We start from the raw sequence: 51,724 nt of genomic DNA, 5'->3' as shown, positions 1-51,724 counted from the left end.
TACATGCTCCGATTCGACTAAATTACAATGTAATATATTCTACTATTGTACCATGTTCTTCAATTAATTTAACTAAGTCTTTTCCTTGTAGCCATACGGTAGCATCATTTTGATTTGGATGTATACCAATTAGATTATCTTTATAATCCGCATCAATATAATAATGTACCTTACGGTCTTCATCGTGGAGCAAACAGAATGGAGATACGTGACCTGGTTTAATCTTCAAAATATCCCATAACTCTTCTTCGGAACCAAAGGAAATCTTTTTAAGCTTATGATCCTTACGGAACTGCTTTAAATCCACACGCTTAGAACCACGAACGGTAATCAAATAATAATGTTCACGTTTATGGTCTCGAATGAATAAATTCTTCGCATCCCACTCAGGATATGGCAACTCTACATTGGGCTTATCATCCATACTAAATAGCGGTGCGTGATCCGTAATTTCAAAATCGATATGATGGTCACGTAGGCAATCATATACGCCTTGTTTATCTAACATGTAATACCTCTAATATAATTTGGTGAAAGTAAACATCATAGTGAAAGCAACTATATATGTACTAATTATACACCAATCTTATTCTGAGACGGTATAGGCTCCATCAAATACAAATAACTCTGGATGTTCATGTACAAATACATCTTCAAATATGCCATCATATTCATAGACTACATCATCTTTTACATCTAGGAAATCGAATAATTCAGCCTCATTCTCCCAGTCTTGTAAAATTGTCCATCGTTCAGCTCTATCAAATGGAACAGAACCGCCAAAGTAATCGATTACAGATTGTAAATTATCTGCTAGTATATCCAGCTTAAAAAGGCGTAACCCCACAAGAGCATCCTCCCATACAATGCCCGTAGAGTTATAGAAGAACTGATGATGTCCACCATTATTAACCTCAGCGAAATACCAGCATATAGCGTTAAGATATCGCTGCTCTACAGTGAAGCCTTTTGCAGATTCTAAATAGTCATCATAAGAACCATAAATATTGATAGTCCAATAGGCAGGCTCATTTATAGTCCACATGTCATCGGTAGCTAAAATTTCTTCTACCGTAATCGTTCGTTGACGAGGTACACCTTCTCTTTTCTTCTTTTTTTCTGCTATATACTTGCTATAGTTTAAGCATAAATCAGGATAGTCAACCTCACACTTTTCAAAATCTATTTGTAGACGGCACATATCCATGACTTCAAAGTAGTATTCTCTTATATCATTCCGACCTTCCTTAGTAGCTAATTGTACACCATTATCTACTAAAGCTAACATCTGTTGCATGTTCTCTGATGTATAAGCTTCACGATTAGATGAAACTATAGATCCATAGGAGTACGCACAGCGATAATGCCATACTGCATCTCTATATTTTTTGTCTATAGCCTTAAATACCTTAATAGCTTCTTCTGGTTTATCGTTATTGTTATAAGCTCTACCAAGCTCGCCTAATAAAGGCGCAGATAAGTTATCGATGCCAACCCCCGTCAATACATCGATAATAACATCCTCTTGACCGATATCATTAAGGTCTTTAATCGTTTGTAACTGTTCAGCATCAGAAAAAGATAAAAATTGTTCAACACTCATAGACATACAATACACTTCCCCTCATATCATTAATATGTATATGAACTCATCTTAAGACAATTATAACAAACAACACAAAACAATAAGTTACAGATTTTAAAATAATATTTATAAAAAATAGCTTATAACAAAACAGCTATTTACTAGCTACCAAGCCATACAACAAATACAGGAGTACCTTCATCATTATCGTCGACATCATCGGCATCGTCAGCATCGAATTCATGATCATCATAGGCTAGATTTTCAAAGAATACATGATCACCGAGCTCTTTATTAGCCAATGCGTTATGTATCTTGAAAAGAATCTCTTCAGTAGTAAAGTACTGTCCATTATCTGCTTTGAAGCGAGCATAGATTTCTACTTGCCACATGCCGTCTTCTTTATCGTATTCTTCTAATTCATCGTCTTCGTATAAGTATTCATTAGGGTGAAGCTGACTTTTACTTTCAATCCAAGCTTCATAGCTTACAAGAATTTCAGGCTCTACTAATGGCGGTAATGTATCAGGATTAATATTATGCTCTTCTAAGCATTCATAAAATGCCTTATCGAATTCTTCTCTAGTATAGGTAGTTTTATTGAAAACCCAAGGAATTCCCTTAAACTCATGATAGTAACCTTCATATATTTTATTACCATCTTTATCAGTACCGAGATATTCAATCTGCTCAGTATTCTCATCCTTGTTAAACAGTTTTTTTATGGCATTAAAAATCATAGGATAATCCTCCTTATAATCCTTTGAACTAATAGAGGTTAATACATACTCTACTACTTCACAACACTAAACTAATCTATGTATCTAAAGTAGCTCTTTTGCCATTTTGATGCCAATATATCAGCCATCAATAGCAAAGTAATTTAAATCTTCAAACTCGTCGTCCCAAAATTCAAAGCAAAATATATGAGTATAATCAAAGGTTTGTTCACAATAGGTTACAGTACCCTGCTCTGGTTCAATCTTAGGGACACCTATACGTTCTTTCACATCATCTATAGTAATAGATTCATCATACATTTCTCGAATATCTTCAACCATGAAAGCTGCAATTTTATCAATATTTTTATGATAATTTTGGGCCAGGACTTTTACAGTATCTAAATAATCACCCGATGGTTTCTCATCCCAACAAAATTCTATGCCTTCATAACGAAGTCTATATTCACAATATTTCTCAACATATATGAGTTCATTTTCTATCATAGGCATCCTCTCTCTCTTTACAATGCTTTGATTTCAAAATCACTAAAATACTTTCTCAATATTTTACACGTAGGCTATATAAAATAACGTAGCCCAAAGCACAAAAGTATTTACTTTCTAAGGGTATAGTAAAAGCCCCTCGCATAAGCGAAGGGCTAATCTATTATGTCTCTATTAATTATTTACTATTTTTCTTATCGTAGAAATTTTCAATGGTTTCAAATATTACAGGATAATCCGCCTTGTACTCTTTTGGCTTAATTTGAGTTAATAGATATTTTACAACTTCACAACACCAACCAAGTTGTTTATCTAAGTGGTCTTCTTTTGTCATTTTCATGGCCGTCTCTATTAACTGTAAAGCTTTCTGTACATGTTCAGATTCGTAGCTTTCACCACATGCTAAAGACGCATGAGCATAGCCACACCGATAATACCAAGACCAATCACGATGTGCCTCATCTATACGATTAAATAACTCAATAGTCTCTTCTGGTCGGCCATTATTGTTATACATACGTCCTAAGGTGCTTAGCAATATAGGCGACAAATTGTCGATACCGATGTTAGTTAACAGCTCCATAGCACGATCAACATCTAGGTCCTCTTGTTCATTAAGGAGCTTAACCTTTTCCGCATCACTTAAAGATTGAAACTCTTCATCCGTAATCTCTTCTATACTGATATATAAGTTCTTAATAAAGTCACCAAAGTTATCTGCTAACAGAGTGATTGAGTAATCACCTTCTTGGTCAACACGTACTACCTTAGGCTCACCGGTAGGACCGCACTCACGATAATCGAGGAAAATCATGTCGTGACCGCCGGAAATTGTATCGGCTACAACGATACCGATAGGAGGGTATTTCCATTTCGAAATCCAAAACTCGTTGCCGAATTGGCCAAAGATAGAATTCTTTTTATCTCTATCAATACCATATATGCCTGTTACATATACACAATCGCCCTCATTATTAATAAAACAGTTCTTATTCAATACACCGCCATTATGATTCTTAAGTAATTCAATATATGCTGCAGGTAATGTATAGCCTAGCTCAGCTTCAGCATCCTTAATATCCTTATCTGTAACAGGTTTACCTATATAAGATTCAAATGCATAATCAACATCATTCCAAAATCCGGTCCAATCAAAGTCTTTTAGATTACTCATAATACACGCTCCTAGTTACATAGATTATTTAACCCAATGATTTCTCATCAGAGGCATATTCTTTAATTAAAGCTTTTACCCTGCGTCGTATCAAAATGGTATCAACAATATAGGAAAAAATGATATAAGGAGATACGTTAATAATCCCGACAGGGGCCAATATAAGGGCTGCCCACAATAAATTCAGTGAATACGCATACCACTTAAAATCAATGGTATTTAAAAATGGTATAACATAGTCAATAACTCTTACTTCCCATTGCATTAATGGGTTCAATTCCTCACTTGTGCCTAATAGCCAAGTGAAAGTAAGGGCAAATATCAAACCATATACTATGCCAACAGGAATCAATATCTTCGCTCTCTTTTTTAACAGATTACGGCAAATCTCATCTTCTTCCTCTGGTGTTACATCGTATACCATATTACATTCTATCTGAATCCGTCTAAATCGATAGCGAATATACTTATACAAAAGGTTATTCGGTGTATATAACATAATAGACTCCGCACGCTATTGGTAGTAACTAAATCATTAGAGAATATATTATCCATCTATGGCAAAGTAATGTAAATCTTTGAATTCATCATCCCAAAATGTAAAGAAAAAAATGTGCATATCATCAAAGATTACATGATTAGTCATTTTCAGAATCCTTTATATAGCTTTCCATCTTAGGTCTTAAATCTAACACGATTTCCCAACTATCTAATGCTGGAACCTTATGATGTACAATGAAATCTTCTATTATCTGTAATACCTCTTGAGGGCCCAGCTCATTCTTACCATATAGGATAGCGCCCTGGTCGCCATCATTAGTTACACTAAGCTCTATATGTAATAAATCGGTATTTTCATCACAACAAACTTGTACAAAGTTATACTGTTTCTTATCTATTGAGATTGCATTTGATGGGGATACAATCACAAAATCTTGCTCTTGATCCGTAATAGCATAGAGATTTTGCTCAACTTCATTCAATGTAATACCTTCATATTTATAAGTACCTACATCAATGGACCAATCCGTATATGTTTTCTCAAATGTATCTGTCATATGTATTGCCTCTCCTTTACGATATACATTAAAATAAGGTTTCTAATTGACCTGACATATCCGCCATAAATTCATCAAATTTACAAAGTTCTCGTAACTCTTGATGTTCTATATCATAACAAGAAATCTTTTTAGTTTTAGGGTCCCATACAATTTGCCACTCATTATACTCGCCTAGTTCTTTAGATAAACGCAATAGATTACGGCGACCTAATTTAAATGGAATCGTATCAATAAGTGGGAAGAACTCTATAGATATAAAATCGGAGTCTGGCAATTCAAAGTAAAGATGTTCGCCCTCTAAAAAATTCACTAATGCTTTTGGTAATTTAAAGGGCTTTAACTGATCCATCTTATTCTGTATATCATGGAACTCAGCAGGCTCTAAAGATTTAAAATACTCTGCCATTTCCATATCGCCCTTTTCAATGGCAATGCTATAGGGACGCATACCATCCTTTTCTGTGATGGTCACGTCAGCACCATGTTCTACCAAATATTTGCACATCTGTAAATCCACATAACGAGCTGCTACACACAATGGGGTTGGCTTAAAGGGATATACAGAATCAGGCTTATTGTAATTAATATCTACACCATTATGAATAAAGAAATCTAGAATCTCATAATTTCTATCTGTAATAATATTTCTGAAAGCTTTACCGCCATATTTCTGCACACTATGACCTAAGTCATGAATGATTTGTAGGTTCTCATATTTCTTGCCATATAAGGCAGCTTGAAAAGCATCTACTTTCACGCGGTTCAAAGCATGAACATTGGCACCATGAGCCACAACATAGTCTATAATCTCTTTATTACCATACCGTACAGCTAATAAGAAACTTGGATTTTCTTCATCATTAAGATCAGCGCCATGCTCTACTAACCATTGAATACTTGGTAAACAACACATAACTAAAGCTAATTCTAAGGGTATATGCTCACTATATTCCCCAATTTCTATAGGCTCATTAATATCCCAACCATTGGTTAATGCATTTTCTAAAGCCCTAATATTTCCTGTTACAATATCTGTTACGATATGAGGCACTGATTCAAATGTACCTAAATCTTTTAACTGTATCATGTCGCTCTCCCATGAACTATATTTTTAAAATGATTATCACTAATTACATTATATTACATTTATAAGTATGAGTGTATAGTAAAAGCCCTTCGCATAGCGAAGGGCTAATCTATTATTTCTCTTGTACTTGTTTACCACTCATGTGTTCAATGGTAATTTCAAACATTTGTGTTGCTCTCCCATTACGAGCAATTTGTTCATCAGCTAACGATTCATCAGGATAATACTTCATAGCAAATTCTTTTAATCGATCTATTGATTCTGGGCCTGTCTCTAGCAAACGACATCTTCCAAATACGACTACACTTTGTACATACGGCGCCCATGGTTCAGATTTATCAATACGCTCATTACCATATACGGTAAAACATACCTTATCTGAAGTTTTCAATGCATCTACTTTATGACCAGCTTTAGCTCCATGAAAATAAATTTTCTTCTTATCGCAATCATAAAAATAATTAATAGGAATAGCATAAGGGTAACCATTATCGCCGTTCATGGCTAAAATACCTCGACGATTAGATTGTAATAAAGCTTCTGCAGTACTATGGTCTATTTCATTTATCTTTTTACGAACTGGTTTAAACATATATATCTCCTAATTTAAATTACTAATTGTATTTACAAGATACATGAAAGTACCACTATTAGTATCATCAACTTTAGAATATTCTTTCCAATTTATTGGATACATACCCGTTAATACTATAGGTGCTTCCATTCCACGCATTGTTCCTTTTCCGGTATTAGCGGCCCAATTCATACACCCAGTTTTTATAGAACCATCCTCTATAGAAAATTCGGCGTATGTACAATTTACTTTTGTCGGAGGCTTTAGATAAGATATCTCACTAGTTATCTTGATAGTATAACCTTCAATAAAGTTATTACTCTTATCCCTAAATTCCTCTATACGCATTATATCTTTTAAGTAATTATAACAACCTTGATCCTTAGCACCTTGCTCCTTCAATACATATACTTCATCATTTATAGTTTTAATACATTTTCTTGTTGTATATTTAAGCTCAATAGGAATCCATTTACCATCTAATATAACAAGAATATCAAGATGTAAATTAGGATTAAATTCAGGTACAAACTCTAATCTAATATCACAATTTGGATATTGTTCTTTAATCATCCATGCTAAGCTAAACTGAAAATCTGCTTCCGAATGAAATATTGGTCGCCAAATACTCAATTGGTGCATTATCTCATAAATATCTAAAATTAATCCCATAACAAATACCTCATCGAATACAATACATATATCTATTTTAATTATATTATATTTATAAGTATGAGTGTACAGTAAAAGCCCTTTGCATAAGCGAAGGGCTTTTAGTCTAGACAACAAAATATCATTATTGATTATTTTAATATCCACGATATTCATGCAATAAGTAAGATAATTTATTATTCAACTCTATAAAATTTATCAAATAATGCTCATCTATATAAAATTGTTGATTGGTAATTCTATCTTTTGTAGCTAAAATTTGCTCATTTTTAGATGAAGTGATTCTAAAACTATGAATGATACGATTGCGCCTATAAACAATATCTGAAAATAACTCAGCTATTTCTCCACCAGCATTTTTCGTAATTGTTTGAGCAATAGGCGATTTAAGTTGGCCTGATTCTTTATCAATCAAGTCATACCAAGAATAATCACTATCTGTATTAATAATGTTCTCTATAATAAAACCATTATTAGAGATAAATACTGAAATAGCCATCCCCAACAAGTAAACATACTCGTCCTTAGGTAAAGATATCCTAGCAAGTGATCGAAGCTCCATTTTCTTACTCCTTTAAAAGATACGGCTTATATTATTTATCCACAAAAAAAATAATCTCATAATAGTTTATAAAATATCAATTTAAAATAGATATTTGTCTATCACTATATATTTTTGTTTCAAAGTAATCATAGCCTAAATTTGAAGGTTTCCAGTCTCCAGCAACTATAATAAATTTATCTTTATTTTCAAATACCATATTTCTTATCTTGTTATAAAGGTTTATATCAGAAATAGATAATATAAAATGATAATTAGGATTTGCTACAGGAGCTACTAAATAAATCTCATTTTTATCACTATCGTAAAAGCGACCTTTTACACATGACTCAATTATTTTAAAGCCGAAAACACCTTTAGGATACCAGTATGCAGTTCTATCATCTAAAATCATTCTTCCAATTTTCTCATTTCCATATGAGTAATTAGGATGAAATCGTTTACATATAGAATATATCTGCTTTATTGTACTGAGTGTTAGATTATAATTTTCACCATATGAAGATTTTTTAGAATTCCCACTTGAATTTTTCGAATTCTTCTTAACTAAAAGATTTTGCATTGCATTTTCAAAAGAAAAATTTAACTCATTAAATTTATTGTCATCAAAAGCGACTGAACTATTTGCATAAGGACAATTAGCAATATGTTTATACGCAGATTTAGTTGCTCTAAAATATGCTTTCCGAGAGCCATCACCAGCACATACAAATAATTTACTATTACATAGCGGATTTGGACAATAAAAATATTTATCCCTATTTTCTTCAAGAGCCTCACTTGCTAGTATTAAATCTCGTCTTTCTTTATCTCTATATGCATGGTTAGCCAAAGAATCATCTCCATTTATAATTAATCGACTCACTAACTCTCATTATAATATTCCCTAGAATATATACGTTCTAATTACTTAGTCACAATATCAAGAAGTGACTTATAGCTATCAACAACATCATAAACAACGTCCCCTTTACTGATAGCTTTAAAGTGTTCTCGTGCACAATGTAATTTAGATTCTTCAATCAATCGAAGTTGCATTGAATTCATTGAGCCCTTTGTTTCTGCAACAAAATAAATATGTTTTACAGTGCCTTCATAAAAAGCTATTGCCCAATCTGGGTTATATCTACCAACTGGTGTTGATATATAGAATCCATCAGGTAATTTAACATATACAGCCACGTCAGAGTTTATGTCCAATTCAGATGCAAAGTTTTTCTCATTTGTTGAGTCATAAACAATATGATCATATAAATGCTTATTAGCCTTCATTGCATTCGTGCCTAAACGTCCCTTAATTGTTGGATCTGTAAATACATTAGTATCATATTTTTCATCTAATACATCATATGTAATATGCTCAATAATTGATGTTGCTTTTTCATCATTTATAAGTGATGCAGCTTTAATAATGAACTCTTCTGGATTATCTTTAAATTGATTAAAAACAGCAGATTCAATACCTTGAAGAATCTGTATAATTGCTTTTCGAGTTAGTCCTGTCTCATCTACTAGTTTACCGACTAAATCATATTTAACATTTGTGCTTACAGCATTTTTACTTCCATAAGTTGAAGCAGCCTCTTTTACAAAAGATCCTGATGTTTCTAACTCCTCTTTTGATTTAATCTGTTTCATAGTACCAGATTCAACTTTATAGAAAATTTTTGGAACTCGAAGTTTGCTATCTAAAGCTGAAATTGCATTTCTAACAAGCTCATCTGTATCAAAATCAACGACATATACGGATTTAGAGTTTATCTTATCCCATAAGGCTTTGAATTCAGGCATAGAAACTTTATCATCATCTAACTGAAGCTCTACGTTATTACTACGTGCATTTTCAAATTGTATCGATTTAGCATCATAAATAGAGTCAATGATTCCTGTAACTGCATCTTTGGAGTCAGCTACTTCATCAGCAACCTGTATTAAACCGTTAGACTTATCATCATAATATTTATCAGTAAGAGCACCTGTTTTATCAATGTAACCATTTACAATAAGATCAAAATGAATAGCACGTCCCAATTTATCATCTATAACCTGTTCATTATTATAAATATCTTTAATTACTTTTCCAATAAATAATTCAGGTGTGATTGATTTAGGTCTATCAGCAACAGCCTCAGCAATTTCAGCTTGTAAGCCCTTTGCAAAACTATCATAACTTTCACTAGCTATAACAGTAAGAACATTTACATTATGTACATCATTACCAAGTACATTTGTATCCATACGTTCCCCATCTTGGTTTACACAAAGACGAAGGCCTCGGCCTACTTCTTGACGTTTACGCACATCACTACTGCTTTGTTTTAATGTACAAATCTGAAAGACATTTGGATTATCCCAGCCTTCACGTAATGCAGAATGAGAAAAGATGAATCTAACAGGAGATTTATTAGGGTCTCTATCTAAAAGAAGTTCTTTGTTCTTCATAATAAGATCATAGGCATTAATATCATCTGTTATTGACTCATTACGTGTTATTTTGCTATCAACCATTTTACCTTTATTATCAACAGAAAAATACCCTGCATGTGTTGAAGATTCACTAATAGTATTAATATACCCTAAGTAATCTTCCTCACCAAATTTTGTTTGGAGATTATCAACTATATCCTTATATTCTTCTTCAAATATTTTGGCATAGATACCATTTATAGGATTCCCATGAGAGTCATATTGTCTGTACTTCGATACCTCATCTATAAAGAATAGTGATAATACCTTTATCCCCTTATAAAATAACTCACGCTCTCTTTCAATATGAGATAAAATCGTTTCTCTTATCTGAATTCGTCGAAGCTGATTTTCATTCACCTTACCAATTACATCACCAGCATAAATTTTTATACCGTTGATAAACTCAATCGAATTATCTCGACCATCAATTCTTGATACAACAAAACCATCTTTATATTCTTCCATTTGACCAGAGTTATCATAAAGGTTATAGCCTTCCGAAACAACTCTAGTTATCTTCCGGATGCCTTTAGTACCTTTAAAGTCAAACTGAATCGATGCTGTAGGCTCTGCTTTTGTCAACTTTATACGTTCAAGATATACATAACTTTCAGTAGCAGTGCTTCCAGACTCAGTAATACCTTTAACTGAAATTCTTTTTACAAGGTGTTTATTATATGCATCGACAGCATCTAAACGATAAATCATATTATAAATACTATCACTTCTATGTGTTGCTGAATAACGCAAAGTAAATAAAGGGTTAAAATCTTCTAAACGCTCTTTAGTTTTTTCCCCCTCTACAGATTGAGGTTCATCAATAATAAGAATTGGATTTGTTTTAGCAATAATATCTATAGGACGACGTGATTTAAACTCATCTAATTCTAGAAATATGCGTTTTGCATCTTTGGCCTTAGAGTTAAAAGCTTGAGAATTGATAATCATAACATTAATAGAATTATCGGATGCAAAGCGATCAATTTCATTTAGTTGATTAGATTTATAAATAAAAAATCGGATTTTTTTACCATATTCTTCTGCAAAATGTTCCTGTGTAACTTGAAATGTTTTATACACACCTTCACGTATAGCAATGCTAGGTACAATAATAATAAACTTACTCCATCCATAATGTTTGTTAAGCTCATACATAGTTTTAATATATGTATAAGTCTTACCAACACCAGTCTCCATTTCTATAGTTAAATTATATCTACCTTCTAATTTATCAGATGGTTGAATTTGATTATCTCGTTGTATTTTCTTTATTCGATTAAGAATTAACTCATCATTTAATTCTTTCACAATTTTCTGGTTACTAAAGCCAATAAAGTCTATCTCTTCTGTCAGTGATTGCTGAATATAGCCAGTACCGCTATCCATCATATACGATGGAGTTAAATAAGGTTGTCCGGCAAACACATCTACTACTGCCTTCGCAGCATCAGCTTGAAATTTTTGATGCTTAAATTGTAGTTTCATCGCTGTATCTCCTAAATAACTTTTACTTTTGTATCCGGAGCTAAAGACTTAAATATCTCACCTACATTAATTTTAGAAGGACTATTAGCAAAACTACTATCTCTAAAAACTGCACGAAGAGGTTGTTTTTTTGCTATTTGTTTAATAACACGATCTGGAATATTTTCATCAAAACAAGCAATCAAATCTCCGTTGTTATAGTCATGTATAGTACAACCATCAATCTCTTCTGAATTATATGGTAAGGATAATGGTAATCCCCATTCAAGTAAGGACCCGAATAATAAATCTAAAGCAGTTCGTTCTGTCTTAATATTAGATTCAAGTATAGAAAGCAAGTTTTGATTATATTCATCTGGACTATAAAAAATATTATTCATATTAGACTCATCAACCTTTAGCACTCTAACTCCTCCATCAAATTTAATATCAGGGTTCTCTTGTGCCAGCCGTTTTGAAGTAAGACGAATCCGCTCCTTACCAATATCACATACATTTGCAAAACCTCTTCTATGGGCCTCACTATTTTCAGCACAAGGCTCTGGATATTGAACCATAATATAATTTCTATGACCATTTGTATTAACATTTAATTGAAGAATTGCATCAGCAGTACTAGCAGTTCCAGAAAAGAAGTCAAGGATCGTATAGTCATCCCCTAAATATGAAAATAACTTTTTAAGTAAAGTAGTTGGCTTAACTGTATCAAAACCTAATTGAGCACCCATAATCGAATTAAATTCTTCTTTTCCAGTTTGAGCTGTTCCTACAGAATCCGCTGTGAAAAGAGACCAAAAAGGTTTATATTTTTTCTTTCCTAATTCATCTTCAGGATATATTGCTTTCTTAACAATACCATCTATAATCTCAACTCTACCACTTCGTTCTAATTCACGTGCAGTATCCTCTCCAATTTGCCAACGTTTACCCTCTCTGGGATATTGCCCAAGTATTTTAAACCGCATAGTAGGTCTATTGTAATCACCAATATCAGATTTTTCAATTATTTCAAATCTACACTTTCCAAAACGACCATTATGTGGATAGCATAAGTCCCCTTCAATCTCCTCTAAAACAAAACCTGATAATTTTGACTTGTTCTTACCATATAATAAAATCGGTTCTGTTTTCTTTTGTAGCCCAAATTTTGCAGCTCCAGCATTTATTGGTTGTGTTGTTGCTTCCTAAATCAAATCACCAAAATGATTTTTTTCACCAAAAATTTCATTACATATATTTCTAATATTTGAATACTCACTTTCATCTATTGATATAAATATAACTCCATCTTCAGTCAAAAGATTCCTAGCAAGCAGAAGCCGCTGGTACATCATGGAACACCAAACAGAATGAAATCGAGGATTAGTTTCATTATTTTCTTTAAATAATTTATTGCCTAATTCATCATACATCCCCATATCATGTTCATATTGTTTTTGAGAGATAGAAAAATTATCAGGATACATTATCCAGTCTTTACCTTTATTATAGGGTGGATCAATATAGATTAATTTAATTTTACCTAAATAACTTTCTTGTAATAACTTTAATACATCTAAATTATCCCCTTCAATATATAGATTTTCTGTACTATCCCAATTAACACTCTCTTTAACACAAGGACGTAAAGTTTTACGAATTGGCTTATTCGCTTCAACAATAGCAGCTTTTTTTCCAACCCATGTAAACTCATAGGCTTCATCCCCATCTATGATTTCTTTAGAAAGCATTTGTTTTAACAATTCAAAATTTATAGCTTTTTTTAACTTACCATTTTCATCTAAAGCTTCTGTAATGCAGTTAGGAAATAATGATTCAATTTTTTCTATATTTTTTTCAGTCATATCTACTGATTCCATTCTCATTTTTTCCATTATATTATCTCCAATGCTTTTCTTAATTTCTTCAACTCAGTATTCATTTCGATTTGTTTATTCAGCTGTTTTTCTTTTCGTATTTTATTTTGTAATGTATTAATCTGTTTTTCTATAATTTCTATTTGTTTATCACGTTCTACAGACTGTTTCAAACTTTCAGTAGAGTTATCAGATTGTAACTTATCACCAGCAATTTGGCGTACTAAATTTTCATATACATCATCAAGGTTAAGACCTTCAAGCTTGACTACGAAGTCCTTTTCCTCAATCCAATCCGTGTGATAGTATCTATCCACTTTGGATTTTTTCTTTTCTATATCCGTAGTTTCTTTATATCCAATCCAAGCCTGATACTTACCATTGTATTCTAAAATATAAAGAATATGGTACGGGATTATACTATCAATCAATTTCAATAATTCAATATTTACTTGTGAGCTATTAAGATTGATTTCAAATACTTCAATCTCTGTTACATATTTACCATCAGTAAGGTTTGTAGTTGTAACCGCAATTTTATTTCTCCAATAAATATTCTTTACTTGATCTACAAATAATCTTTTTAGAGAAGGCGTTATATTTATATTCTCATAGAACTTTATTTTCGGAATTCGTCGATTAAACTCCGTAGTTTTTGATAAACCTAGCATCATATATCTCCTTCTTATTTAACTACCAAGAAAGAAATGAGCTCAAAGTCATCTAAGCCAGTTACTACTGAAATAAGTGCAGAGGTTCCACCAGCTGTAAACAAACTATCAATATCACTTTTATCTTTTGTATCGATAATAGAATGAATTGTCTCATGAAGTAAACTTGATATTTCATGCATATCTTTTCCATCATTAGTTTCTTCATTGAAAATATGACATAAATCTACAATTGGTTCTTTTTTACCTCTACACAATAATCTAATATCATCTAGCAATTGTTTTGGATTTAGATAATCACAAATAATATCTCCATCCATACTAATATAAACCATATAAAATGGATGAATTCTATTTTGATTATCTATATTCACAGAATTATTAACATTCTTTAGTACAAATATTACACCTTCTGGAAGTTCTTCAGATGATGAAACAACAGCATGTAACCCTTTTGGTTTTGTATCCATATCCCCATGATTTTTGATATACTCTAAAAGATCTAGTCTAAACTCATTTAATCCTAAATCCATAATAGAAATACCAGTAGACATATCTTCTATATCTACTACTTCCTCTTGTAAACGCTTTAGCTGTTGCTTTCTATATTCTAAGTCACCCTTCTCCTCAGCGTTAATTAGATCATCATCACCAGTTGAAGACATAATAGAAATCTTCATTTTCGTTTCTACACGCCCTTTAAGGTTAATATACTCATCTAAATCCATATCAGGCCAAAAGTTAATAAGTTGAATACTTTCATTTCTACTACCAATACGGTCTACACGACCAAATCGTTGGATAATACGCACTGGATTCCAATGAATGTCATAGTTTATAACACAGTCACAGTCTTGTAAGTTTTGACCTTCTGATATACAGTCTGTAGCTATTAATACATCAATTTCCTCAGTACTATCCGGCAACAAAACTGCTTTATCTTTTGAAATAGGAGAAAAACAAGTTAATACATTATTAAGGGTTGCCTTAAAATTCTTAATAGTAGTTTTTCCATCAATAGAACCTGTAATAACGGCTGTATTAAGTCCGTATTTTTCTTTTATATAAGCACTAACATGTTCATATAAATACTCAGCAGTATCTGAAAAAGCAGAAAAAATCAAAACCTTCTTATTATTAATATTAATTGGATTTTCTATTTTCTCAGATATAACTTTGAGTAAAGATTGTAACTTACCATCATATTTAGGTGTTATTACATTCAACATACTCAACAAATCATTTAATACCTCAATATCTGAAGTAAGTTCAGCTCGCCATGTTTTATAATCTATATCTGCTAAATCAATTTGAACCTTATTACCGACAGTAAAGTATTCCGTATTACTATCATCTAGATCCCACTCTGTATCAGAAGATTCATACATATCAATACTACTAGTACCATATTGCTCAAATCGATTTATCTTATCTACAGTATCATTAATAAGGCTATAAATACGTTGTAATGTAAGTTGAAAAGAATTAATAGAGCTTTCCAAACGTTTCAACAAGTTAACACTCATTAACTTACGAATCCCTTGTTCACGACCAGTTTGGGTTAACTCATTCCCCTTATTATGTGTTAGATCAATATATTTTTGCATTTTACTAGGAAAAATATAATTTGACGGTGTATAGATGCAGAGGGAAAGCTTATTTAACTCTTCATAAATCTGATTATAATTAGTAGCTGTTTCTAAATTAGTAAGTACAGGCCTCAAAGAAATAGGTTTCTTTCTTATAGGAAACTTACCAATATCAGCAGTATCATAATATTTTTCAATATGTTTTCTGGACCGCGCAATCGTAACACTATCTAGTAATTCAAAGAAATCAAAATCTAATGTTTTTAATAAAGTATCTGTTGTTCGATCAGCAACATCTAATTCACTCCAAGCATTAAATGCTCGTTGTGCTTGTCTAAATATTTCATCAATCGATTTAGTGGTACCTAATTTATTATCAATAAGGGAGGTATCACCTTCATAAGCTATGGCTAACTGATTTTTTAAATCAATAAATCTATTATTTACAGGTGTTGCAGAAAGCATTAATACTTTTGTCTTTACACCAGACCTAATAATCTTATCCATCAGCTTTACATAACGATTCTCCACCGTATTAGCATGCGTGCCAACACCATTACGGAAATTATGTGATTCATCTATAACAACTAAATCATAGTTTCCCCAATTTAAGCGATTTAAATCAAGACCATTTGAAAAACCACCAGGTCTAGATAAATCTGTATGGAATAAGACGTCATAATTAAGGCGATCGCCAGCAATTGGATTATTTACATAATTATCCTTATAGGTATTCCAGTTCTCTGCTAGTTTTTTAGGGCAAAGAACAAGGACACTTTTATTTCGGTTCTCATAATATTTTACGACTGCTAATGCAGTGAAAGTTTTCCCTAAGCCAACACTATCTGCAAGAATACAGCCATTATATCGTTCTAACTTATTTATAATAGCCAGTACTGCATCTCGCTGAAAGTCGTATAGCATATTCCAAATTTTACTTTGTTTAAAACCAGTAGCTTCATTAGGTAATTCATCAGTTGAAATATCATTAAGAAACTCACTAAACACATGATATAAAATCAAAAAGTATATAGACTCTGGTGAATTTTCATTATAAACAGAAGTCATATTTTCTATAACAATATCTGTTACATCCTGGAGCTTATTTTTATCATTCCATAGACTCTCAAATAAATTAATATAAGAATCGGCAAATGGTGATTCAAAGCGATTAACCATATTATAGGTATTATTACCACGTTCACAACCAATATCTACGGTTGTAAAACCATTAATAGGCATATAAGTAGTAGCAGAATTGGAATTTGTTACATTCACAAAACCAGTCATATTCTCCCCAGTAATATTAGACTTAAAGGTTGCTTTTCGTTTAATCCAATCTGCACATTCTTTTGCTATAGCTTTCTGGTTCATTTCGTTACGTAGCTTCAACTCAAACTCTGTACCATATAAGCTATTTTCACGATTTAATCTAGGAATATAAAACTCTCTCTTTTGTTTTTCTGTTTTTTCTTTAATAAATGTCGGTGCTGTAAAAATAAATCTACATTCATCAATAGATTCTAATTGTTTCTTTAACTCTTCATATGCATAGATTGAAAAGCAAGCAGCGGCTATTGATATTTTACTCCCCTTATTTATTGTAGACATCATATCATCACGAACAATATCATTAATATTATCAAAAATTTTTACATCCATCAGTATAACCCCTTACCTCTGAATTAATTATCCCTATTACATACTGTACTTACACTTATAACAATATTATATAAAAAACCGGACTTTCTGAAAATAAATTTACTAAGTAAACTTTAAAAATAAATATTATATACTAACTATAAAAAAATAGCACTAACTATTTAATAGATAGTGCTAAAAAATTGAAAGAGCCATAAAACATAATATATTAATAGGACTTTAGTATAAATTTCTTCAAAAGAACATCTAAAAAACAAAGTTATATAACTTTGACATATTTTACATGTTAAAAATAATTATATTTATTCTAATAAAGTATAAGCCTCTAAAACATAAAGTATGAACATCTAAACTCATATTTTTATTATAAAATTTCATTTAACATATATCCACTACAAGCTAATATAAACAAAGGCAATATTATTGTAAGGTAGATTCTCTTATATATTCAAAGAAATAATTCTCTGCATCTACAATATTGTTAAATTTCTTTGTGTCTTTTGAAGAACATCTACCATTATTTTTAACTATTACATTTATACTTCTACTTTTTACTTCTAAATAAATATCTTTATCTGGTAATGAAGTAGATTTACCTTGCCAATGATACCTATCTAGTTTATACCAATTGTATAAAAAATGTATTTTTTCTAGAGAATTTCTAAGTTCTGAAGCACTATGGTATCGTTTTTCAGGTAATGGATTACAAGCTTTACGAATTATTCTTTGAAGTTTTTTAGGAATATATGGTTCAAATTGTATTTTTTCGATAAGAGTTCCATTCCTTATATAACGCTCAAAATTAGGTATATTTTGTAAAAAAAATCTCCAATTTGATATATTATTTACCATGCGAAACATTGTCATTCCTAATGCAAAAATATCAGTCTCTACAGTAGCAATCGAATAATCTACAAAAGTTTCTGGGGCTGCATGAGTTCTGTACCATCTCCAGGGAACAATTAAATTGCCTAATGTCGTTGATAATCCAAAATCTGATAATTTAGGAGTACCATTATCGAGTAAAATATTTGCAGGTTTTATATCTCTATGGATAATTCCTTTTAAATGAGAAAATTCAACTGCAAATAATATAGCTTTAATATAATGTATACTTTCACTAATAGGAACAAATCGCTCTTTAAGCAAACACTCAATAGAATTACCGTTTACTAATTCCATATCAACAATAAAAACATCTTCAGAATTAAAGGTAAGTAACTCGCCACTATTTATTCTAATAATATTATTATGCTGACACTCATATGGAATTGCTGCCTCGTTAAATAGTTCATACGCCTTTCTAGGATCTGATACTTCTATTATTTTTATAGCCTTTTCTACATGTAAAACTCTATCTTCTGCTTTATATACAGCACCAAATCCTCCATTTCCCAATTTAGATAATAATTTATATTTACCAACTTCTTCTCCAGAATAATCACATTCTATATCCATATTATTCTCCTATCTCAAACCATGCTATTAATGTAGCTTGCATCTCTTCATCAGTTCTAAAATGGTTATCAGAAAAATGGCTAATACATTTTATTATTTTTGATTTTTTCCCTGCAGTAATCCAACTATTACTTCTTTCTATTATAGGAATACTATTCTCATTACACAAAAAATTTAGAATACCAAATGAAAAGTGCATATATGGTATCTGTTTCATATTTGCTTTTAAAGATAATTTATACACTATAACATCAGGATGAAATTTTGTAATTAATTCAATAAATAAACTATGAAAACTCATCATTAATAGCTTAGAAGAAGTATCCGATTGGAAATTTTGTTTTCCTGAATTTAAAATAATAGCATTCTCCATCTTTTTTCCTTCTATAACAGAGTACCACAATTCATTTTTCTTTATTGCTATACCTAGACTTATCATAAAAACCTCATGAATCCACTTTACTACCAAAATAACTAAATTTATTATTATTAAATACTAAAACACTAGCATTTAATAATATTTTGCAAAATCTACTCTAAGTATTACTAGAATAAAGGATCTAATAACTATCTTTAATTCATATATCACATTCTAGAATAAAATCTTGAGAAATTTAAATAAATATGATATCTACAAACTTTAAGTTATTTTATTCGCAAACAATTTTACTAGTGTAAAAATCTAGACTTTAAAAATTTAAATCTAAGTTACACTGACACATTGACACAACTATAAAGTATAAATAATAACTTAATCTTTATGATTAGCTATCTTTACAAATATTAACTTCATTTTTCTTAGAAGATAAATCAAATCTTTTTATCATACTATTTAACTAATTATTTTATACTACCAAACTATCTTAATTTTTCATTATACAATGCTTTAATTACAACATTTCATAGTTTATATACTTAATCCTTATTAATACACCAAGAAATCTAACCCTCAACTCTGTTGCTTATATTCTACTCAATAAACTTACACACTCAATATGAGCGGTCATAGGGAACATATCTACTGGTTGTACTTCTTTTAGTTCGTAGCCATAGTGTGTGAGGATTTCAATGTCTCGAGCCATGGTTGCTGGGTTACAGGATACGTAAACAATGCGTTTTGGTTCCATGCCCGCTGCAGAGGTCAACACTTCTTCTTTACAGCCTGCACGGATTGGATCGAATACAATCACGTCTGGTCGTACGCCAGCTTTGTAGAGTTTCGGCATTTCTACAGCCACATCAGCGACGATAAATTCTGTATTATCATAGCCGTTACGGCGCGCGTTTTCACGAGCATTGAGAATGGCCGGTTCTACGATTTCTATACCGATTACATGTTTTGCCTTATGAGCCAAAAACAATGAAATAGTCCCCGTACCACAGTACGCATCAATAACAGTTTCATCACCTTTTAAGTCCGCATACGCTAATGCTTGATCGTAAAGTACGGTAGTTTGTTCTGGATTCACTTGGAAGAAGGAATGTGGAGATAATGTAAACTGTAAGTCCTTTATGTGATCTGTAATCGTCCCATCCCCATAGAGAATATTATTTTTAGGTCCTAAGATAACATTAGTACGCTTACTATTCACGTTGTGAACGATAGTTTCTAGTTGAGGAATTCGTTCCGTTAGTTTCTCTACCCACTTCTCTTTATGCGGCAACTGTTCGGTGGCCGTTACAAGGATAATCATCCATCCTGACTGTCCAATGCGTCCGATAATATGGCGCAGCACACCCTTTCCTGTATGTTCATCATAAGGTTCAATATCAAACTCTTTAGCAATTTGGTAACAAGCTTGAGCTATGATATTATTCCCTTCGTCTTGTATAGGACAGTTTGTGCCTTGCACGATATCGTGAGATCCCATCGCATAGAATCCCATTTGAATATTGCCTTTAGTACCACCTACAGGCATTTGCATTTTATTGCGATATGCCCACGGCTCTTTAGGGCCTAATGCAGATTTTACAAGGTCTGGATTTTGATGACCAATGCGTTCTATAACATCCTTCACCTTTTGTGTTTTCAGTGAAAGCTGACCTTCATAGGTAATGTGTTGTAGTTGACACCCCCCACAGAAGCCATAAAGTTCACAACTAGCATCGATACGATTAGGAGCCATTGTAACAATTTCTAAGAGTCTACCTGTAGCATACGTCTTTTTCACCATGTTAATGACTACTTTTACAGTTTCTCCAGGCAAGGCAAACGGAACAAAGACAGTAAAGTCGTCTACACGACCTACCCCTTCACCACTGCTACCAATACCATGAATGGTTACGAGCACTTCATCACCTAGTTTAACGGGTGCATTGAGTTTAGCTTGTTGCTTTTTAGATACTGTACCACTAGTAGTCTGGCCTTGATTAGAGCGAGCCCCTCTTCTATTCTGTTGTTTTGATTTATGTTTACGAGATGTACGACTTGTACCGTTCATTACGCGTCTCTTTTCTTCCAAATTTTAATCATACCAGTCACAACGAGTACAAAGAATACTGTACCTACTTTCACAAGTAATTCTTCCCCTTGAATATATGGAACAAGGAATGGATCCTCTACGATCATTTCACCTGCGACCCAACCGAGGAGTGCACCACCAGCCCAGAGGATTGCTGGAAATTTGTGAATAATACGAGCAAATAAAGTGGAGCAGAAAATAATAATTGGCACTGTAATTAATAGGCCTACAATAACAAGTTCTAAATGGCCTTTGGCGGCACCTACTACACCGATAACATTATCGATACTCATCATTGCATCGGCTACGATAATAGTCCAAATAGCGCCACTTAAAGAATTTTTTGCCTCAATATGAGCCTCTTCATCGTCGCCTTTTAACAGCTGAATGGCAATCCACACGAGAACTAGACCGCCCCCTAAATGGATGAGTGGAATTAACGTTAACGCCTCTACTAAAATAGTGGCAAAAATAAGGCGCATTAGGATAGCACCAACAGTCCCCCAGAGAACCGCTTTTTTCTGCAATTCTGGTGCTAATTTGCCCGCAGCCATACCGATAACAACAGCATTATCTCCGGCTAACAAAATATCTATTAAAATAATTTTACTAATGGTTATCCACGTAGCGACTTCTAAAAATTCCATTCTGTACTTACCTCAATTCAGTTTACTAATTCTATAACTATCCCTTAACTATACCATAAATATTGTATTTTCTCATCTATACGAACGGCTCAATCTATTACCATTATTTCCAATATATAGCTGTAAGGCTCTATATAATATGTAGATAAGCTCTCCATATATGCTTATACTATCCTTATAATACACTTATGATGATTTCTATTAGGAGTGTACTTTTACAAAAAAATATCTCTCCTCCTACGACTAGAAGAAGAGATATATTACATTATTTTTTAAGTTTCTTTACTAACAAAGATGCCCCTACTACGAGAATAACAGCACCAATTTTAATGAGTAATGCATACGGTTCTACGGTATGTGAAATTAATTTATCTTCCACACTCATCGCTGCACCCACCCAGGCAAGGATACCGCCACCAACGTAAAGGATGATCGGAAAGCGTTCGATAACTTTTACAAATAAAGTACTACCATAAATGATAATAGGTACTGTAATAAGCATACCGACAGCAACTAATGTCATATTGCCACTAGCGGCACCAACTACACCAATAACATTATCAATACCCATAATTCCATCTGCAATAACAATGGTCATGATAGCAGCGCGCAAGTTATCTTTAGCCTCGATATTGTGCTCGCCGTCATCATCAACAACAAGCTTGTAACCGATCCATAAAAGAAGGATACCACCAACTAAACGAAGAGCAGGAATATTGTTCAAGGCCTCTACAAATAGGAATGCCATAACAAGACGTAAAATAATAGCGCCCGCTGTGCCCCAGAAAATCGCCTGCTTCTGTAAATGTGCGGGTAGGTTGCGAGCCGCCATACCAATAACGATGGCATTGTCACCAGCTAATAAAATATCAATAACGATGATTTGAAGCATCGCTAATAAGCCTTGTACAGTTAAGATGTCCAATGTATCCTCCTTAGAATAAAACAATAGTATATATATTATAATCGATATAGTAAAGTAGTGTAAAATTCAATTATCAACATATATATACGTTTTTATCATAATTCTTTCTTATTAAATAAGATAGTTTATATAAGGTCATTTCTCCCCTTACATAATCACAATATGGGCTCTATTTTTTTTATAAATTTAATTCCTTTTTCCCTTAGGTTTTGGCTATTAAATTAAGCTACTTTATGATATGGTATAGTATATCGTTACTAGGGAGGTTAGTATGTATCAAACATATTCTATACTGCAAAAATTATGGTTGTTTATAAAACTATTTACTCCAATGTGCATCACTCAATTTTCCCTGATTGGGGCGACCTTTATCGCCATCTTTTTAACGGGGCAATATAGTACGACTGATTTAGCTGGTGTTGCTACGGGATATAATTTATGGCTCCTCTTCTATATCTTTGCACAAGGTACATTAATGGGTATCACACCAATTATTTCTCAACTATTAGGAGCTAAGAAAACAGATGATATTCCAATAATCTTTCATCAAGGCCTTTTCATCGGTACAGGACTAGCATTTTTAATTTTACTAATCGGTATATTCGGCTTACGCCCTTTATTGACATATTTAAATCTTGAGCCGGCCGCCACCGAGGTATGTATTAGTTATCTGAAAGCCTTTGCACTTGGTTTATTCCCATTACTCTGGGTAAATACCTTGCGTAACACTGTCGATTCTCACGGATTAACGCATTACTCCATGGCCATCGTCTTTACAAGCTTTGTGATTAACGTATTCTTAAATTATGCACTCATCTTTGGTCATTACGGTTTTCCTGAAATTGGTGGTGTTGGTGCTGGCTACGGTATTGCTGGTGCCTGTTGGACAAACTTAGTTCTATTTAGCTTAGTCATTCTATTGCATCCTAAGTTAAAAGGCTATCGCATCTATAAAGATTTCCATAGCCCGAATTTTCACTATATCCGTGAACAATTACAAGTTGGTATTCCCATAGGTTTTTCTATCTTTTTTGAAGCTAGTATCTTTAGCATTGCTGGGCTCTTAATGGTTCACTTTGGATCTGCTGTAGTAGCAGCTCATCAATCTGTCATTTCTTTTACAAATGTATTCTACTGCTTACCATTAAGTATCGCCATGTCCGCTACCATTGCCGTTGCCTATGAACTCGGTGCAGGACGAAAAATAGAAGCTATCCAATACTCTTATATTTCTCGTGTATTAGCCATCATCATAGCCGTTCTCATTTGTGCCTTTACGTTCACTCATATGGATAATATTGCGGATCTATTTACAAATGATGATGAAGTATATGAACTTATTTATCAATTCCTTGGATATGGCGTATTCTTTGCCGCTATCGATGCCATCGGTACTCCATTACAAGGTATTCTAAGAGCTTACAAGGATGTAAAAATAGTGCTTTACATCTCCCTCGTATCGTATTGGGGCGTATGTTTCCCAACAGCTTATACCCTTGCCAAAAATCCTAATTATGGACCATTTGGCGTATGGATTGGGTTGTTGGCTAGCGTAGTAGTTGCGGGTATATTATTTACACTTCGCACATACTACATACAACATTACAAACCTAGAACTATTGTAAAATAATAAAATCACCTATTGATTACGCTCAAGTGTAAGTAATCAATAGGTGATTTTTTTATTTTAGAGCCTCTTGTTTCTCTACTTTGGACATACGGAAGAAATTATATAGCGCTTCTGCCGTCTTATAATTCATAGATTCTACATTTGCAAGTTCATCAATAGATGCCTCTTTCATGGCCTCTAAACTATTAAAGTGAGCCCATAAGGCCTTACGGCGTTTAGGCCCGATACCTTCAATATGGTCAAGAATAGATTCAAGATTTCGCTTACCGCGCAACTTACGGTGATAGGTAATGGCAAAGCGATGCGCTTCATCACGAATTTGTTGAAGTAATTGAAGCTCCGGCGTGTGATGACTCAAAATAATACTTTCAGATTGTCCCTCTACAAAGACCTCTTCAATACGCTTAGCCAAGGAGATAACTGGCACATCTGTAACACCAACGGCACGGATTAACGGCAAAGCCGCATTGAGCTGACCTTTACCACCATCGATGATAATAAGATCCGGCATAGGCCAGTCTGTTTCATTACCGTAACGACGTTCCATAATTTCAGCCATCGATTTAAAATCATCAGATTTACCTTGTGTGGTTTTCAGTTTAAAGCGGCGATATTCTTTCTTCGCAGGCTTGCCACCTTCAAAAACAACCATAGAAGCCACCGTTTCAGTTCCTTGTGTATGAGATATATCAAAACACTCCATACGTTCGGGTAAACGTGGTAAGTCGAGAATCTCGGCTAGCTTCTTAATCGCCCCGCCAGTCTTATCGATTTGGTGCTGCCACTGACGACGACGTTCTTCAAGGAAAGTTTCTGCATTTTCATGAGCCATCTTAATCATATCCATCTTATAGCCACGTTGTGGCACAGATACATCTACATGTTGGCCTTTGAGCTGTGTAAACCATTCCGTTAATAAGTCCCTATCCGTACTCTCCATAGGTAGTAACAACTCTTTAGGAATAAAGTTTGTATCTCCATAGTATTGCTTAATAAAGTCTGTCATAATAGTTTCTGGACTATCGCCATCATGTTGCACAAAGTAATTCTCACGGCCTAACAGACGACCACCGCGGATGAATAGCAACTGTACACAGGCCATCGATGTATCTACAGCCAATCCTAAGACGTCTAAGTCGCCACGTTGGGTAACCATGCGTTGCTTTTCTTGTATCTTTTCAATGCTAGACAATTGATCACGATAACGTGCAGCATCTTCAAAGCGCAAATCTTCTGCAGCAGCCTCCATCATTGATTTAATTTCCTTTAACAATGGTATAGGTTTACCTTCAAAAAGTTCTATGATTTCGTCAATATACTTCCGATAATCGGGTACCGATATTTTATTAAAACACGGTGCCTCGCAGTAATGCATATGATACTGTAAGCATGGGCGTTCTACCTTCATAGACTTACAGGTGCGCAATGGATAGTACTGTCGTATTAATTTCAGTACCACATGAACAGATGTGACATCTGTAAAAGGGCCAAAGTACTTGGCTCCATCACGCTCTAGGCGACGCGTCATATATACTCGAGGATAGTCCTCTTGCACTGATATTTTAACATAGGGATACGTCTTATCATCACGAAGCCTAATATTATATTTCGGTTCATGCTCCTTGATAAGTGTATTCTCCAAGATGAGCGCTTCCATCTCCGTTTTTGTTTGAATGACTTCCACATCGACGGCACGCTTCATCATGGCCGTAACCTTTGGTGCGCGGTTCGCATCGTTACGTACATAGGAACGCACACGGTTGCGCAGATTAATAGCTTTACCTACATAGATGATGCGGTTATATTGATCGCGCCATAAATAGACACCTGGCGTCGTTGGCAGATGACTGACCTTTTCCAGTAATTCTTCAGACGGCATGTTTCCTCCTTTCCTTGTAGATTTTTAGATGTTTTATTTCTTATTTTTTGCAGCTTTCATAAATTTCTTAGTCTGTTCCAATACAGGCCCTAAGAACTTGCCGGTATAGCTTTCTTTCACCTTAACAATTTCCTCAGGCGTACCAGTTGCCACGATAGTTCCACCGCGATTACCACCTTCAGGACCGAGGTCGATGATATGGTCAGCCATCTTAATAACATCTAAGTTATGTTCGATAACAACAACAGTATCTCCGCCCTCTACAAGTTGTTGCAATACATGTAACAACTTACGAATATCTTCAGCATGAAGACCTGTAGTAGGCTCATCGAGGATGTATAGCGTTTTACCGGTGCTACGACGTGCTAGTTCTGTAGCTAATTTAACCCGTTGAGCCTCACCACCAGATAATGTAGTAGCCGCCTGACCTAAACGGATATACCCAAGGCCAACCTCTTGGAGGGTAACCATCTTACGATTGATCTTAGGAATCGCACTAAAAAATTCTACAGCATCATCAACAGTCATATCTAATACATCAGCAATGGATTTTCCTTTATATTTAACCTCCAAAGTTTCACGGTTATAACGCGCACCTTTGCAGACTTCACAAGGCACGTATACATCTGGAAGGAAATGCATTTCAATCTTGATAATACCATCACCACGACAAGCCTCACATCGACCGCCTTTTACGTTAAAGCTAAAGCGCCCTTGTTTGTAACCGCGCATCTTTGCTTCCGGTGTTTGACTATAGAGCTCGCGTATGGCATCGAATACACCTGTATAAGTAGCTGGATTGGAACGAGGTGTACGGCCAATCGGACTTTGATCAATATTGATGATTTTATCGATATGTTCAAGACCACGGATTTCTTTATGAGCCCCTACTTTGTGGTTAGAGCGATATAATTGATTAGCTAAACCTTTGTAGAGAATTTCATTAATCAAGGTAGACTTACCAGAACCGCTGACACCAGTAACAACATTAAACAAGCCAATAGGGAATTTTACATTTACATTTTGTAAATTGTTTTCCTTAGCACCGCGAATTTCAATGCAGTTCTTACCTGGTTTACGTCGCTCTTCTGGTAGCGCAATAAATTTACGACCACTCAAGTATTGTCCAGTGATAGAGTCTTCTACGTTCATCACTTCCTTAACAGTACCTGCTGCAATGATTTGACCCCCATGTTCACCTGCTCCAGGACCGATATCTACTAAATAATCGGCAGCACGCATCGTATCTTCATCATGTTCTACAACGAGCAAGGTATTGCCTAAGTCACGTAACCCTTTTAATGTATCGATGAGTCGATCATTATCGCGTTGATGTAAACCGATAGATGGCTCATCTAGGATATATAATACACCTACTAAGCCAGAGCCGATCTGTGTAGCTAACCGAATACGCTGTGCTTCACCACCAGATAATGTGCCTGCACTACGGTTCATTGTTAAGTAATCGAGACCTACATTATTAAGAAAACCTAGACGAGCATTGATTTCCTTTAAAATTTGAGCACCAATCACTTGTTCACGTTCAGTTAACTGTAGATTACCAAAGAAATCGAGTGCTTCTTTAATAGTTAACTGCGTTACTTCGTTGATATTCTTATCCCCTACAGTAATAGCTAATACTTCAGGTTTAAGACGAGCTCCATCACAAGTAGTACACGGCTTAATAGACATAAACTTTTCAAATTCTTCACGCATAGAGTCTGTAGAGGCTTCACTATGACGGCGCTTAACCATCGGTAAAATACCTTCGTACTCAGTAAAGAATTCCTTTATTTCACCTCTCATATTTTCATAGGTGAAACTTACCTTATCCGTCGTACCGTACATCACCTTTTTCTGTAATGCTTTCGGCAATTCATCATAGGTGGAGTCTAATGAATATCCATTAGCTTTTAATAGACCTTCTACTTGACGCATAAACCAAGCATTAGGATTGGAGCTCAAGGCTTGCACGCAACCATCGGCAAAGCTAATAGATCCATCTGGAATAACGCGCTCCTCATCAACCTCCATAGTAGAACCAATACCTAAACAAGATGGGCACGCACCAAACGGACTATTAAAAGAGAACATACGTGGTTCAATTTTAGGTAATGAAATATGACAATCTGGGCACGCAAAATGTTGGCTATACATGTGTTCAGGTCCGTCTACCTCTTGAATCACAACGATGCCTTCTGCCCATTTTGAAGCGGTCTCCATAGAGTCAGCCAACCGAGATTCAATGCCTTCTTTTACAACGAGGCGGTCCACAACGATATCGATGGAGTGTTTCTTGTTCTTCTCTAATACGATTTCTTCGTCCAAAGTGCGCACTACACCGTCTACTCGAGCACGAACAAAGCCTTCTTTGCGAAGCTGTTCAAACACCGATTTATGTTCCCCTTTTTTACCTTGAATCATAGGGGCCAGCACTAAAACCTTTGTACCTTCAGGAAAGTTCATTACATCGTCAGTCATTTGTTGTATTGTTTGCTGGGTAATAGGCTTACCACACTCTGGACAGTGTGCATGACCTACGCGTGCAAATAACAGGCGTAAATAGTCGTAAATCTCCGTTACGGTACCAACCGTAGAGCGAGGGTTGCGACTCGTCGTCTTTTGGTCGATAGAAATGGCTGGAGATAAACCTTCAATATAATCGACATCGGGTTTATCCATTTGTCCCAAAAATTGACGTGCATACGCAGATAGGGACTCAACATAACGTCGTTGTCCTTCTGCGTAAATCGTATCAAATGCTAGGGATGATTTACCAGAACCACTGAGGCCAGTTAAGACGATAAACTGATCACGTGGCAAGGATATATCAATATTTTTTAGGTTATGCTGACGCGCACCTTTTACAATCAATTGGTCTTTCATTATCTTTCCTATTTAAAGAGATGATACCAAACGGCATCATCTCTCTGATTACTAACATGAAATAATATATGTATATTATCGCACATATAGTCTATATAATCTATGTGTTTTCTTACAATCTTTTAAAATCGCTCCTAAGATTTACTTTTTGGACTCGTCCGCTTTCTAGATTTAGCAGAAGCAGGCTTCTTCAACTTGCTATCTCCTGCACTATGCATATCGGACCATTGTTGACGTAATACGCCCAATTGATCACGTAACTTAGCAGCGGTTTCAAATTCAAGCTGCTTGGCAGCGGCCTTCATTTGACGATCTAGCTCTTCAATCTTATTGTACAATTCTTCCGGTGTTATATCTGCCACCTTAGGTGCTGATGTATCTTGAACATATGATTCGTGTCCATGGTCCATGCCCTCTGAGGATTTTTTTTGTTTTCCTTTTTTCGGTGAAAGTCCCTTTCCATCAGTGACCATATCTTCTTCGATTTTCGTTAATTCGATAAGCTCTTTTACATCTTTAGACACAGACTTAGGCGTGATATTATGTTCAATATTATAAGCCTCTTGCACGGCACGACGACGATCGGTTTCATCGATAGCCCGTTGCATCGAACCTGTCACACGATCTGCGTACATGATAACATGACCATTCACATTACGGGCCGCACGACCTATAGTTTGAATCATAGCCGTATCGGAGCGCAAGAAACCTTCCTTATCCGCATCTAAGATAGCAACCAAGGATACCTCAGGCATATCGAGACCTTCACGAAGTAAGTTAATACCAACTAATACATCGAATACGCCAGCCCGCAAATCACGAATGATTTCAGCCCGCTCAATAGTAACAATATCGGAATGAAGATAACGAACTCGTACGCCCATTTCTTTCAAGAATTCTGTTAAGTCCTCAGCCATCTTCTTCGTCAATGTCGTAACAAGAACCCGTTCATTCTTAGCAGCTCGTTTATGAATTTCTCCAAGTAAGTCATCCATTTGCCCCTTAATAGGACGGATTTCTATAGATGGATCTAATAGACCCGTAGGACGTATGATTTGCTCTGCAATATTTGTTTCTACTTCCATTTCGTATGGGCCAGGCGTTGCCGATACGTAAACAATTTGATTGATACGCTCTACAAATTCATCGAATTGAAGCGGTCTATTATCGAGTGCAGAAGGAAGACGGAAACCGTATTCTATAAGAGACTCTTTACGCGCACGGTCACCATTGTACATAGCGCGAATTTGCGGCATCGTTACATGAGACTCGTCCACCATGATGAGAAAATCATCGGGGAAATAATCAATCAATGTAAACGGTGCTTCCCCTGCCTTGCGTTCAGACATATGACGTGAATAGTTTTCGATGCCCGAGCAATAACCCATCTCCTGCATCATTTCTATATCGTATCGCGTACGCTGTTCTAAGCGCTGAGCCTCCAATAGACGGTCAGCAGCTTTTAACTTCGCCAACTGTTCATCTAGTTCGGCTTCAATACGCTCTACGGCAATATTCATCTTCTCTTTCGTCGTTACGTAGTGAGATGCTGGATAGACAGCAACGTGTTTACGTTCCGCAATAACTTCACCCGTCAAGGAATCTACCTCTACGAGGCGGTCGATTTCATCACCAAAGAGCTCCACCCGAATGGCTCTTTCACTATAAGCGGCAGGGAAAATATCAATAGTATCCCCTTGTACACGGAAGGTGCCGCGAATAAAGTTCATATCATTCCTCGTATATTGAATATCTACGAGTTTAGATAAGATTTCATCGCGCGATTTCGTTTGACCTAAGCGCAAGGACAATACGAGATCAGAATAGTCCTCAGGGTCACCTAAGCCATAAATACAGCTAACAGAAGCAACGATAATGACATCGCGGCGCTCAAAAAGACTCATTGTAGCACTATGTCGCAGTTTATCGATTTCATCATTAATAGATGCATCCTTCTCGATATATGTATCACTAGAAGGAATATAGGCTTCCGGTTGATAAAAATCGTAGTAAGATACAAAGTATTCTACCGCATTATTAGGGAAAAAACTTTTAAATTCACTACATAATTGAGCCGCCAAAGTTTTATTATGAGCAATGATCAAGGTCGGCTTTTGAACTGCTTCAATAACCTTAGCCATTGTAAAGGTCTTACCAGTACCAGTGGCACCGAGCAAAACTTGGGCCCATTCACCGCGTTCAATACCTTCTGTTAAAGATTGAATCGCGGTAGGTTGGTCACCTGTAGGCGTAAAGGGCGCCTCCACTTTAAATGGTTGGCCCCCCTCGTAATTATATGTACTATGCTTCATTACTGTTCATCCTGATGTTTACGGATGGCTTTCATTTCTTCATCCGTCAAACGACGACCTGCATTTTCCGCTTGATTCAACGTATCCTCACCTTCTAAGACTTCGATGAGCATAGCAATAGAAAAACGATCTAGTGTAGGTGTGGTCTTCTGAATTTCATCAGCCATCATCCAATCTGATTCAGTATAGTTATTAATACGATCTGTAATCTCTTCCCAGTTTGAAAGTAGCAATCGCGTAATGGGGCGATATAGTTCAATCCCGAAGTACTCGATTAAGCTAACTATCTTATTCATATTTTCTAGGCTAACATTACATTCATTTTTTTTATTTTCAGATTCTACATATTCAAGTAAGAATTCCCGGTTATATTTATTTGTCACCTTGAATCATTCCTTTATTAAATAGTGCATTAGCAAATTCTTTTGCATTAAATGGACGCAAGTCATCCATACCTTCGCCAACGCCAATCCAGCGTACGGGTACGCCTAGTTCCTCTTTAATAGAGATAACTACGCCGCCTTTTGCCGTACCATCTAGTTTAGTTACTACAATACCATTTACTGGTACAGCTTGACCAAATAATTTAGCTTGGCTTACTGCATTTTGACCCGTAGTACCATCTAAAACGAGCAATGTTTGATGCGGCGCACCTTCTACGTGGTTATTCGCTACGCGCCCCATCTTTTTAAGCTCTTCCATAAGGTTAACCTTAGTATGTAGACGACCAGCCGTATCTACGATAACAAGGTCTGCATTACGAGCTTTTGCAGCTTCCATTGCATCATATACAACAGCAGCAGGATCTGCACCTTCTTTGTGTTTAACAATCGGCACACCAACGCGATCAGCCCAAATAGATAATTGGTCAGCTGCAGCAGCACGGAATGTATCACCTGCAGCAATGATAACCTTTTTACCTTCTTTAGTATAATAGTTAGCCAATTTAGCGATTGTCGTTGTTTTACCAACACCATTTACACCAACTACAAGGATGACCTCAGGATGGTGCAAAGTAATTTCATCTTCTTGATCGATGAGCATTTCCGTGATACGGTCTTCCATAAACGGCATTACATCACCAGTATGATTGATGATACCTTCTGTTACACCACGACGAATTTCTTTCATCAAGTATTCTGTCGTCTTAGGACCTAGATCACTAGTAAGCATAACTGCTTCTAAATCATCTAAGAAATCATCATCGATTTGCGCATAACCAATAACGATGCTTTCTACATTTTTTACAAAAGACTTACGAGTTTTCTCTAAACCGTCTTTAATTTTATCAAAGAATCCAAATGCCATTATGCTAGATCCTCCTTCACATCTTCAAATGCTACTGTTAATAATCGCGATACACCGCGTTCCACCATGGTTACCCCTTGTAGTACTTCGGCAGCTTCCATCGTCTTTTTACGGTGAGATACAACGATAAATTGTGTTTCTTTATTTATTCGATTTAAGTAAGAGCTAAATCGTTCAACATTGGCTTCGTCAAGCGCCGCGTCAACTTCGTCAAGCACACAGAACGGAGCTGGACGATAGTCAAGGAATGAGAACAATAAAGCGATAACCGTAAGAGCACGCTCGCCACCCGATAAGAGTGTCAATTGTTGACGCTTTTTCCCAGGTGGTTGAATGTAGAAGTCGATACCACCCGTCAAGATATTATCTGGATCAGTAAGTACAATTTGAGCAGTACCGCCACCAAACAATTGGCTGAATACTTCTTGGAATCTACGGCCTACCACATCCAATACATCGTATAGCTGTGTACTCATAGCCTTATCCATTTCAGCAATAACCGCCTGTAATTGCGCCTTTGCTGTATCTAAATCAGCTAATTGTGTGCTTAAGAAATCATAGCGTTCTTTAGTCTCTTCGTATTCCTCAACGGCATTTGGATTGACTGGACCCAATTCGGCAATTTCCGCCATCAAACGAGCTTGCTCATCCTTCCAATCGTTAACGGAGCCTTCAATGCGAAGGGCTTGAGCATCTTCCAAAGTAAAGCCTAGCTCTTGTAATTCTTCTACAAAGCGCTCACAGTCCATGCGATGACGTGTAATTTTACCTTCCATATCAACAAGGCGACCTTGCACCACTTTGTAGCGTTGATTCAATCGGTCTTGCTCACTAAGGATAGATTCCATTTCCTCGCGCCCCGTAGACGTTTTATCATAGGCTTCATCGCGAAGAGCACGCAATCGTTCAACCTCAGCCGTAGCAGAGGTCAACTCTTGTTCTGCAACTTCCTGAGCCATAGGTATTTCCTCTTCATAGCGTTGTGTAGTACTAACTAACAAATTACGAAGTGGTGTTAAGCGCTCAATAATACTAGAAATAGACTGATTACGCTGTTCACGTTGTGATTCCCGTTCCTGAATGGTATGTCGCAAGGTATCACAAGTAAGGCGAGCTTCTGTAAAAGCTTCATACGCCTCTTGTTGTACCTTTTGCAACACAGTCAATCGATCCATCAACGCCCCTTGATTACCATCCACACCATGATCCTCTTGCAAGGAAGCTAATGCTGTTTCTTGATCTTTCAAGTTAGCTGTTGTAGTAGCCAAATCAATATCAATTTGTACTAAACGTTGCTCTTCTTCGTGGAGAACACGTTTCTTACGATCCAGCTGATTTTGTATATTTTGTACCTTTGTTTCGCTAGCCACATAGAGTAAGTTCGTATGCTGATAGCTTTCATCAAGGGTCACTTGTTCCTTTTCAGCCTCTTCAACCCGTTTTTCAAGGCGTTCTAAGTTAGCTATTAAGGAACGAATTTGACCTTCAGTTTGTACCAGTTCTTGTTCAAGACTAGCAGCCTCTTCCTTGCGGCTCAATACAGAAGCACGCTTGCGCTTTGTGGCACCACCGGTTAAAGAACCACCAGGTTGAAATTGTTCCCCCGTAAGAGTTACGATGCGCAATTGCTGATTGTATTTTTTCTGTAATCCAATGGCATCATCCATGGAAGATACTACCAAGGTGCGACCCAATAAGTATTGGAAGATATGGGCGTACTTATTATCAAAGGAAATACAATCAACAGCAGTGCCTAATACACAGCTTTCATGTAAAGCCGGTGTATCATATGGTTTACCTTTAACAGAATCCATCGGCAAAAAGGTTACGCGACCACCTTGGATAGATTTCAAATAATTGACACCCTCCGCAGCAGCGCGAGCCGTAGTAGTCACAACATGGTTAACACTTCCTCCTAAGGCCGTTTCGATAGCCGTAGTATATTTGTCCTCTACCGTAAAGAGATCGCCAACAGCGCCCGTGATCTGTTCTCGCCAAGAACCTTTACCATTGAGGATGTTCTTTGTGCCTTCTAAGTAACCTTCGTGCTGTTCCTCCCACTGTGCTAATAGTTCTAATCGACCTTTTGCACGTTGTTCTTGAGTGCGCAGCTTTTGTAATTCCTTACGCTCTTCACGCGCTTTAATAGCCGCATCCTTAGCCTTATCAACGAGGGCTTGTCGTTGAGCAGATAAGGCATTAAACTTTTGACCTAGCGCTTCAAATTCAGAACGAGCGACTTGTAGTTCACTATCTACCTGTGCTATTTCAGATTCTAGAATAGCACATTGATTTTTACTTTCCACCTTGCGAGCTTCTAAGCTCCGAATACTAGCCTTAGCCGTTTCAATAGCACTCACAACTTCTAATTGACGTTGCTCAAAAGCCTCTCGATTGGATTGCAAGGATTGGAACTTAGCTTGTTCTGACCTTACATCTTCAATAGCCTTTTTATAACTCGCTTCTAATTCTTCTAAATTAGACTCTTTTTCTACTAATTGAGCACTTTCATCTTGAATCAATTGATTTAAGATAAGCAATTGTTGCTCCTCACCCTTTTGCGTAGCCTCTAACTCGCTAATGCGCATAGACGTTTCATCTAATTCACGGCGCGCTGTTTTTAGTTGCTCTTCTAAAAGACGTAAGTGACCAGATAAGCGTTCTTCATCACGTTGCTTTTCAGTATATTGAGCCTCCCACAACTTAAGCTGTTCCTGCTCTTTTGACGAGGACGATTGCAATTCGTGACGACGAGCCTCTAATTTAGACAATTCAGTTTGAAGCTCAATTTCTTCATCTTTAAAGGCAATATTATCGTTTTCAAAACGTGTTAAAAGGCGATCAGAGGTCTTATAATTGTGAAAGCCTAATGCCCCATCATAATCGCGCTTTGCGCGGCTTAAAGTCATATATTTTTTAGTCTTTTCCGCTTTTTCAGACAAAGGTCCTAGTTGCTCTTCAATGGTAGCCATTACGTCCCGTACACGCTCCATATTACGGTCTGTACTAGCAATACGACGTAAAGCATCTTCTTTATTAATTTTAAAGCGAGAAATCCCAGCTACATCTTCAAAGATAAGACGACGTTCTTCAGGTTTAGAATTTAAAATAGCATCAATTCGGTTCTGTCCAATAATGGCCATGGAATCTTTACCAAGACCGGTATCTGCCAGTAAAAGATGTATGTCCTTTAAACGACAAGAGCGCTTATTGATGAGAAACTCACTTTCACCAGTACGATAGATACGGCGTGTTATAGCCACCTCTGCCATATCTAAATCTAATTGTTGATCACTATTGTCAAATACAAGAGTAACCTCAGCAGCACTCATAGGTTTGCGCTTTTCCGTACCAGAGAAAATGATATCCTCTGCTTTTTGACCACGTAAATTACGAACATTGGATTCCCCTAAAACCCATTTCATGGCATCCGTAATATTACTTTTACCGCTTCCGTTAGGACCAATAACGGCAGTCATTCCTGGTGAGAATTTTACAACCGTCTTATCTGCAAACGATTTAAAGCCCTTTAATTCCAACCGAAGTAATTGCATGACTGCCTCCTTTCTACTAACAACCCTAAATAATCATATCTTTTATTATAACACATATTGTAGGCCATCAATACAGCACCGAACGGTATTTCTCGTACTTTCTTCACACCATCGTATACTATATTGTGGGTATAACTCAGCGAAATATAACACATTTCGATTGTTAAGCCCTCGCACCTTAGAGGTTAAGCTTCTAGGATAAGAAATAATAATATTGTTTTTTGTTGCAATACTATTATTCCCAATATAATTTGTTTTATCATTATTAGTCTTATCTTTACATCCAGTATTATCAGCATTAACTTTACTAAATCCTAGATTTTCATAAGTAGCGTATTCAGTTAGATTAAAACAATCGTTACTTAGTGAGTACTTATACTGAGATACATGCTCATCAATACAACGTTCAATTCGCTGCTTATACTGTTCATTTACAACTAGCTCCCCCATAGCTGGCTCATATGGACCTGCCACTAAGCTATTACCGGAATCTAATTCTTCTGTACTTTGTAAACCCGTGCGAATGACTTCAATACCATGCTGCTCAAACCAATCTTTTAAAAATGCACAATACTGTATAGCAAGCTCAGTACTTAGTGGTTCATATTCTCCAGCTCTATATTGATCGGCTAGCTCTGTATTCTCTATAACTAATACAGGATAAATACGTACAAAGTCTGGTTGTAATGCAGCTACCGCAATGGCCGTTTCTATTATGGTTTGCCAAGTTTCTCCTTTTAGTCCTGGTAAAAGTTGCACTCCAACGGTCATATCACGCTGTTTTAATCGTGCAACAGCCTCTACTACCTCTTGTGCCGTATGCCCCCTCTTAGCATCGACTAAAATACCATCATTCATAGACTGCACACCAAGTTCTACAGTTTTTACTCCATAAGACTGTAATAATGTAATCGCTTCATCACCTACAGCATCAGGTCTTGTAGAGCAACGTATGCCATCAATAATACCCCGTTGAAGCATTTCATAAGCAGGCATTAATAATTTATGTTGTAAATCTTTAGGAATAGCCGTAAATGATCCCCCATAAAAGGCAACCTCCCAAAACTTTTCGCACCGTTTTGTGCCTACATAGTCTTTAATTGTTTGTTGTATATATTCTGGAGTTAGGTGACTAATACCAGATTGACCCGTAATACGAGATTGATTACAAAATGTACACACATAGGGACAACCTACATGAGGTATAAAAAAGGGAATCATACCAAATGGTTTCATAGACACCTCCTCTTCTTATGTAAAATTATCACTCATCTACTATTATATAGATTATTACTCATATACTATATTATTCACATACTATTATACAGAAAAAAGCGCCATTCGGCGCTTTTCTATTTATCAGCCATCAACTTTTCTAAAGTCAATTGAGCCGCATGTTGTTCTGCAATTTTTTTACTTTTACCAGAGCCGGCCTCGTAAGTAATACCATTGATTTCAACCTCCATATGAAAGGTTTTAGCATGGTCGGGACCACTTTCACTGAGCAAATGATAGACAATATGTTTATCCCCATCTCGTTGCACATATTCTTGTAATAATGTCTTATAATCTTTGCCCCGCTTACCTTCTAAGGCTTGCATGATATAAGTAGTTAAATGTTTCAAAACGAAGGTCATTACCGTTTGGTAATCTGTAGAAATATAAATAGCACCAATGAGAGACTCAAAGGTATCAGCTAGTATAGAGTTCCGATCATTACCGCCAGAAGCGCGTTCGCCATGACCAAGCAATAAATATTGTCCTAGTTCTAAAGAACGACTCACAGATGCTAAAGAATCCTCACATACTGTAGCAGCCTTAATTTTCGTCAAATTACCTTCTGCCATATCTGGATAATTTTTAAATAGGTATTCCCCAATAATAAGATCCAATACAGCATCGCCTAAAAACTCTAATCGTTGATTGTGATGTATATGCTTTGATTTATGTTCATTCGCATAAGATGTATGTGTAAAAGCACAATCTATAATGGATATATCTGACACAGGTATGTCTAAACGAGCAACAAGCCCATGAAGAGATTCTTCACGAGCTTGTGTCATCTTACTCTTATGCGCTTCGATAGCAACCATTAAGCTTCATAACGGCGAATGCAAAGCGTACCGTTATGACCACCAAAACCGAAAGAGTTGGAAAGTGCACATTTAACTTCAAGTTCACGTGCCCCTTCACGAACATAGTCTAGATCCAAACCTTCATCAGGATTGTCACAGTTAATTGTAGGGTGAACTTTACCAGTTTCGATAGCCATCGCCATAACGATAGTTTCGATAGCACCAGCAGCACCTAATAAGTGACCTGTCATGGATTTTGTAGAGTTAACAGCGATATTTTTAGCGTGATCGCCGAACAATTCTTTAATAGCCAATGTTTCATTTTGGTCATTAAGGCCAGTAGATGTACCATGAGCATTGATGTAGTTAACGTCTTTAGGATCGATACCTGCATCTTTAATTGCTAATTCCATACATTTACGAGCTTGTACACCACCAGGAGCTGGTGCAGTGATGTGGTAAGCATCACCATTGGTACCATAACCTACTACTTCAGCATAAATGTGAGCGCCACGAGCTTTTGCGTGTTCTAATTCTTCAAGAACTACGATACCAGCGCCTTCACCCATTACGAAACCATCGCGATCACGGTCAAATGGACGGGATGCTTTTGTTGGCTCGTCATTGCGTGTAGACATAGCTTTCATAGCTGCGAAACCAGCTACTGCAGCTGGAGATACAGCTGCTTCAGTACCACCAGCGAACATCACATCAGCATCACCGCGTTGAATGATACGGAATGCATCGCCGATAGCATTAGTACCAGAGGTACAAGCTGTTACGTCTGTAATAACAGGACCTTTAAGACCAAGGCGAATGGATACACGTGCAGATGTCATATTTGCAATCATCATAGGTACTGCAAACGGACTTACACGGCCAGGACCTTTATCAAACAAAGTTTCATATACCTCATGGATAGAGTCAATACCACCAATACCAGTACCAACTACAGTGCCACAGCGGTCTAAATCTGCTTTATCTAAATCAAGATCAGCATCTTCACAAGCAAGAACAGCTGCACCGATAGCAAATTCTACGGAACGGTCCATACGACGAGCTTCTTTTTTGTCTACGCCATAGTTTGTAATATCAAAATCTTTTACTTCACCAGCAATGCGTGTTGCATAGTCAGATGCGTCAAAGCGTGTAATCGGCCCAATACCAGATTGACCTGCTAATAACGCATTGTAGAAGTTCTCTTTACCGATACCTACAGGAGTCACTGCCCCTAAGCCAGTAATTACTACACGTTTTTCCAATTATTCCACCTCTTATAGCTATACAGCCCTTTAAATTAATCAATCTCTGCTACTTGCTGTTTCAATTGAGCAAAGATATCTTTAACTGGCATAATCTTGTCGACTTTTCTCATATTATTGCCAGAGAACACCAAACCTGTTTCCACATCACCTTGTTGTGCACGAGAAAGAGCACGGATAATACAGAATTTATGAGAACAATGTTTTAAACAGTTATCACACACCGTTGGAGGTGCTACAGTACCATCTAAAACAGATTCAGCAAATTTGTTTTTAATTGCTTGACCAGGCAAACCAACAGGACTTTGAATCAGTACAATATCCTCAGGGTTTGTAGCTCGAACATACATTTTTTTCAATTCATCAGATGCGTTACATTCATCAGAAGCAGCAAAACGGCTACCCATTTGAACACCACTAGCACCTAGTTTCAACATCTCAACGATGTCACGTCCATCTAGAACACCACCAGCAGCAATTACTGGAATGTTTTTTACCGCTGCCACAACTTCTGGAACAATTTCTCGAGCGGAACGATCCGTACCCAAGTGGCCACCAGCTTCGCAGCCTTCTACGATTATTGCTGCTGCACCTAACCCCTCAGAAATGCGAGCTAATTTTGCGGACGAAACGATTGGTACAATTGGAGTACCAGAGTCTTTGCCCATTGCGAACATATCTCTTGAAAAACCAGCACCTGCTACTACAAGATCAATGCCTTCTTCGATGGCAGTTTTTACTAAACCAGCAAATTGAGTTGCTGCTACCATCGCATTTATACCAATAATACCCGTAGGTGATAATTTTCTAGCTAATTGTATTTCGTATCGTAATTCATCGAAAGGCAAACCAGATGCCGCAATAAGGCCGATACCACCTTCATTTGCAACGGCTGCTGCCAAGCGAGCTGTAGACAATCTAATCGCCATACCACCTTGAATAATAGGTACTTTGGCCACTAGATTCCCAATGCGAAGTTCAGGGAGCTTCAATATAAAATCCTCCTGTAAATAAAACCGGTTGGGAGGCCACTCGGCCTCCCGTTCGGTTGAATTGTTAGCTTTACAGCTTATTTAGCAGAATCAATATATTCTACTGTATCCTTAACGGTTTTAATTTTTTCTGCAACGTCGTCAGGGATTTCAACATTGAATTCTTCTTCGAATGCCATGATCAATTCAACGATATCTAAGGAGTCAGCGCCTAAGTCGTCGATGAATGTAGAATCAATGGTAACTTCAGCTTCATCAACGCCTAATTGTTCCACAACGATTGCTTTTACTTTATCGAAAGTGTTCATTGGTGGTTCACCTCCTTTCAAAGTGTATTTATATATAGTCTAATTTTACAACTACATTACCATTCCGCCATCTACATTGATGACTTGACCAGTAACATAATTAGCAAAATCACTAGCAAGGAATGTTACTACTGTTGCTACTTCTTCAGCATCAGCCATGCGGCCCAATGGAATTTCAGTAACCATAGCTTCTTTAACTTTTTCTGGTAATACATCAGTCATATCTGTGTTGATAAAACCTGGAGCAATAGCATTAACTGTAATACCACGGCTAGCCAATTCTTTAGCACAGGATTTAGTAAAACCAATTACGCCCGCTTTAGAAGCAGCATAGTTAGTTTGACCAGCATTACCCATAACACCTACAACAGATGTCATGTTGATAATATGACCAGAACGTTGTTTCATCATGATTTTAGATACTGCTTTAGTTACCAAGTATACACCTTTAAGGTTGATATCAATTACAGCATCAAAATCTTCGTCTTTCATTCTCATCAACAAACCGTCACGAGTAATACCCGCATTATTTACGAGAATGTCAATGTGACCAAATTCTTTATGAGCTTCTTCAACCATAGAAGCAACTTCATCAGCATTTGCTACATTAGCTTTAAATTTAATGGCTTTTCGGCCTAACGCTTGTACAGCTTCAACAGTTTCTTGTGCTGCACCTTCGCTACCGCTATAGTTTACTATAACATCAGCACCGGATTGTGCTAAATGGATGGCTACAGCGCGACCAATGCCACGGGATGCACCAGTTACAATGGCTACTTTACCCTCTAAATGCATTTTATCGAACCCCCTTCAAAAATTCAAGCGTTTTCTCTAAGGATGCAATGTCTTCAACATTGGCTAATTCCATATCTTTATTGATCTTTTTAGTAAAACCTGTAAGTACTTTGCCAGGGCCTACTTCAACGAAGCTTGTTACACCAAAATTAACCATTTCAGCTACACAATCTTCCCATAAAACAGGGTTGGCAGCTTGAGTAACTAAAGACTCTTTAATGTCGTTAGCATTAGTTAAAATTTTACCTGTTACATTTGCAACTACAGGAATTTGAGCATCTCTAACTTGGATTTTATCCAACTCTTCTTTCAAACGAAGAGCTGCTGGTTCCATCAAACGGCTGTGGAATGGAGCGCTAACAGGAAGCATAACAGCACGTTTTGCACCCGCTTCTTTCATTTTTTCAGCTGCTGTTTCCACCGCTGCTGTTTCACCGGCAATAACGATTTGACCTGGGCAGTTAAAGTTAACTGCTTGTACAGAACCTACAGAAGCACTTACTTCTTCGCAAATGTCTACAACTTGCTCGCGAGGTAATGCCAAAATTGCTGCCATAGCACCTTTGCCCAATGGCACCGCTTCTTGCATGTATTCACCGCGTTTATGAACTACATATACTGCATCTTTAAAGTTCAATACACCCGCTGCTACTAGAGCACTATACTCACCAAGGCTATGACCACCTACGATATCAGGCGTAAAGCCTTGTTCTTTTAGGATTTCATAACAAGCTACGGATGCAGTCAAAATAGCTGGTTGTGTATTTGCTGTTTTAACGAGCTCTGTATCAGGACCTTCGAAGCATAATTTAGTGATAGAATAACCAAGTGCTTCGTCAGCTTCTTCAAAACGTTGTTTCACAATAGGGTACGCATTATACAAATCTTGTAACATGCCTACTTTTTGAGAACCTTGACCAGGAAAAACAAATGCCGTTTTCATTAGGGGCCTCCTTATTTACTAAGACCTTGAAGATTCTTAATTACTGTTTCAGTTTCAGATATAATATCTTTGATAATAGTTGCACATGGTTTAACATCTGTTAACATACCAGAGATTTGACCGATCATTACGGAACCTTCTTTTACATTACCTTCAATAGCAGCTAAGCGAAGTGTACCAGCACCTAATGCTTCCAATTCTTCTTTAGAGCCGCCGCTGAATTCAAGGGATTTATATTTATGAGCTAATGTATTATCGATAATACGTACAGGGTGACCTGTTGTTAAACCAGTCATAACTGTAGCACGATCTTTTGCTTTCAATACAGCATTTTTATAATTTTCATGAGCAATACATTCTTCGGATAATACGAAACGTGTACCCATTTGTACTGCTTTAGCGCCTAACGCAAATGCCGCAGCCATGCCACGACCATCAGCGATACCACCAGCAGCAATGACTGGTACATCTACAGCGTCAACTACTTGAGGAATTAATGCCATAGTTGTAATGTCACCTACGTGACCGCCAGACTCTGTACCTTCTGCAATGATTGCATCAATACCGCCACGCAATAAACGCTTCGCAAGTAATACAGATGCAACTACAGGAATAACTTTTGTGCCGATTTCTTTCAAAGCTGGAATATAAACGCCAGGATTACCTGCACCTGTAGTGATAACAGGAACACGTTCTTCCACAACGACTTCCATAACCTCTTTTACAAATGGAGACATGAGCATGATATTACAACCGAATGGCTTGCTAGTACGCTCTTTTAATTTATGGATCTCATTACGGAAAATATCAGGAGGCATGTGACCAGCACCAATAATTCCAAGACCACCAGCTTCAGAAACGGCTGCCGCTAATTCTGCAGTACCGAGCCAAGCCATACCACCTTGTAAGATTGGATACTCAATCTGCAATAAATCACAAATGTCAGTCTTAATCATCTTGATGTGTCCTCCTTAATACCATTTCAAGACAAGGCTTGCCCATGTTAGGCCTGCACCAAATCCTGCAAACGCAACATTATCACCGCGTTTGAAACGTCCTTCACGATTAGCTTCATCAAGAGCAATCGCTACAGACGCGGCAGATGTATTACCATACTTATGTAAATTAACAAAAACTTTTTCCATCGGCATATGCAAGCGTTTTGCTGCCGAATCAATAATACGAATATTTGCTTGATGAGGAATGAAGTAGTCTAATTCATTTAACTCCATACCAGCTCGTTCTAAGGATCTTAAAACTGTGCGTCCCATCGTTTTAACAGCAAATTTATATACTTCAGGGCCATCCATATGAATGAATGTTAAACCTTCTTCTACGCGTTGATCATTTGCGACCACGGCTGTACCACCAGCTGGAATGCAAAGTGATGCACCCCCTGTGCCGTCAGCCCCCATATCAATACCTTTTATACCATAACCTTCCGGTACTTCAGATACTACCGCAGCACCAGCACCATCACCAAAGAGGATACATGTGCCACGATCATTCCAGTTTACTCGGCGGGAAAGAATTTCTGCCCCTACAACGAGTACTTTTTTATAGATACCAGAGCTAATATAACTAGCAGCAGTAATCAAGCCATATACAAAACCAGAACACGCCGCTTGTAAATCATAAGCCGCTGCATTTTTAGCACCTAAGTTTGCTTGCAATACACAAGCCGCAGAAGGAATAATCATATCAGGCGTTAAGGTCGCAAATATAATCATATCGATGTCCTCTGCAGTGACATTAGCCATTTGCATAGCTTTTTTAGCCGCCTCTGTCGCCATATAGGATGTATTCATGCCTTCCGGTGCAATGCGTCGTTCCTCTATACCAGTACGTTCTCTAATCCATTGATCGTTGGTATCGACCATTTTTTCAAGATCAAAGTTTGTTACTACATTGTCAGGAAGGAAGCTCCCAGTACCAATGATTCCTACCGGTTTATTCATCATAGTCATACTTTAAGGCTCCTTCAATTTCCATCGTCTCTCGAATGTGTTGAATAATTTTACGCTCTACTAGATCGCTAGCAATCTCAATAGCACTCCTAATTTCTTTTGCCTTAGAGCTACCATGGGATATCATAAATACACCATTAACACCTAAGAGTGGAGCACCACCGTTTTCCGTATGATCTAAGCGCTTAGCCATTTTTTTCAAAGCCGGCTTAACTAACATAGCACCGATTTTGGCAAAAATACTTCCTGCCATGATACTATCTTTTACTAATTGTGTAAGGCCTGTTACCAAGCCTTCTGCAAATTTTAGAACCACATTACCCACGAAGCCATCACATACGACAACATCAACGGCACCTTTAGGAATATCACGACCTTCAATATTGCCTTTAAAATTGATAATCTTCATGCGTTCCAAAATTGGATACGTTGATAGAACGACATCGTTCCCTTTTGTCGCTTCTTCGCCAATATTTAATAATCCCACTGTAGGATTTTCTTTGCCTAATAAAAGCTTAGCATATTCAGATCCCATCAAGGCACCTTGAACAAGATGTTTAGGTTTACTGTTGGAGTTTGCACCAGAGTCTAACATAACAGTAATTCCATTGACTGTTGGCATCGGAGTTGCAATAACAGGGCGATCAACCCCCTTAATCCGACCGAGACCAAATAAAGCTGCTGCAACAGCAGCACCCGTGCTACCTGGAGCAATTACGGCATCACATTGATGTTCACGAACTAATGAAGTTGCGACCACAACAGATGCATCTTTTTTCTTACGCAATGCTTGACCTGGATGTTCATCCATACCGATTACTTGACTGGCATGATGTACAGAAATACTTGGATTTTTAGCCTCATTATTAGCTTCTAATATATCAAAAATTTGCTGCTCATCGCCGACGAGCACCACTTCAATGTGTTCATTTGCTCGTACGGCTTCAATGGATCCTAGTACAGTCTCCAATGGAGCAAAGTCGCCACCCATGGCGTCTATTGCAATTTTCATAATTTACACCCTATTCTCTACGGATTCCATAATAAATTTTGCGCGAAATACTTCTTTTATTTTATCTCTTATTATGACCCAAATAAAGAACTTATTACCTCGGCGACGAACAATTTCTGCTTTAGCCACCAAATTGGTACCAGCCCCTACTGGATTCTTATACTTTATATTTCCAACTTCCGCAGAGCAAACAGTAGTCCCCATGACTACTTTTGCGAGGGAGTTCGCTTGAGCATATAAATACTGTGGCTCTACATAGCCAAACCGATCTTCCATATCAACCGTGGTACGTAGCATAGATAGTGCTTGGTGCCCTTCGGTGACATCGATCAATTCTCCAACCACTTCATACGGTACATGTTCTACCATGTCATGTGATTGGCCTGTAGCCATGGCTCGAATGCGTTCACGCAATTCAGGAATACCCAATTCTAGTCGATCAAGACGAATTGTTGGCACACTTACACCAAAGTGCGTTGCCAGTTCTTCATCAGTAAGAAATGGCGTAATATTCAGTTTTTCTTGTAACTGCTTCTGGCGCTCTTGCTTCTTTAACCGACTCATGGGACCACCTTTTATGACCTAGTATTAATATTACATCCTAAGTATATACAATAATTCCCCTATTGGCAAGACTTTTCATACATATAGTAACAGATTTTCATAGCATATACAAAATATAGTTATTATTTTATATTTTAGTAGTTTTTAATTTATAAAAACATAAAAAAGTGTCACTATCTTATAGATTAATCTTACTATAAAAAAGTGACACTTACTAATAATTATGAAATATATAAAATTATAAGTCTATAACTAAAAACTATATAAAAAAGACGCCTACAAGAGTAGGCGTCTTTTTTCCGCTCACATATTAAGCATTAGCTACTACTTGCTCACCTTTATAGTGACCACATGTAGGGCAAACACGATGAGGCATCTTAGGTTCGTGGCATTGTGGACATGCTACATAACCAGGAGCTTCTAATTTCCAATTAGCACGACGACGATCGCGACGGCATTTAGACAATCTACGCTTAGGTACTGCCATTATCTGCACCTCCTTAGTACAATCATTAGGATAATCTATCATCTTTCTCATCAAGCAAAGCACGTAACTCTGCAAATCGAGGATCCACCACAAAGGATTCACAAGAACAAGGTGAAACATTCAAATTTGCTCCGCAATGAACGCACAATCCTTTGCAATCATCCTGACATAACACTTGAGAGGGCTCATTGATGATTAATGTATCCCTAATTAGTTCAGTTAAGTCAATTTCCTCTCCATCAAAAGAAGTCACATCGTCCGCAGCATCTCGACGATCACTAAAGATTTCCTCAAAGAAATCCTTACGGTTATGTTCTGTCGTATGTAAACAACGAGAACAATCGTAATCGCCTTTAGACTCTATCGAACCTTGAACGATGTAATTTTGACCATCAAACCAAAACTCACCACTAATGGTTATATCATGACGGCTCCAAGGAAAAGCAGTTACGTCACCAAGCTCAGAGGTTGGTATCGTATAGCTATAAGGAAATTTCTTTCCTATATGTTCTTTTGCTTGCTCTACTTGCAGTTTCATAATCTTACCTCGACTCATAATATTATAAACATGACATAGTGCTTTGTCAAATAAAAAAGACTATCTTAAGTGGACTCAAGATAGTCTTTTTGGTAAGTCAATTACATTTTTTCGAATTGGTCTTTACCAACACCGCAAATTGGGCAAACATAATCAGCTGGTTGATCTTCGAATTTTACGCCTTCAACAGCTTCGTCATAAACCCAACCACATACTACGCATACGTATTTTTCCATGTGTATTTCCTCCTTCACTTGAAAATTATTGCTAAATGTTTATCTTTAATTAATTCAGATACTCTATCTGTAATGTAGTATATCAAAGATATCGAAACTTTTCAATACTCATTTTCGTATTTTCTCATTTTTTATAATATTTAATTATCATAGATACTATGCGGTTTTCTCCTACTTACATAATTTGAAACGCATTATCATTTAGACTCTATATCTCTAATTTCACTACTAATCATGTTGTTATAAACTAATATTTAAAAATAATTTTTGAAAGTTATTGCTTTAATTAATACCTTTAATAACCTTATCTGAGGTGTACATAATTACTGTATTATACTATTATATATAGAAGAGATTATATGATTATATATAGACTCCAACAATATGCTTTAATTACTTTAGTATATAGGTATATACTGATGAATATTCTTAACTTTATTAACACTCTATTTATTATATAAGGATGAAATAATTATTTTATAGAGGTTTAATAAAGAGTTCGCAAATTCAATTGTTATCATAGGAGGCTTTATGAGAACAGCTTTAACACAACTTTTACAAATCGAATACCCTATTATTCAAGGTGCAATGGCTTGGGTATCAGAACACAAATTAGTTGCTGCCGTAGCTAATGCTGGTGCTACTGGTGTAATGGCTCTTGGTGGTCGCGATGCTGAATGGACACGCAACGAGATTCGTGCCTGCAAAGAGTTAACAGACAAGCCTTTCGGTGTTAACCTCATGTTGATGGCACCTAATAAAGATGAATTAGTGGATATTATCATCGAAGAAAAACCTGCATTCGTAACGCTTGGCGCAGGCAACCCTGTACCATATATTAAACCATTTCAAGATGCAGGTATCAAAGTGATTCCTGTTGTTCCATCCTTAAAACTTGCTAAACGTATTGAAGAGGCTGGTGCTGATGCAATTATTATTGAAGGAATGGAAGCCGGTGGACATATTGGCAACCAAACAACTATGTCTTTGATGGAAAATATTTTACCTGAAATTTCCATTCCTGTTGTTGTAGCTGGCTCTATCGTAGATGGTCGTGGCCTTGCAGCCGCATTATTAATGGGTGCAGATGGTGTACAAATGGGCTCTCGCTTCTTGTTAGCTGAAGAATGCCAAGCTCACCAAAATATGAAAGAAGCAATTATCAAAGCCACTGATACAGACTCTATTGTAACTGGTCTTCTCTCTGGTCACGGCGGGGTGCGTAGTTTGAAAAATGAGTTCACTACGCGTTACTTAGCTGCTGAAACAGATGGTGTTACTACCCCTGAAGAGCGCACTAAAATGTCTCAAGGCACTAATAAACGTGCTGCTATCGATGGCGATGTTGTAAACGGCGCTGTGCAAGTCGGCCAAGGCTTAAATCGACTCACTGCTATTGAACCTGCTCACACTATCGTGCAAACAGTAATGAATGAAGCCATTATGTCTATTCGTAAAGCACAACGCCTTATTGAAATCGTATAGTTAATATCATAGGAGTCCCTCATGTTACCATTTCACGGAAAATACCCTAAATTAGATCCTAAAAGCTGTGTTATGCCTGGCGCAGAACTTGCAGGTGATGTTGAACTAAAAGAATATGCTTCTATTTGGCAAAATTGTGCACTTCGCGGTGACGTAAATAAAATCATCGTAGGTCGCTATTCTAATGTACAAGATAACTCTGTATTACACGTTGATGATGACAAGGCTTGCATCCTCGGTGATTATGTAACAATCGGCCATGGTGCAATCGTACATGCTAGTACCATCGAAGACAATGTATTAGTTGGAATGGGTGCTATTGTATTAAGTGGCTGCCACATCGGTGCTGGCTCTATTATCGCCGCTGGTGCAGTCTTAAAAGAAAATACTGTGATTCCACCTAACTCTTTAGTTGTTGGAATTCCAGCTCGCGTAACACGTACAGATGAAACGCAAATCGAACGTATTCACAATCAAGCATTAAAATATAAACACTTGTGGACTGTAGAATACGGTATGCTCCCTGATGCAGGTGGTGAAGAATACGATAAAAACGCAAAGATCGTATAACACATATATAACAAAAGCGGATAGTTGATGAAGTCAACTATCCGCTTTATTTTTATTCAATTAATTACTTTTATTAACCGTCATTTAGTGCTAATTAGCACTGTTTAATTTCAATTGAATCATTTGCTCTACCATAAGTGCTGTACCCAATGTTAAAGCTATAGGAAACAACATTTCTACAGAGAAACGGGATAACTCAAGCATAAACACACAGGATGTCATAGGCATTTTTTGTGCAAGGCCCAAGAATACTACGGCCCCTACAAAAGCAGCCATACCTAAAGATATTGGCGCTACTGCAATAGACCATACAGTGCCAAATACGATGGCTAAAGTGCTACCTAGCATCATAGATGGAGTAATACGACCGCCATAAGCGCCAGCCGCCAAAGCGAGCAAAACGGCTATCCATTTAGATCCAAATAGACTTAATGCGTAGGTCCATGTTATATCGTTTGTAAAGGTCAACTCATTACCAGCTTTACCATTCCCAAGAATTTCAGGAAAATACATGGACAAAGCACCAATTAATGTAAAAGCAACAATTGATATAGGAATCATAATTGGACTACTACGGTGAATAGCTGGTAATTTACTTTGCGTTATATTAAATAACACTACTCCAACAGCAATAATAGCACCTAATGCAATAGAAAACTCTACATAATGACTACCCAAACTGGGTTGTGCCATCGTATATTGAATGACGTCCCCTACACCAGCTTGTCGCGTCACAAACGTAGCTAACCCACAACATACAAGAGCCGCACTCATAGCACGTACATTCCAAGTAAGAAGCAATGTTTCTAATGTAAATATAGCTGCTGATAAAGGTGAATTATACACAGCAGCAAGGCCTGCCCCTGCGGCACAAGCAATCAATAACTGCCGATCTTCTTTTTTTATATCGAAGTGATCTACTAAAAACGTAGTAATACCAGCACTAGCTTCTCGTGGTGCCACCTCTCGACCGAGTGGAGAGCCGATACCTACGGTAATAATTTGCAATGTAGCATGTAAAACAGTAGTAATAGGATGCATATCCATTTTTCCGGATACTGCAGCCTTTATATCTACAACACCTTTACCATATCGGTGGATGAGAAACCAACCTACGCCCCCCACTACACCACATATAATAAGAGGTATTAACCGCTCTAACGACGACACACGAGCCACCGCAGCACCAAAACTCATGTGATCTGCAGCGGAATAATTATATACAAAGTGTTGAATTCCATGTAATAAATACGTATAAAAGGCACCCACAAGTCCAGCTATAAAGCCAACTATAATAATTAATCCTATAAATCGTTTATCAAATGCCATACTTACTCCATAGCTAATACGACTTCGCAAGCTTCCAATGTCTTTTTAACATCAATAATGCGTTGATTTGAGGAACCTCTAAATCGTAATGCAGGATCCCTTAATTCATCTACAAAGCGTCCATCTACTAGGATATCTATCTCTTTTAATAGGGCACTTCGCAACTCATCTTCTAAGATATCATCTATTTCATATCCTGAGTAGGCCCAAATCTTTTTTTCTGGCGCTGCTGCACGAACAGCTCTCACCACAGGTAACAAGCCTTGTACATTTTGAAATGGCTCTCCACCTAACAAGGTTAATCCTGCACAAGTAGGATTTTTCACATAAGAAACAACTAAATCTGTTTCAGCTTGTGTCCATTCTTTACCTGCATTAAAATCTTGGTATTCTTCGTTAAAACAATTATAACAACAATGTGTACACC

Annotated in this window: 44 protein-coding genes and 2 pseudogenes; 3 read left to right on the top strand and 43 right to left on the bottom strand. The window is 36.6% G+C overall.

The features are described from left to right. Positions 1–22: 22 nt before the first annotated feature. The 21 genes and pseudogenes from Q0507_RS09035 to Q0507_RS08935 all read right to left on the bottom strand — a co-directional run bounded on the left by Q0507_RS09035 (position 23) and on the right by Q0507_RS08935 (position 23,165). Positions 23–508 carry a prolyl-tRNA synthetase associated domain-containing protein gene (locus Q0507_RS09035; RefSeq protein ID WP_009350914.1) on the bottom strand — a complete coding sequence of 162 codons (486 nt, stop codon included), beginning with the start codon at positions 506–508 and terminating at the stop codon, positions 23–25. 78 nt (positions 509–586) lie between these two features. After that, the gene (locus Q0507_RS09030) at positions 587–1,609 is read right to left on the bottom strand and encodes a DMP19 family protein (RefSeq protein WP_298715226.1); all 1,023 of its coding nucleotides are present in this window, start codon (positions 1,607–1,609) and stop codon (positions 587–589) included. Positions 1,610–1,746: 137 nt separating this feature from the next. Then, positions 1,747–2,325, bottom strand: a complete 579-nt coding sequence (locus Q0507_RS09025) for a hypothetical protein (RefSeq protein WP_298715224.1) — start codon at positions 2,323–2,325, stop codon at positions 1,747–1,749. Positions 2,326–2,445: 120 nt separating this feature from the next. Further along, complete coding sequence (locus tag Q0507_RS09020) at positions 2,446–2,811, bottom strand: hypothetical protein (protein WP_298715222.1); 366 nt, start codon at positions 2,809–2,811, stop codon at positions 2,446–2,448. Positions 2,812–2,992: 181 nt separating this feature from the next. Then, positions 2,993–3,985: pseudogene (locus Q0507_RS09015) on the bottom strand (SMI1/KNR4 family protein); the annotation flags it as partial. A gap of 28 nt (positions 3,986–4,013) precedes the next feature. Next, positions 4,014–4,484: a glycosyl transferase family 4 gene (locus Q0507_RS09010; protein WP_298715220.1), complete on the bottom strand. Its 471-nt coding sequence runs from the start codon at positions 4,482–4,484 to the stop codon at positions 4,014–4,016. A 139-nt stretch (positions 4,485–4,623) separates the two neighbouring features. Next, the gene (locus Q0507_RS09005) at positions 4,624–5,043 is read right to left on the bottom strand and encodes a bacteriocin (RefSeq protein ID WP_298715218.1); all 420 of its coding nucleotides are present in this window, start codon (positions 5,041–5,043) and stop codon (positions 4,624–4,626) included. A gap of 28 nt (positions 5,044–5,071) precedes the next feature. Continuing rightward, positions 5,072–6,133, bottom strand: coding sequence for an ankyrin repeat domain-containing protein (locus Q0507_RS09000; RefSeq protein ID WP_298715216.1), 1,062 nt, complete (start codon positions 6,131–6,133; stop codon positions 5,072–5,074). 112 nt (positions 6,134–6,245) lie between these two features. Next, complete coding sequence (locus tag Q0507_RS08995) at positions 6,246–6,725, bottom strand: pyridoxamine 5'-phosphate oxidase family protein (protein WP_298715215.1); 480 nt, start codon at positions 6,723–6,725, stop codon at positions 6,246–6,248. Positions 6,726–6,734: 9 nt separating this feature from the next. Next, complete coding sequence (locus Q0507_RS08990; protein ID WP_298715213.1) at positions 6,735–7,379, bottom strand: hypothetical protein; 645 nt, start codon at positions 7,377–7,379, stop codon at positions 6,735–6,737. Between the two features lie 136 nt (positions 7,380–7,515). Beyond that, positions 7,516–7,941: a hypothetical protein gene (locus Q0507_RS08985; protein WP_129822922.1), complete on the bottom strand. Its 426-nt coding sequence runs from the start codon at positions 7,939–7,941 to the stop codon at positions 7,516–7,518. 76 nt (positions 7,942–8,017) lie between these two features. Beyond that, positions 8,018–8,806, bottom strand: coding sequence for a hypothetical protein (locus Q0507_RS08980; RefSeq protein WP_298715211.1), 789 nt, complete (start codon positions 8,804–8,806; stop codon positions 8,018–8,020). A gap of 41 nt (positions 8,807–8,847) precedes the next feature. Continuing rightward, entirely contained in the window at positions 8,848–11,895 is a 3,048-nt protein-coding gene (locus Q0507_RS08975; protein ID WP_298715210.1) for a type III restriction-modification system endonuclease, read from the bottom strand. Between the two features lie 11 nt (positions 11,896–11,906). After that, positions 11,907–13,625: pseudogene (locus Q0507_RS08970) on the bottom strand (site-specific DNA-methyltransferase). 143 nt (positions 13,626–13,768) lie between these two features. Further along, positions 13,769–14,425, bottom strand: a complete 657-nt coding sequence (locus tag Q0507_RS08965) for a DUF4391 domain-containing protein (protein WP_298715209.1) — start codon at positions 14,423–14,425, stop codon at positions 13,769–13,771. 11 nt (positions 14,426–14,436) lie between these two features. Beyond that, positions 14,437–17,673, bottom strand: a complete 3,237-nt coding sequence (locus Q0507_RS08960; RefSeq protein WP_298715208.1) for a helicase-related protein — start codon at positions 17,671–17,673, stop codon at positions 14,437–14,439. Between the two features lie 420 nt (positions 17,674–18,093). Continuing rightward, the gene (locus Q0507_RS08955; protein WP_298715207.1) at positions 18,094–19,131 is read right to left on the bottom strand and encodes a serine/threonine-protein kinase; all 1,038 of its coding nucleotides are present in this window, start codon (positions 19,129–19,131) and stop codon (positions 18,094–18,096) included. A gap of 1 nt (position 19,132) precedes the next feature. Beyond that, on the bottom strand, positions 19,133–19,570 hold the full coding sequence (locus Q0507_RS08950) for a hypothetical protein (protein ID WP_298715206.1): 438 nt from the start codon (positions 19,568–19,570) through the stop codon (positions 19,133–19,135). Between the two features lie 523 nt (positions 19,571–20,093). Continuing rightward, a complete protein-coding gene (gene rlmD, locus Q0507_RS08945; protein WP_298715204.1) occupies positions 20,094–21,572 on the bottom strand; it encodes a 23S rRNA (uracil(1939)-C(5))-methyltransferase RlmD in 1,479 nt (492 codons plus the stop codon). Beyond that, positions 21,572–22,240 carry a TerC family protein gene (locus Q0507_RS08940; protein WP_298715202.1) on the bottom strand — a complete coding sequence of 223 codons (669 nt, stop codon included), beginning with the start codon at positions 22,238–22,240 and terminating at the stop codon, positions 21,572–21,574. The genes rlmD and Q0507_RS08940 overlap by 1 nt, the downstream gene beginning before the upstream one ends. Positions 22,241–22,505: 265 nt before the next feature. Then, on the bottom strand, positions 22,506–23,165 hold the full coding sequence (locus tag Q0507_RS08935) for a TerC family protein (protein WP_298715200.1): 660 nt from the start codon (positions 23,163–23,165) through the stop codon (positions 22,506–22,508). A gap of 271 nt (positions 23,166–23,436) precedes the next feature. Here Q0507_RS08935 and Q0507_RS08930 point away from each other — a divergent pair, with 271 nt between their 5' ends. Then, positions 23,437–24,795, top strand: a complete 1,359-nt coding sequence (locus tag Q0507_RS08930; RefSeq protein WP_156697473.1) for an MATE family efflux transporter — start codon at positions 23,437–23,439, stop codon at positions 24,793–24,795. A 52-nt stretch (positions 24,796–24,847) separates the two neighbouring features. On the opposite strand, the gene uvrC is transcribed toward Q0507_RS08930, so the two are convergent. The 20 genes from uvrC to Q0507_RS08830 form a co-directional block, all read right to left on the bottom strand. Then, complete coding sequence (gene uvrC / locus Q0507_RS08925; protein ID WP_298715198.1) at positions 24,848–26,674, bottom strand: excinuclease ABC subunit UvrC; 1,827 nt, start codon at positions 26,672–26,674, stop codon at positions 24,848–24,850. Positions 26,675–26,707: 33 nt separating this feature from the next. After that, complete coding sequence (gene uvrA, locus Q0507_RS08920; protein ID WP_298715196.1) at positions 26,708–29,560, bottom strand: excinuclease ABC subunit UvrA; 2,853 nt, start codon at positions 29,558–29,560, stop codon at positions 26,708–26,710. A 134-nt stretch (positions 29,561–29,694) separates the two neighbouring features. Beyond that, positions 29,695–31,872, bottom strand: coding sequence for an excinuclease ABC subunit UvrB (uvrB, locus tag Q0507_RS08915; protein ID WP_298715194.1), 2,178 nt, complete (start codon positions 31,870–31,872; stop codon positions 29,695–29,697). After that, positions 31,872–32,168, bottom strand: a complete 297-nt coding sequence (locus Q0507_RS08910; RefSeq protein WP_259343134.1) for a hypothetical protein — start codon at positions 32,166–32,168, stop codon at positions 31,872–31,874. The genes uvrB and Q0507_RS08910 overlap by 1 nt, the downstream gene beginning before the upstream one ends. A gap of 76 nt (positions 32,169–32,244) precedes the next feature. After that, complete coding sequence (gene ftsY / locus Q0507_RS08905; RefSeq protein WP_298715191.1) at positions 32,245–33,180, bottom strand: signal recognition particle-docking protein FtsY; 936 nt, start codon at positions 33,178–33,180, stop codon at positions 32,245–32,247. Next, positions 33,180–36,734, bottom strand: coding sequence for a chromosome segregation protein SMC (gene smc / locus Q0507_RS08900; protein WP_298715188.1), 3,555 nt, complete (start codon positions 36,732–36,734; stop codon positions 33,180–33,182). The genes ftsY and smc overlap by 1 nt, the downstream gene beginning before the upstream one ends. Positions 36,735–36,779: 45 nt before the next feature. Continuing rightward, positions 36,780–37,970, bottom strand: a complete 1,191-nt coding sequence (locus Q0507_RS08895) for an elongator complex protein 3 (RefSeq protein WP_298715186.1) — start codon at positions 37,968–37,970, stop codon at positions 36,780–36,782. Positions 37,971–38,086: 116 nt separating this feature from the next. Next, positions 38,087–38,827: a ribonuclease III gene (gene rnc, locus Q0507_RS08890; protein ID WP_298715184.1), complete on the bottom strand. Its 741-nt coding sequence runs from the start codon at positions 38,825–38,827 to the stop codon at positions 38,087–38,089. After that, on the bottom strand, positions 38,827–40,071 hold the full coding sequence (fabF, locus tag Q0507_RS08885; RefSeq protein WP_298715180.1) for a beta-ketoacyl-ACP synthase II: 1,245 nt from the start codon (positions 40,069–40,071) through the stop codon (positions 38,827–38,829). The genes rnc and fabF overlap by 1 nt, the downstream gene beginning before the upstream one ends. A 35-nt stretch (positions 40,072–40,106) precedes the next feature. Further along, positions 40,107–41,063 carry a nitronate monooxygenase family protein gene (locus tag Q0507_RS08880; protein ID WP_298715178.1) on the bottom strand — a complete coding sequence of 319 codons (957 nt, stop codon included), beginning with the start codon at positions 41,061–41,063 and terminating at the stop codon, positions 40,107–40,109. A 77-nt stretch (positions 41,064–41,140) separates the two neighbouring features. Then, positions 41,141–41,371: an acyl carrier protein gene (locus Q0507_RS08875; RefSeq protein WP_004693441.1), complete on the bottom strand. Its 231-nt coding sequence runs from the start codon at positions 41,369–41,371 to the stop codon at positions 41,141–41,143. A gap of 51 nt (positions 41,372–41,422) precedes the next feature. Beyond that, positions 41,423–42,166, bottom strand: a complete 744-nt coding sequence (fabG, locus tag Q0507_RS08870) for a 3-oxoacyl-[acyl-carrier-protein] reductase (RefSeq protein WP_298715176.1) — start codon at positions 42,164–42,166, stop codon at positions 41,423–41,425. 1 nt (position 42,167) lies between these two features. Further along, positions 42,168–43,109, bottom strand: coding sequence for an ACP S-malonyltransferase (gene fabD, locus Q0507_RS08865; RefSeq protein ID WP_298715174.1), 942 nt, complete (start codon positions 43,107–43,109; stop codon positions 42,168–42,170). Between the two features lie 11 nt (positions 43,110–43,120). Then, entirely contained in the window at positions 43,121–44,065 is a 945-nt protein-coding gene (gene fabK, locus Q0507_RS08860) for an enoyl-[acyl-carrier-protein] reductase FabK (RefSeq protein WP_298715172.1), read from the bottom strand. A gap of 15 nt (positions 44,066–44,080) precedes the next feature. Continuing rightward, on the bottom strand, positions 44,081–45,076 hold the full coding sequence (locus Q0507_RS08855) for a beta-ketoacyl-ACP synthase III (RefSeq protein ID WP_298715170.1): 996 nt from the start codon (positions 45,074–45,076) through the stop codon (positions 44,081–44,083). After that, positions 45,060–46,088: a phosphate acyltransferase PlsX gene (gene plsX / locus Q0507_RS08850; RefSeq protein WP_298715168.1), complete on the bottom strand. Its 1,029-nt coding sequence runs from the start codon at positions 46,086–46,088 to the stop codon at positions 45,060–45,062. Before plsX ends, Q0507_RS08855 begins: the two co-directional genes overlap by 17 nt. A 3-nt stretch (positions 46,089–46,091) precedes the next feature. Then, positions 46,092–46,652, bottom strand: a complete 561-nt coding sequence (gene fapR, locus Q0507_RS08845; RefSeq protein WP_298715166.1) for a transcription factor FapR — start codon at positions 46,650–46,652, stop codon at positions 46,092–46,094. A 310-nt stretch (positions 46,653–46,962) separates the two neighbouring features. Beyond that, positions 46,963–47,139, bottom strand: a complete 177-nt coding sequence (rpmF, locus tag Q0507_RS08840) for a 50S ribosomal protein L32 (protein ID WP_004693428.1) — start codon at positions 47,137–47,139, stop codon at positions 46,963–46,965. Between the two features lie 25 nt (positions 47,140–47,164). Next, positions 47,165–47,677 carry a DUF177 domain-containing protein gene (locus Q0507_RS08835; RefSeq protein WP_298715164.1) on the bottom strand — a complete coding sequence of 171 codons (513 nt, stop codon included), beginning with the start codon at positions 47,675–47,677 and terminating at the stop codon, positions 47,165–47,167. 101 nt (positions 47,678–47,778) lie between these two features. Continuing rightward, positions 47,779–47,913, bottom strand: a complete 135-nt coding sequence (locus Q0507_RS08830; protein WP_004693422.1) for a rubredoxin — start codon at positions 47,911–47,913, stop codon at positions 47,779–47,781. A gap of 531 nt (positions 47,914–48,444) precedes the next feature. Here Q0507_RS08830 and Q0507_RS08825 point away from each other — a divergent pair. Together Q0507_RS08825 and Q0507_RS08820 are read left to right on the top strand one after the other, a co-directional pair. Beyond that, positions 48,445–49,398, top strand: coding sequence for a nitronate monooxygenase (locus tag Q0507_RS08825; protein WP_298715162.1), 954 nt, complete (start codon positions 48,445–48,447; stop codon positions 49,396–49,398). Between the two features lie 21 nt (positions 49,399–49,419). Then, the gene (locus Q0507_RS08820; protein WP_298715160.1) at positions 49,420–49,968 is read left to right on the top strand and encodes a gamma carbonic anhydrase family protein; all 549 of its coding nucleotides are present in this window, start codon (positions 49,420–49,422) and stop codon (positions 49,966–49,968) included. Positions 49,969–50,058: 90 nt separating this feature from the next. Here the strand turns inward: Q0507_RS08820 and Q0507_RS08815 are convergent, their stop codons facing one another. Then, positions 50,059–51,297: a chloride channel protein gene (locus tag Q0507_RS08815; RefSeq protein WP_298715158.1), complete on the bottom strand. Its 1,239-nt coding sequence runs from the start codon at positions 51,295–51,297 to the stop codon at positions 50,059–50,061. Between the two features lie 2 nt (positions 51,298–51,299). Then, positions 51,300–51,724: anaerobic ribonucleoside-triphosphate reductase activating protein (gene nrdG / locus Q0507_RS08810; RefSeq protein ID WP_298715156.1), on the bottom strand; the 425-nt coding region annotated here is incomplete at its 5' end.

The sequence above is a fragment of the uncultured Veillonella sp. genome (assembly GCF_938010505.1).
In the GTDB taxonomy this organism is placed as follows: Bacteria; Bacillota; Negativicutes; order Veillonellales; family Veillonellaceae; genus Veillonella.
Note: the sequence above shows the minus strand (reverse complement) of the source record. Positions and strands in the feature narration are given on the sequence as shown.

Excerpts from the sequence above, each read along its gene's own strand:
- Q0507_RS09020 (WP_298715222.1), bottom strand. The coding sequence starts at position 2,811 with ATGATAGAAAATGAACTCATATATGTTGAGAAATATTGTGAATATAGA.
- rlmD (WP_298715204.1), bottom strand. The coding sequence starts at position 21,572 with ATGAACGGTACAAGTCGTACATCTCGTAAACATAAATCAAAACAACAG.
- Q0507_RS08930 (WP_156697473.1), top strand. The coding sequence starts at position 23,437 with ATGTATCAAACATATTCTATACTGCAAAAATTATGGTTGTTTATAAAA.
- smc (WP_298715188.1), bottom strand. The coding sequence starts at position 36,734 with ATGCAATTACTTCGGTTGGAATTAAAGGGCTTTAAATCGTTTGCAGAT.
- fabD (WP_298715174.1), bottom strand. The coding sequence starts at position 43,109 with ATGAAAACGGCATTTGTTTTTCCTGGTCAAGGTTCTCAAAAAGTAGGC.
- Q0507_RS08855 (WP_298715170.1), bottom strand. The coding sequence starts at position 45,076 with ATGACTATGATGAATAAACCGGTAGGAATCATTGGTACTGGGAGCTTC.
- Q0507_RS08985 (WP_129822922.1), bottom strand. The coding sequence starts at position 7,941 with ATGGAGCTTCGATCACTTGCTAGGATATCTTTACCTAAGGACGAGTAT.
- Q0507_RS08910 (WP_259343134.1), bottom strand. The coding sequence starts at position 32,168 with ATGAATAAGATAGTTAGCTTAATCGAGTACTTCGGGATTGAACTATAT.
- Q0507_RS08830 (WP_004693422.1), bottom strand. The coding sequence starts at position 47,913 with ATGGAAAAATACGTATGCGTAGTATGTGGTTGGGTTTATGACGAAGCT.
- rnc (WP_298715184.1), bottom strand. The coding sequence starts at position 38,827 with ATGGTTGCTATCGAAGCGCATAAGAGTAAGATGACACAAGCTCGTGAA.
- Q0507_RS08950 (WP_298715206.1), bottom strand. The coding sequence starts at position 19,570 with ATGATAAGTCTAGGTATAGCAATAAAGAAAAATGAATTGTGGTACTCT.
- Q0507_RS08825 (WP_298715162.1), top strand. The coding sequence starts at position 48,445 with ATGAGAACAGCTTTAACACAACTTTTACAAATCGAATACCCTATTATT.
- Q0507_RS08995 (WP_298715215.1), bottom strand. The coding sequence starts at position 6,725 with ATGTTTAAACCAGTTCGTAAAAAGATAAATGAAATAGACCATAGTACT.
- Q0507_RS08815 (WP_298715158.1), bottom strand. The coding sequence starts at position 51,297 with ATGGCATTTGATAAACGATTTATAGGATTAATTATTATAGTTGGCTTT.
- Q0507_RS08990 (WP_298715213.1), bottom strand. The coding sequence starts at position 7,379 with ATGGGATTAATTTTAGATATTTATGAGATAATGCACCAATTGAGTATT.
- Q0507_RS09030 (WP_298715226.1), bottom strand. The coding sequence starts at position 1,609 with ATGTCTATGAGTGTTGAACAATTTTTATCTTTTTCTGATGCTGAACAG.
- Q0507_RS09025 (WP_298715224.1), bottom strand. The coding sequence starts at position 2,325 with ATGATTTTTAATGCCATAAAAAAACTGTTTAACAAGGATGAGAATACT.
- plsX (WP_298715168.1), bottom strand. The coding sequence starts at position 46,088 with ATGAAAATTGCAATAGACGCCATGGGTGGCGACTTTGCTCCATTGGAG.
- Q0507_RS08895 (WP_298715186.1), bottom strand. The coding sequence starts at position 37,970 with ATGAAACCATTTGGTATGATTCCCTTTTTTATACCTCATGTAGGTTGT.
- Q0507_RS09005 (WP_298715218.1), bottom strand. The coding sequence starts at position 5,043 with ATGACAGATACATTTGAGAAAACATATACGGATTGGTCCATTGATGTA.
- Q0507_RS08955 (WP_298715207.1), bottom strand. The coding sequence starts at position 19,131 with ATGGATATAGAATGTGATTATTCTGGAGAAGAAGTTGGTAAATATAAA.
- Q0507_RS08975 (WP_298715210.1), bottom strand. The coding sequence starts at position 11,895 with ATGAAACTACAATTTAAGCATCAAAAATTTCAAGCTGATGCTGCGAAG.
- uvrA (WP_298715196.1), bottom strand. The coding sequence starts at position 29,560 with ATGAAAGACCAATTGATTGTAAAAGGTGCGCGTCAGCATAACCTAAAA.
- Q0507_RS09000 (WP_298715216.1), bottom strand. The coding sequence starts at position 6,133 with ATGATACAGTTAAAAGATTTAGGTACATTTGAATCAGTGCCTCATATC.
- Q0507_RS09035 (WP_009350914.1), bottom strand. The coding sequence starts at position 508 with ATGTTAGATAAACAAGGCGTATATGATTGCCTACGTGACCATCATATC.
- Q0507_RS08965 (WP_298715209.1), bottom strand. The coding sequence starts at position 14,425 with ATGATGCTAGGTTTATCAAAAACTACGGAGTTTAATCGACGAATTCCG.
- uvrC (WP_298715198.1), bottom strand. The coding sequence starts at position 26,674 with ATGCCGTCTGAAGAATTACTGGAAAAGGTCAGTCATCTGCCAACGACG.
- fabG (WP_298715176.1), bottom strand. The coding sequence starts at position 42,166 with ATGCATTTAGAGGGTAAAGTAGCCATTGTAACTGGTGCATCCCGTGGC.
- Q0507_RS08835 (WP_298715164.1), bottom strand. The coding sequence starts at position 47,677 with ATGAAACTGCAAGTAGAGCAAGCAAAAGAACATATAGGAAAGAAATTT.
- rpmF (WP_004693428.1), bottom strand. The coding sequence starts at position 47,139 with ATGGCAGTACCTAAGCGTAGATTGTCTAAATGCCGTCGCGATCGTCGT.
- Q0507_RS08875 (WP_004693441.1), bottom strand. The coding sequence starts at position 41,371 with ATGAACACTTTCGATAAAGTAAAAGCAATCGTTGTGGAACAATTAGGC.
- fapR (WP_298715166.1), bottom strand. The coding sequence starts at position 46,652 with ATGAGTCGGTTAAAGAAGCAAGAGCGCCAGAAGCAGTTACAAGAAAAA.
- Q0507_RS08960 (WP_298715208.1), bottom strand. The coding sequence starts at position 17,673 with ATGGATGTAAAAATTTTTGATAATATTAATGATATTGTTCGTGATGAT.
- uvrB (WP_298715194.1), bottom strand. The coding sequence starts at position 31,872 with ATGAAGCATAGTACATATAATTACGAGGGGGGCCAACCATTTAAAGTG.
- Q0507_RS09010 (WP_298715220.1), bottom strand. The coding sequence starts at position 4,484 with ATGTTATATACACCGAATAACCTTTTGTATAAGTATATTCGCTATCGA.
- fabK (WP_298715172.1), bottom strand. The coding sequence starts at position 44,065 with ATGATTAAGACTGACATTTGTGATTTATTGCAGATTGAGTATCCAATC.
- Q0507_RS08940 (WP_298715202.1), bottom strand. The coding sequence starts at position 22,240 with ATGGAATTTTTAGAAGTCGCTACGTGGATAACCATTAGTAAAATTATT.
- Q0507_RS08820 (WP_298715160.1), top strand. The coding sequence starts at position 49,420 with ATGTTACCATTTCACGGAAAATACCCTAAATTAGATCCTAAAAGCTGT.
- ftsY (WP_298715191.1), bottom strand. The coding sequence starts at position 33,180 with ATGGCATTTGGATTCTTTGATAAAATTAAAGACGGTTTAGAGAAAACT.